Annotated in this window: 45 protein-coding genes and 4 pseudogenes (1 of these 49 running past the window's edge); 25 read left to right on the top strand and 24 right to left on the bottom strand. The window is 64.7% G+C overall.

The window, feature by feature from the left end:
- From ACJH6J_RS11290 to ACJH6J_RS11210, 17 genes and pseudogenes are all read left to right on the top strand, one after another.
- Positions 1-875, top strand: the 3' portion of a protein-coding gene (locus ACJH6J_RS11290; RefSeq protein WP_305798713.1) for a cell division protein FtsQ/DivIB. The gene continues 106 nt to the left of window position 1, outside the view; 875 of the gene's 981 nt are visible here — the last part of the coding sequence; its start codon lies beyond the left edge, outside the window; it ends in the stop codon at positions 873-875.
- Between the two features lie 207 nt (positions 876-1,082).
- The gene (ftsZ, locus tag ACJH6J_RS11285) at positions 1,083-2,261 is read left to right on the top strand and encodes a cell division protein FtsZ (protein ID WP_212812064.1); all 1,179 of its coding nucleotides are present in this window, start codon (positions 1,083-1,085) and stop codon (positions 2,259-2,261) included.
- Between the two features lie 42 nt (positions 2,262-2,303).
- Positions 2,304-3,014 carry a peptidoglycan editing factor PgeF gene (gene pgeF, locus ACJH6J_RS11280; RefSeq protein WP_082371024.1) on the top strand — a complete coding sequence of 237 codons (711 nt, stop codon included), beginning with the start codon at positions 2,304-2,306 and terminating at the stop codon, positions 3,012-3,014.
- Positions 3,011-3,814 (top strand): YggS family pyridoxal phosphate enzyme, encoded by an 804-nt coding sequence (locus tag ACJH6J_RS11275; RefSeq protein ID WP_212812063.1) that lies wholly within the window; start codon positions 3,011-3,013, stop codon positions 3,812-3,814. The genes pgeF and ACJH6J_RS11275 overlap by 4 nt, the downstream gene beginning before the upstream one ends.
- 65 nt (positions 3,815-3,879) lie before the next feature.
- Complete coding sequence (locus tag ACJH6J_RS11270) at positions 3,880-4,518, top strand: cell division protein SepF (RefSeq protein ID WP_212812062.1); 639 nt, start codon at positions 3,880-3,882, stop codon at positions 4,516-4,518.
- Positions 4,519-4,640: 122 nt separating this feature from the next.
- On the top strand, positions 4,641-4,934 hold the full coding sequence (locus ACJH6J_RS11265; RefSeq protein ID WP_020103629.1) for a YggT family protein: 294 nt from the start codon (positions 4,641-4,643) through the stop codon (positions 4,932-4,934).
- Between the two features lie 268 nt (positions 4,935-5,202).
- A complete protein-coding gene (locus ACJH6J_RS11260) occupies positions 5,203-6,000 on the top strand; it encodes a DivIVA domain-containing protein (RefSeq protein WP_212812061.1) in 798 nt (265 codons plus the stop codon).
- 10 nt (positions 6,001-6,010) lie between these two features.
- A pseudogene (locus ACJH6J_RS11255) lies at positions 6,011-6,400 on the top strand (hypothetical protein); the annotation flags it as partial.
- 616 nt (positions 6,401-7,016) lie between these two features.
- Positions 7,017-8,510, top strand: coding sequence for a nitrate/nitrite transporter (locus ACJH6J_RS11250; RefSeq protein ID WP_406803956.1), 1,494 nt, complete (start codon positions 7,017-7,019; stop codon positions 8,508-8,510).
- A 115-nt stretch (positions 8,511-8,625) separates the two neighbouring features.
- The gene (locus ACJH6J_RS11245) at positions 8,626-9,330 is read left to right on the top strand and encodes a FadR/GntR family transcriptional regulator (protein ID WP_406803955.1); all 705 of its coding nucleotides are present in this window, start codon (positions 8,626-8,628) and stop codon (positions 9,328-9,330) included.
- A gap of 12 nt (positions 9,331-9,342) precedes the next feature.
- Positions 9,343-10,173: a sterol desaturase family protein gene (locus tag ACJH6J_RS11240; protein WP_406803954.1), complete on the top strand. Its 831-nt coding sequence runs from the start codon at positions 9,343-9,345 to the stop codon at positions 10,171-10,173.
- Positions 10,174-10,323: 150 nt separating this feature from the next.
- On the top strand, positions 10,324-14,364 hold the full coding sequence (locus tag ACJH6J_RS11235; RefSeq protein WP_406803953.1) for a molybdopterin-dependent oxidoreductase: 4,041 nt from the start codon (positions 10,324-10,326) through the stop codon (positions 14,362-14,364).
- Between the two features lie 183 nt (positions 14,365-14,547).
- The gene (locus ACJH6J_RS11230; RefSeq protein WP_406802649.1) at positions 14,548-15,798 is read left to right on the top strand and encodes an RNA-guided endonuclease InsQ/TnpB family protein; all 1,251 of its coding nucleotides are present in this window, start codon (positions 14,548-14,550) and stop codon (positions 15,796-15,798) included.
- A gap of 96 nt (positions 15,799-15,894) precedes the next feature.
- Positions 15,895-17,187, top strand: coding sequence for a GTP cyclohydrolase II (locus ACJH6J_RS11225; RefSeq protein WP_212812055.1), 1,293 nt, complete (start codon positions 15,895-15,897; stop codon positions 17,185-17,187).
- Positions 17,184-18,419 (top strand): URC4/urg3 family protein, encoded by a 1,236-nt coding sequence (locus tag ACJH6J_RS11220; RefSeq protein ID WP_212812054.1) that lies wholly within the window; start codon positions 17,184-17,186, stop codon positions 18,417-18,419. The genes ACJH6J_RS11225 and ACJH6J_RS11220 overlap by 4 nt, the downstream gene beginning before the upstream one ends.
- A 9-nt stretch (positions 18,420-18,428) precedes the next feature.
- Entirely contained in the window at positions 18,429-19,058 is a 630-nt protein-coding gene (upp, locus tag ACJH6J_RS11215; protein WP_212812053.1) for a uracil phosphoribosyltransferase, read from the top strand.
- Between the two features lie 67 nt (positions 19,059-19,125).
- Positions 19,126-19,452, top strand: a pseudogene (locus ACJH6J_RS11210) (nucleoside deaminase); the annotation flags it as partial.
- Between the two features lie 19 nt (positions 19,453-19,471).
- Here ACJH6J_RS11210 and ACJH6J_RS11205 read toward each other — a convergent pair.
- The 4 genes from ACJH6J_RS11205 to ACJH6J_RS11190 form a co-directional block, all read right to left on the bottom strand.
- The gene (locus ACJH6J_RS11205) at positions 19,472-19,825 is read right to left on the bottom strand and encodes a heme-binding protein (protein WP_212812052.1); all 354 of its coding nucleotides are present in this window, start codon (positions 19,823-19,825) and stop codon (positions 19,472-19,474) included.
- A 74-nt stretch (positions 19,826-19,899) separates the two neighbouring features.
- The gene (locus ACJH6J_RS11200; protein WP_212812051.1) at positions 19,900-21,294 is read right to left on the bottom strand and encodes a family 1 glycosylhydrolase; all 1,395 of its coding nucleotides are present in this window, start codon (positions 21,292-21,294) and stop codon (positions 19,900-19,902) included.
- 29 nt (positions 21,295-21,323) lie between these two features.
- On the bottom strand, positions 21,324-21,905 hold the full coding sequence (locus ACJH6J_RS11195) for a TetR/AcrR family transcriptional regulator (protein WP_212812050.1): 582 nt from the start codon (positions 21,903-21,905) through the stop codon (positions 21,324-21,326).
- 49 nt (positions 21,906-21,954) lie between these two features.
- Positions 21,955-23,295 carry an FAD-dependent oxidoreductase gene (locus ACJH6J_RS11190; RefSeq protein WP_212812049.1) on the bottom strand — a complete coding sequence of 447 codons (1,341 nt, stop codon included), beginning with the start codon at positions 23,293-23,295 and terminating at the stop codon, positions 21,955-21,957.
- A gap of 248 nt (positions 23,296-23,543) precedes the next feature.
- Between ACJH6J_RS11190 and ACJH6J_RS11185 the strand changes: the two genes are divergently transcribed.
- From ACJH6J_RS11185 to ACJH6J_RS11175, 3 genes are all read left to right on the top strand, one after another.
- A complete protein-coding gene (locus tag ACJH6J_RS11185) occupies positions 23,544-23,981 on the top strand; it encodes a hypothetical protein (RefSeq protein ID WP_213020309.1) in 438 nt (145 codons plus the stop codon).
- A gap of 110 nt (positions 23,982-24,091) precedes the next feature.
- Positions 24,092-24,829, top strand: a complete 738-nt coding sequence (locus ACJH6J_RS11180; RefSeq protein ID WP_212812047.1) for an SDR family oxidoreductase — start codon at positions 24,092-24,094, stop codon at positions 24,827-24,829.
- Positions 24,830-24,919: 90 nt separating this feature from the next.
- A complete protein-coding gene (locus ACJH6J_RS11175) occupies positions 24,920-26,371 on the top strand; it encodes an LLM class flavin-dependent oxidoreductase (protein WP_212812046.1) in 1,452 nt (483 codons plus the stop codon).
- A gap of 299 nt (positions 26,372-26,670) precedes the next feature.
- Here the strand turns inward: ACJH6J_RS11175 and ACJH6J_RS11170 are convergent, their stop codons facing one another.
- Positions 26,671-30,687: a hypothetical protein gene (locus tag ACJH6J_RS11170; protein ID WP_346414637.1), complete on the bottom strand. Its 4,017-nt coding sequence runs from the start codon at positions 30,685-30,687 to the stop codon at positions 26,671-26,673.
- Between the two features lie 107 nt (positions 30,688-30,794).
- Here ACJH6J_RS11170 and ACJH6J_RS11165 point away from each other — a divergent pair, with 107 nt between their 5' ends.
- A complete protein-coding gene (locus ACJH6J_RS11165) occupies positions 30,795-31,991 on the top strand; it encodes a hypothetical protein (protein WP_212812040.1) in 1,197 nt (398 codons plus the stop codon).
- A gap of 546 nt (positions 31,992-32,537) precedes the next feature.
- On the opposite strand, the gene ACJH6J_RS11160 is transcribed toward ACJH6J_RS11165, so the two are convergent.
- The 5 genes and pseudogenes from ACJH6J_RS11160 to ACJH6J_RS11140 form a co-directional block, all read right to left on the bottom strand.
- Positions 32,538-34,907: a DEAD/DEAH box helicase gene (locus tag ACJH6J_RS11160; RefSeq protein WP_212812039.1), complete on the bottom strand. Its 2,370-nt coding sequence runs from the start codon at positions 34,905-34,907 to the stop codon at positions 32,538-32,540.
- Between the two features lie 54 nt (positions 34,908-34,961).
- Positions 34,962-35,813 (bottom strand): nucleotidyl transferase AbiEii/AbiGii toxin family protein, encoded by an 852-nt coding sequence (locus ACJH6J_RS11155; protein ID WP_212812038.1) that lies wholly within the window; start codon positions 35,811-35,813, stop codon positions 34,962-34,964.
- Positions 35,810-36,391: a type IV toxin-antitoxin system AbiEi family antitoxin domain-containing protein gene (locus ACJH6J_RS11150; RefSeq protein ID WP_244872595.1), complete on the bottom strand. Its 582-nt coding sequence runs from the start codon at positions 36,389-36,391 to the stop codon at positions 35,810-35,812. The genes ACJH6J_RS11155 and ACJH6J_RS11150 overlap by 4 nt, the downstream gene beginning before the upstream one ends.
- Positions 36,392-36,985: 594 nt before the next feature.
- A pseudogene (locus tag ACJH6J_RS11145) lies at positions 36,986-38,173 on the bottom strand (IS3 family transposase).
- 641 nt (positions 38,174-38,814) lie between these two features.
- Positions 38,815-40,638 (bottom strand): fatty acyl-AMP ligase, encoded by a 1,824-nt coding sequence (locus ACJH6J_RS11140; protein WP_346416281.1) that lies wholly within the window; start codon positions 40,636-40,638, stop codon positions 38,815-38,817.
- 482 nt (positions 40,639-41,120) lie between these two features.
- Here ACJH6J_RS11140 and ACJH6J_RS11135 point away from each other — a divergent pair, with 482 nt between their 5' ends.
- Positions 41,121-41,711 carry a TetR/AcrR family transcriptional regulator gene (locus ACJH6J_RS11135; protein ID WP_293021469.1) on the top strand — a complete coding sequence of 197 codons (591 nt, stop codon included), beginning with the start codon at positions 41,121-41,123 and terminating at the stop codon, positions 41,709-41,711.
- Between the two features lie 228 nt (positions 41,712-41,939).
- Here the strand turns inward: ACJH6J_RS11135 and ACJH6J_RS11130 are convergent, their stop codons facing one another.
- On the bottom strand, positions 41,940-42,725 hold the full coding sequence (locus ACJH6J_RS11130; protein ID WP_346416280.1) for an IS3 family transposase: 786 nt from the start codon (positions 42,723-42,725) through the stop codon (positions 41,940-41,942).
- 4 nt (positions 42,726-42,729) lie between these two features.
- Here ACJH6J_RS11130 and ACJH6J_RS11125 point away from each other — a divergent pair, with 4 nt between their 5' ends.
- Together ACJH6J_RS11125 and ACJH6J_RS11120 are read left to right on the top strand one after the other, a co-directional pair.
- The gene (locus ACJH6J_RS11125) at positions 42,730-43,338 is read left to right on the top strand and encodes a DDE-type integrase/transposase/recombinase (protein WP_406803952.1); all 609 of its coding nucleotides are present in this window, start codon (positions 42,730-42,732) and stop codon (positions 43,336-43,338) included.
- Positions 43,339-43,349: 11 nt separating this feature from the next.
- Positions 43,350-43,565 carry an integrase core domain-containing protein gene (locus ACJH6J_RS11120; RefSeq protein WP_406784734.1) on the top strand — a complete coding sequence of 72 codons (216 nt, stop codon included), beginning with the start codon at positions 43,350-43,352 and terminating at the stop codon, positions 43,563-43,565.
- Between the two features lie 613 nt (positions 43,566-44,178).
- Here the strand turns inward: ACJH6J_RS11120 and ACJH6J_RS11115 are convergent.
- Genes ACJH6J_RS11115 through ACJH6J_RS11060 form a run of 12 tightly spaced genes read right to left on the bottom strand, consistent with a single transcriptional unit; the run spans position 44,179 to position 55,820 of the window.
- Positions 44,179-44,973, bottom strand: a complete 795-nt coding sequence (locus tag ACJH6J_RS11115) for a hypothetical protein (protein ID WP_293021477.1) — start codon at positions 44,971-44,973, stop codon at positions 44,179-44,181.
- On the bottom strand, positions 44,963-45,592 hold the full coding sequence (locus ACJH6J_RS11110) for an Mce protein (RefSeq protein ID WP_346414671.1): 630 nt from the start codon (positions 45,590-45,592) through the stop codon (positions 44,963-44,965). Before ACJH6J_RS11110 ends, ACJH6J_RS11115 begins: the two co-directional genes overlap by 11 nt.
- Positions 45,562-46,191: an Mce protein gene (locus tag ACJH6J_RS11105; RefSeq protein WP_293021481.1), complete on the bottom strand. Its 630-nt coding sequence runs from the start codon at positions 46,189-46,191 to the stop codon at positions 45,562-45,564. The genes ACJH6J_RS11110 and ACJH6J_RS11105 overlap by 31 nt, the downstream gene beginning before the upstream one ends.
- Positions 46,192-46,208: 17 nt before the next feature.
- Complete coding sequence (locus ACJH6J_RS11100) at positions 46,209-47,471, bottom strand: MlaD family protein (protein WP_293021483.1); 1,263 nt, start codon at positions 47,469-47,471, stop codon at positions 46,209-46,211.
- Positions 47,468-48,583, bottom strand: a complete 1,116-nt coding sequence (locus ACJH6J_RS11095) for an MlaD family protein (RefSeq protein WP_293021485.1) — start codon at positions 48,581-48,583, stop codon at positions 47,468-47,470. Before ACJH6J_RS11095 ends, ACJH6J_RS11100 begins: the two co-directional genes overlap by 4 nt.
- The gene (locus ACJH6J_RS11090) at positions 48,580-49,776 is read right to left on the bottom strand and encodes an MCE family protein (RefSeq protein ID WP_293021487.1); all 1,197 of its coding nucleotides are present in this window, start codon (positions 49,774-49,776) and stop codon (positions 48,580-48,582) included. Before ACJH6J_RS11090 ends, ACJH6J_RS11095 begins: the two co-directional genes overlap by 4 nt.
- Positions 49,773-50,831, bottom strand: coding sequence for an MCE family protein (locus tag ACJH6J_RS11085; protein ID WP_293021489.1), 1,059 nt, complete (start codon positions 50,829-50,831; stop codon positions 49,773-49,775). The genes ACJH6J_RS11090 and ACJH6J_RS11085 overlap by 4 nt, the downstream gene beginning before the upstream one ends.
- The gene (locus ACJH6J_RS11080; RefSeq protein ID WP_293021491.1) at positions 50,828-51,877 is read right to left on the bottom strand and encodes an MlaD family protein; all 1,050 of its coding nucleotides are present in this window, start codon (positions 51,875-51,877) and stop codon (positions 50,828-50,830) included. Before ACJH6J_RS11080 ends, ACJH6J_RS11085 begins: the two co-directional genes overlap by 4 nt.
- Positions 51,874-53,454, bottom strand: a complete 1,581-nt coding sequence (locus ACJH6J_RS11075; protein ID WP_346414672.1) for an MCE family protein — start codon at positions 53,452-53,454, stop codon at positions 51,874-51,876. Before ACJH6J_RS11075 ends, ACJH6J_RS11080 begins: the two co-directional genes overlap by 4 nt.
- Positions 53,454-54,311 carry an MlaE family ABC transporter permease gene (locus ACJH6J_RS11070; protein ID WP_406776315.1) on the bottom strand — a complete coding sequence of 286 codons (858 nt, stop codon included), beginning with the start codon at positions 54,309-54,311 and terminating at the stop codon, positions 53,454-53,456. Before ACJH6J_RS11070 ends, ACJH6J_RS11075 begins: the two co-directional genes overlap by 1 nt.
- A gap of 1 nt (position 54,312) precedes the next feature.
- Positions 54,313-55,176, bottom strand: coding sequence for an ABC transporter permease (locus ACJH6J_RS11065; protein ID WP_293021495.1), 864 nt, complete (start codon positions 55,174-55,176; stop codon positions 54,313-54,315).
- Positions 55,173-55,820, bottom strand: coding sequence for a TetR/AcrR family transcriptional regulator (locus ACJH6J_RS11060; RefSeq protein ID WP_346414674.1), 648 nt, complete (start codon positions 55,818-55,820; stop codon positions 55,173-55,175). The genes ACJH6J_RS11065 and ACJH6J_RS11060 overlap by 4 nt, the downstream gene beginning before the upstream one ends.
- A gap of 211 nt (positions 55,821-56,031) precedes the next feature.
- On the opposite strand from ACJH6J_RS11060, the gene ACJH6J_RS11055 reads away from it, so the two are divergent.
- Positions 56,032-57,237 carry a hypothetical protein gene (locus tag ACJH6J_RS11055; protein WP_293021499.1) on the top strand — a complete coding sequence of 402 codons (1,206 nt, stop codon included), beginning with the start codon at positions 56,032-56,034 and terminating at the stop codon, positions 57,235-57,237.
- Between the two features lie 7 nt (positions 57,238-57,244).
- On the opposite strand, the pseudogene ACJH6J_RS11050 reads toward ACJH6J_RS11055, so the two are convergent.
- Positions 57,245-57,671: pseudogene (locus ACJH6J_RS11050) on the bottom strand (hypothetical protein); the annotation flags it as partial.

The raw sequence follows: 57,671 nt of genomic DNA, 5'->3' as shown, positions 1-57,671 counted from the left end.
CAGAAGCGCCCGCGGACGAGGCGGCGCCGGACGCCGCGTCGGCCGATCCCGCGTCACCCGACTACGAGGGGCCCCGTCGCCGTGCCCGGCGGGAGCGGGAGGAACGCCGCATCGCGCTGGAGCGGGCCAGGGCCCTGGAGCAGGCGCGTCAGGAGGCCCGGCGCCGGGCGGCGGGCCTGTCCGAGCAGCCGAAGGCGCCCACGCGCGGTGTCATCCGTGGACTGAAGATGTTGCTGTGGTCGGCGGTGACGGCCGTCGTCGCCGTCACGCTGGGTCTGGTGCTGTACTTCACGCCGATCATGGCGGTCCGGCACACCGTGGTGACCGGTCTGGCGAGCCTCACCGAAGACGAGGTGAAGGCGGCCGCCGCGGTCAAACCGGACACGCCGCTGCTGCAGGTCAACACCGACGCGGTGGCCGAACGGGTCGCCACGATCCGGCGGGTGGCCAGCGCCAGGGTGCAGCGGGAGTACCCGTCCACGCTGCGGATCACGGTGGCCGAGCGGGTCCCGGTGGCGGCCAAGGAGTATCCGGACGGTCCGCACCTGTTCGACCGCGACGGGGTGGATTTCGCGACCGAGCCGCCGCCGCAGGGACTGCCGTACCTCGATGCCGACAATCCGGGGCCGAAGGATCCGGCGACGCTGGCGGCCCTCGAGGTTTTGTTGTCGCTGCGTCCTGAGGTGTTCAGCCAGGTCGCGCGGGTTGGGGCGCCGTCGGTTGCCGCCGTCACGCTGACGCTGAACGACGGTCGTGAGGTCATCTGGGGGACCACCGACCGCACGGAGGAGAAGGCGCTCAAGCTGGGCGCGCTGCTCACGCAGCCGGGGCACACCTATGACGTGTCCAGTCCCGACCTGCCCACTGTGAAGTAGCTCATCGACTTCCCGTCGCTGTGCTCGTCCGGGCCGAGAAAAATCGCGTGAACTCTCGGCGCGCCTGCACGGCTGCGGCGCGGCCGCACCCTACCGTTCTGTTTGCGCGGAACAACTTGACATAACTCTAACCCTATGGTTGAGGTTTAGGGTTTTGATTCGAGAAGTTTTGCTCAGGACAAACCGAGCCAGGGAGGAAGACGTCAGATGACACCCCCGCATAACTACCTCGCCGTCATCAAGGTGATCGGTGTCGGCGGCGGCGGCGTCAACGCCGTCAACCGCATGATCGAACAGGGCCTTCGCGGCGTCGAGTTCATCGCGATCAACACCGACGCGCAGGCGCTGCTGCTCAGTGAGGCAGACGTCAAGCTCGATGTCGGTCGCGACTCGACCCGTGGCCTGGGTGCCGGCGCCGACCCCGAGGTGGGACGCAAGGCCGCCGAGGACGCCAAGGACGAGATCGAAGAGCTGCTGCGCGGCGCCGACATGGTGTTCGTCACCGCCGGCGAGGGTGGTGGCACCGGCACCGGTGGCGCGCCCGTCGTCGCCGGCATCGCCCGCAAGCTCGGCGCGCTGACCGTCGGTGTGGTGACCCGCCCGTTCTCGTTCGAGGGCAAGCGCCGCTCGAACCAGGCCGAGCTGGGCATCCAGGCACTGCGCGAGAGCTGCGACACCCTGATCGTCATCCCCAACGACCGCCTGCTGCAGATGGGCGACGCCGCCGTCTCGCTGATGGACGCGTTCCGCAGCGCTGACGAGGTGCTGCTCAACGGTGTGCAGGGCATCACCGACCTGATCACCACGCCCGGCCTGATCAACGTCGACTTCGCCGACGTCAAGGGCGTCATGAGCAGTGCCGGCACGGCGTTGATGGGTATCGGTTCGGCCCGCGGTGACGGTCGTGCGCTCAAGGCCGCCGAGATCGCCATCAACTCGCCGCTGCTGGAGGCGTCGATGGACGGCGCCCAGGGCGTGCTGATGTCGGTGGCCGGCGGTAGCGACCTCGGTCTGTTCGAGATCAACGAGGCCGCGTCGCTGGTGCAGGACGCCGCGCACCCCGAGGCCAACATCATCTTCGGAACCGTCATCGACGATTCGCTGGGCGACGAGGTCCGGGTCACGGTCATCGCGGCCGGGTTCGACACCGCGGGTCAGAGTCGTAAGCCCGTCACCTCGGCGGTGCCGGGTGCGACGGCGACGCCGGCTGCTGCCGGTGGCGCGCACCGGGCGCAGACCTTCGGCACGGCGAGCGCCGGCAAGGTCGGTGCCTTCAACGCCGACCCGGGTACCGTCCCGGCGGCGACCAACGGTGTGACGGTGAGCGTCGGCGGCCGCGGCGACGACGATGACGACGTCGACGTGCCGCCGTTCATGAAGCACTGACGGTGACCGAGTGGCGCGGATACGCCGGATAAATTTGTCATCGTGACGTTCCGTATCCGCAGAGTGACTACGACGCGTGCGGGCGGGGTCTCGAAGGCCCCGTTCGACACGTTCAACCTGGGTGACCACGTCGGCGACGATCCAAAGGCCGTGGCGGCCAACCGGACTCGGCTGGCCGAGGCCATCGGGCACGGCCCGCTGGTGTGGATGAACCAGGTGCACGGTGACCATGTCGAAGTTGTCGAGGGCCCTGGAACTGGAGCCGGGGGAGCCTACGACAACACCGACGCCCTGGTCACCGCGACACCGCGGCTTCCGCTCGCGGTGATCACGGCCGACTGTGTGCCGGTCCTGTTGGGTGATGCGCGCGCCGGTGTGGTGGGCGCCGTGCATGCCGGACGGGTCGGCGCGCAGAAGGGCGTGGTGCTGCGCACGGTCGAGGCGATGCAGAAACTCGGTGCGCAGGTGCAGGACATCTCGGTGCTGCTCGGTCCGGCGGTCAGCGGCCGCAATTATGAGGTGCCCTACGAGATGGCCGACGACGTCGAGGCGGTGCTGCCGGGCAGCATCACCACGACCGCCCGCGGCACGGTGGGTCTGGACCTGCGGGCCGGCATCGCCAAGCAGTTGGCCGGCTTGGGTATCGAGGCCATCGACATCGACCCGCGCTGCACGGTCGACGATCCGAATCTCTTCAGCCACCGACGTGGCGCCCCGACCGGGCGGCTGGCGTCGGTGGTGTGGATGGAATGACCAGCACGCCGCGCGAGGCCGAACTGGCCGCGTCGCTGGCCCGGATTCAGGAGCGGATCGACGCTGCCGCGGCAGCCGCCGGCCGGGATCGGGCCGACATCGAATTTCTTCCGGTGACCAAATTCTTTCCGGCGAGTGATGTTGTTGCGCTGTTCGGATTGGGCTGCCGGGCATTCGGTGAATCCCGGGAGCAGGAAGCCTCAGGCAAAGTCGATGAGGTGTCGGGCGTCTTGTCGGACAAGAAATTGATCACAGCGCCGGGCGAATTGTTGGATGCGTCATCGAACATAGAGTCGAACAATGCAATTCGATGGCACATGATCGGCCGAATTCAACGCAACAAGGCGCGGGCCGTGGCGCGCTGGGCGGCGGTGGCGCATTCGGTCGATACCGGGCCGTTGATCGCGGCGTTGTCCCGCGGCGCGGTCGAGGCGCTGGACCAAGGCCGCAGGTCCGAGCCCCTGCAGGTCTACATCCAGGTCAGTCTGGACGGCGATCCGGCGCGCGGCGGCGTCCCGGTGGACCGGCCCGATCTGGTGGACGATCTGTGCGCGGCCGCGCACGCGGCCCCGGGCCTGGGTTTGGCGGGCCTGATGGCGATCCCGCCGCTGACCAGCGACGCCGAGGCGGAGTTTGCGCGGCTGGAGGCTGAATTGCTCAGGGTCCAAACGCAATACCCCCACCGGCTGGGGCTCTCCGCGGGCATGTCCAACGACCTGGAAATCGCGGTGCGACACGGGTCAACGTGTGTGCGTGTCGGTACCGCGTTAATGGGACCGCGTCCTCTAACGTCACCATGAGTAGTCACTCCAGTCACACTTACATCACAGTCACCAGACACCACATTCTTAGCTAGGGGCATCCGATGAGCACACTGCACAAGGTCAAGGCCTACTTCGGTATGGCGCCGATGGACGACTACGACGACGAGTACTACGACGACGAAGACCGTCCATCGCGCGCCTACCAGGCGCCGCGCCGCCCCCGCGACGAGCGTTTCGAGGACGACGACTACGGCCGTGGTGAGCCGCGCGGCTACGACGACCGCATGGGCCGCGAATACGAAAGTGCCCCAATGGGTTACCGCGGTGGCTACGACGAGATGCCGGCGCGCGGCCCGCGCGAGTTCGAGCGTCCGCGCTTCAACACCCTGCGTGGTGCCACCCGTGGTGCCGTCGCCATGGAGCCCCGCCGCATGGCCGAGCTGTTCGAGGCCGGCAGCGCCCTCGCCAAGATCACGACCCTGCGTCCCAAGGATTACAGCGAGGCCCGCACCATCGGTGAGCGCTTCCGTGACGGCACCCCGGTGATCATGGACCTGGTGTCGATGGACAACGCCGACGCCAAGCGCCTCGTCGACTTCGCCGCCGGCCTGGCCTTCGCGCTGCGCGGCTCGTTCGACAAGGTCGCCACCAAGGTGTTCCTGCTGTCGCCGGCCGACGTCGACGTCAGCGCCGAGGAGCGTCGCCGCATCGCCGAGGCGGGCTTCTACAGCTACCAGTAACACCTGCGCAGCTTCACGCAAGACCCCTTCGGCCCCCGGCCGGAGGGGTCTGCGTTAGGTAGGCTCGCTCCCAAGCGCCGACAGCAGTCGGCGCTTTTCCCGCGCTAGTGAGGTCTGTTGCATTGACCCTGTTCTTCGACATTCTGGGTTTTGCGCTGTTCGTCTTCTGGCTGCTGTTGATCGCCCGCGTGGTGGTGGAGTTCATCCGCGGATTCAGCCGGGACTGGCAGCCGAGGGGACTGACCGTGGTGATCCTCGAGGCGATCATGACGGTGACCGATCCTCCGGTGAAGCTGTTGCGGCGCTTGATCCCTCCGCTGACCATCGGGCCGGTCCGGGTCGACCTGTCCATCGTGGTGCTGCTCATGGTGGTGTTCATCGGCATGCGGCTGTCGTTCGATCAGGTGGGGGCCTGAGCGCGACGTTCCCCTGACCTGCAGAAGCGCATTAATTACATTTATGTAATTAATGCGCTTCTTTCGTTTTGGTCAATTCGCGCCGCGCGTCGGGCCGCGTTGCCGAATTCCAATGAAACATTGAAATTCGTTCTTAATTCCGGACCTCGCCTGCAACCGACGGGTCTGCTGTGACAGGATGGACGCCAGTTACTCCACGATCGCTCTACACTTTGATCGCTCTACACTTTGACACCGATTGACGGTCCAGACTGCAAGGGGGCAGAAGATGCCGCTAACTCCGGCTGACGTCCACAACGTCGCATTCAGCAAGCCGCCGATTGGCAAGCGCGGTTATAACGAGGATGAGGTCGATGCATTCCTCGATCTCGTCGAGACCGAGCTGACTCGGCTGATCGAAGAGAACAGCGATCTGCGGCAGCGGGTCGCCGAGCTCGACGCCGAGCTCCAGTCCGCCCGCACCGGCCAGCCGGTGGCGGCTCCGGTCTTCACCCCGCCTGCGCCGGAGCCCGAGCCCGTCGCGGCGCCCGCGCCGGCGGCCGCTCCTGTCGCCGCGCCGGTCGGCGAGGACCACCACGTCCGCGCGGCCAAGGTGCTGAGCCTGGCCCAGGACACCGCCGACCGTCTCACCAGTTCGGCCAAGGCCGAGGCCGACAAGACCCTCGCCGACGCCCGGGCGCAGGCCGATGCCCTGGTCAGCGACGCCAAGCGCACTGCCGAGACCACGGTCGCCGACGCCAAGGCGCGCGCCGAGGCCATGCTGGCGGACGCGCAGACCCGTTCGGAGGCCCAGCTGCGTCAGGCCCAGGACAAGGCCGACGCCCTGCAGGCCGACGCCGAGCGCAAGCACACCGAGATCATGGGCAACATCAACCAGCAGCGCACGGTGCTGGAAGGCCGCCTCGAGCAGCTGCGCACGTTCGAGCGCGAGTACCGCACCCGTCTCAAGACCTACCTGGAGTCCCAGCTCGAGGAGCTCGGCCAGCGCGGCTCTGCCGCTCCGGCGGATTCGGCGGCCGGTGGCGAGGGTGCTGGCTTCGGCCAGTTCAACCGGGGCAACAGCTGACGGCTGACCAATGCTGATCATTGCCCTGGTCCTTGCCCTCATCGGGCTGACCGCGCTGGTGACCGCGATTGTCACGAGCAATGAGCTGATCGCCTGGGTGTGTATCGGCGCCAGCGTCATCGGGGTGCTGCTGCTCATCGTCGACGCACTGCGCGAACGCTCGCGCGGCGGTGCGGCGGCCGAGTCCGCCCCCGACGTCGACGACGCGCTGGCCACCGAGGCCGGCGAGGAAGCCGCGGCGGAGGAAGAAGCCGCCGCGGAGCCTGTCGAGGACTACCCGGCCGACGAGCCCGAAACGGTTGTGGCCGAGAAGGTTTCAGAAGACGAGGCGTCTGACGAGCCCCAAGAGGCCGAGGCCGAAAGCTCTGATTCCGACGAGCCCGAGACCGAAGCGGCGACCGTCATCACGACCGACACGGAATCGGCGGAGTCCGAGGCCGCTGACGCTGCCGAGGAAACCGACGAGCCTGAGGAAGCGGGCGCCGAGGAAGCCGAGGCAGACGAAGAAGCCAAGGCAGACGAAGACGAGGCCAAGAAGGCCTGAGCCCCCGGCGCTCTCAATTTCATACTGATGCCACCGCCGCGACGGACTCCCCGTCGCGGCGGTGCTCTTTTTCTCCACCCGGCCGGAGAAGTACATGGCTTCAATCGCCAGGCACGTGAGGTGTTGTGCGCGAAGCCAGGTACCAGTTCTGGCCGTCAGACGTCCCTGACTTCAACAACCGCCGCGGATCGCCACCACGACTGAAGTCACGTACTCCTCGGCCCCGCATCCGGCATCGACCACCTGATCGGCACCGCCGTCGGCCGCATGCGCCCGCCCGAACTCTCGCGCCCCGCTTATTTCGTGCTTGTTGCGTCGATACGACGGCTGTGAATCATGGCGGTCACGAACCACAGGGCCCTCCAAGTGAGTGCCTATTGACTTTGCTGACACCGAAGGGCAACAGCTGCGGCATGGGGCGTCCGTACATATGTAGCCAACCAATTTCCGCACTGGGAGGCCTGGAGGCACTGTGAGTCTGTTAAGTCGTAACCGCGACATCGAGCACTGGGATGCTGAGGATGTTGCTGCGTGGGACGCGGGTAACAAGGACGTCGCCAAGCGGAACCTGATCTGGTCGATCTTCGCCGAGCATGTCGGTTTCTCCGTATGGAGCATCTGGTCGGTGATGGTGCTGTTCATGCCGCAGGCGGTCTACGGCATCGATGCGCTGGGCAAGTTCGTCCTGGGTGCCGTCCCGATCGCGGTGGGCGCATTCATGCGCATTCCTTACACCGTGGGACCGGCCAAGTTCGGTGGCCGCAACTTCACGATCTTCAGCGCCTTGATGCTCGCGATCCCGTGCGCGCTGACCACGTACTTCATGATGCATCCGGGTACGTCGTACACGACGTTCCTGATCGTCGCCGCGGTCGCCGGTTTCGGTGGCGGTAACTTCGCATCGTCGATGACGAACATCAACGCCTTCTACCCGCAGCGGCTGAAGGGCTGGGCGCTGGGCCTGAACGCCGGCGGCGGCAACATCGGCGTCCCGGTCATCCAGATCATCGGCCTGGTCACCATCGCCACGCTCGGCAACCGTCGCCCCGAGGTCGTCTGTGCCATCTACCTGGTGCTGCTGGCCGCCGCGGCCCTCGGCGCCGCGCTGTTCATGGACAACATCCAGGGCCAGAAGTCGAACCTGTCGGCGATGGTCGAGGCCATGAAGTTCCGCAACTCGTGGGTGATGTGCTTCCTCTACATCGGCACGTTCGGTTCGTTCATCGGGTTCAGCTTCGCGTTCACCCAGATTCTGAACATCAACTTCACCGCTCAGGACGTCGCGCCGCTGCTGGAGAAGTACCACGTCGCGTCGGTGGCCAAGCTGCCGAAGGAAGCCGCCAAGGAACTGGCCAAGGCCAACTTCGACGCCTCCATCCACACCGCGTGGATCGCCTTCCTGGGCCCGCTGCTCGGCTCGATCTCGCGTCCGTTCGGCGGCAAGCTGGCCGACAAGATCGGCGGCGGCAAGATCACGCTGTACACCTTCGGGGCGATGACGGCCATCACCGCCGTCCTGGTCGCCGGCGGCATGTGGGACGACGCCACCAAGGGTCCGGCCACGGGCGCCCAGATGGCCGTCTACATCACGGCGTTCATGGTGCTGTTCATCCTGACCGGCCTCGGTAACGGCTCGACGTACAAGATGATCCCGTCGATCTTCGAGGCCAAGGCGCAGAGCAAGGACGAGTTGGGTGCCGCGGAGAAGACCTTGTGGTCGCGCAGCATGTCCGGCGCGCTGATCGGCTTCGCCGGTGCGGTCGGTGCGTTCGGTGGCGTGCTCGTCAACATCGTGCTCCGGGCGTCGTACGCCGGGCCCGCCCACTCGGCGACCACCGCGTTCTGGGTGTTCCTCGCCTTCTACGTGGTGTGCGGTGTCATCACCTGGTTCGTGTTCCTGCGCCAGCCGCACCTGCGTGCGGCGACCGGCGAGCACGTCGGCCGGGCGGTCGTGCCTGCTACCTAGTCAATCGACCGGAATGCCCCGCGGAAGTTTCCCGCGGGGCATTCTCGTGTTTGTGATCCAGATAACTGGTCCAACCAGTTGACCAGTTAACGTCGACGACCCGATCATTGACCCCATGGACATCGCACCTGTCGCGCGGTCAGCGGTCAGTGACTCGGTCTTCGCGCACCTCGTCGACGAGATCCTGTCCGGACGCGTCGCGGTCGACGACGCACTGCCGTCCGAGCGCGAGCTGGCCCTGGCCTTCGCGGTGAACCGGCATGCCATCCGGGAAGCGCTCAAGCGGCTGCAGCAGGCCCGGCTGGTGCGGATCAGCCACGGCGGCAAGACGCGGGTCCAGGACTGGCGGCAGACGGCCGGTCTGGACGTGCTCAGCACCCTCGCTGCCACCGGAGCCGTGCCGGCCCTGCAGATCGCCCGCGACATCATGGTGATGCGCCGGTCCGTGGCCGCCGACGCGGCCCGGCTGTGCGCCCGCAACGCCACCGACGACCAGCTGGCGACAATCGCCACCGCGGCCGCGGCGTACCCGGCACAGCGCACCGACGAATCGTTCGCGGTGGACCTGACATTCTGGACCGCGATCATCGACGGCAGCGGCAATCTGGCCTACCGGCTGGCGCTGAACACGCTGGTTGCGGCGTTCGCCGACATCGGCTTCGAATCGATCGCCGACCTCGGCACGGCGGCCGAACTGGCCGACCGCGACGCTCACATCACGCTGGCCGAGCGCCTCGTCGCGCGGGACGCCGATGCCGCTTACCGCGTGGCCGACGAGCTGCTGGGCCGCGTCGTCGACACCCTTTCCGCTCGGCAGTAGGAGTCATTGCCCATGTTCGATCTGATCCAGCACGCCATACCGGTGTTCGTGATCTGCCTCGTGCTGGAGGCGCTGTCCTTCCGCTTCCTGCCGGACGACGACGAGGTCGGCTACGAATTCCGGGATTCCCGAACGAGTCTCACCATGGGCATCGGCAACGTCATCATCAACATCGGCTGGAAGTTGGTGGTCCTGGCGGCGCTCAGCGCGGCGTATCTCGTGGCGCCAGTACATCTGCCCGCGGGCAATCCGCTGACCTGGGTCGCGCTGTTCATCGCCGACGACTTCGTCTACTACTGGTACCACCGCACCCACCACACGATCCGGGTGTTCTGGGCCAGTCACGTCGTGCACCACTCCAGCGAGCACTACAACCTGTCGACCGCGCTGCGGCAGACGTGGACGCCGTTCACGGCGCTGCCGTTCTGGTTGCCCTTGGCGTTCCTCGGTTTCTCACCGTGGATGATTCTGCTGCAGCAGTCGGTAAGCCTCCTGTACCAGTTCTTCATCCACACCGAGCGGGTCGGAAAACTTTGGCGGCCTGTCGAGTTCGTGATGAACACGCCGTCGCATCACCGCGTCCACCACGGCTCCAACGATCAATACCTGGACACGAACTACGGCGGCATCCTCATCATCTGGGACCGGCTGTTCGGCAGTTTCCGGCCCGAAAACGAGCGCGTGGTCTACGGTCTGACCAAGAACATCAAGACGTTCAACCCACTGCGGGTTGCCACGCACGAATACACCGCGATCTGGCAAGATGTGCGCGCGGCGAAGACGTGGAAGCAGCGCTTCGGACACACGTTCCGCGGGCCGGGCTGGTCACCCGACAGCGCGTAACGCAGCTCACAGATTTCCGGCACGTTTCCGTCACGATTCCGGCATGAAACATGTTGCGCACCAGGGCCTGACGACCATGTGAGCTCCGGTTGACGCGTAGTACATGGTTGCGCAACGGCTGCGGAATTGACGGCCCGTAGAACTGAGGGCATGACGCCCCCCGGAGCACACACCACGCGCACCGCGTGCTCCTACTGCGGTGTCGGGTGCGGCATTTCGGTCGAGACCCGCCCCGACGCCGGTACCGGGCTGCCCGTGATCGCGCGCGTATCCGGGGACCGCTTGCACCCCACCAACTTCGGACGGTTGTGCACCAAGGGCGCCACCCACGCCGACCTGATGCATGCCGATGAAGACCGGCTGACGACCGCTCTGGTGCGCCGCAACGGTGAGACGGTCAGCGTCCCGACCGACGACGCCACTGCCGAAGCGGGCCGCCGGCTGCGGGCCATCATCGACGAGCACGGCCCCGACGCCGTGGCGCTGTACGTTTCGGGCCAGATGACCATCGAGGCCCAGTACCTGGCCAACAAGCTGGCCAAGGGCTTCATCCGTACCGTGCACATCGAATCCAACTCGCGGCTGTGCATGGCGAGCGCCGGCACCGGGTTCAAGCAGTCGCTCGGTGCCGACGGTCCGCCCGGGTCATACACCGATTTCGATTCTGCCGACCTGTTTTTCGTGACCGGCGCCAACATGGCCGACTGCCACCCGATCCTGTTCCTGCGCATGGCCGACCGCATGGCCAAGGGCGCCAAACTGATCGTCGTCGACCCGCGCCGCACCACGACCGCAGAAAAGGCCGATCTCTTCCTGCAGATCAAACCCGGCACCGACCTGGCGCTGCTCAACGGCCTGCTGCACCTCCTGGTCGAAAGTGGCGCGGTAGACCACGAATTCATCGCCGCGCACACCGAGGGCTGGGAGGCCATGCCCGCGTTCCTCGCCGACTATCCGCCGGCGACGGTCGCCGAGATCACCGGTATCCCCGAAGCCGACATCCGCCGCGCCGCCGAGATGATCGCCGAGGCAGGGGAGTGGATGTCGTGCTGGACCATGGGCCTGAACCAGAGCACGCACGGCACCTGGAACACCAATGCCATCTGCAACCTGCACCTGGCCACCGGCGCCATCTGCCGCACCGGTAGCGGTCCGATGTCCCTGACCGGTCAGCCCAACGCCATGGGCGGCCGCGAAATGGGCTACATGGGACCGGGTCTGCCCGGGCAGCGCGCCGTGACGTCGGCCGACGACCGCGCGTTCACCGAAGAACAGTGGGGGCTGGAACCCGGCACCATCCGCACCGACGTCGGCCCCGGCACCATCGAGATGTTCCGGCAACTGGCCGCCGGTGACATCAAGGCCGTATGGATCATCTGTACCAATCCTGTTGCCTCCGTGGCCAATCGGCAGACCGTCATCGACGGCCTACAGGCCGCCGAGCTGGTGATCACGCAGGACGCCTACCAGGACACCGCGACCAACGCCTACGCCGACATCATGCTGCCGGCCACGCTGTGGGCCGAGGCCGAGGGCGTCATGGTCAACTCCGAGCGCAACCTGACCCTGTTGCAGCAGAGCATCCCCGCCGCCGGTGACGCGCGCCCCGATTGGGAGCTGCTCTGTAATGTGGCCCGGCACATGGGCTTCGGCGACGAGTTCGACTACAAGTCCAGCGAGCACGTATTCGCCGAAATCCGCCAGTTCACCAACCGCCGGACCGGTTACGACATCAGCGGGGTGACCTACGAGCGCCTGCGGGAGACCCCGCTGCAGTGGCCCTGCCCGCCGGACAGCGGCGATCGGAACCCGATCCGCTACCTCAACGACGGCGTCAGCCAGGACCTGTTCATCGGCGCGGACGGGCACCAGCCGCGGCTGGCGTTCCCGACGCCCTCGCGGCGGGCGGTGTTCCACGCGCGCCCGCACATGGACGCCACCGAGCTGCCCGACGACGAATTCCCGTTGGTGCTGAACACCGGCCGGCTGCAACACCAGTGGCACACCATGACCAAGACCGGCAAGGTCGAGAAGCTCAACAAGCTCACCGGTAAGCCGTTCATCGAGATTCACCCCACCGACGCGGCCGGCCTCGGCATCACCGAGGGGGCGGCTGTCGAGGTGTCGTCGCGCCGTGGCACTGCGGTCCTGCCGGCCATCCTGACGGACCGGGTGCGGCCGGGCAACTGCTTCGCGCCGTTCCACTGGAACGACCAACAGGGCGACCAGCTCACGATCAACGCCGTCACCAACGATGCGGTGGACCCCGATTCGTTGCAGCCCGAATTCAAGGTGTGCGCGGTGCGGTTGGCGCCGGTGGTGACGGCACCGGCCGTCGCGCCTCTCGCCGCGCCCGCTACCACCGGGACCCACCCGCTGGCCGCCACGCTCGGCCTGACCGGGCCGCCCGCGCTCAACGACACCGAAAAGGTCTATCTGTCAGGATTTTTCAGCGGCATCGAGCACTCCGCCGGGGTGCCGGTGCTACCTGCGTCGGCACCAGTCAGCCCCCTGGTGCGGCTGTGGGTCGACGGGGCGCTGGCCGGTGCGCACAGTGTCTCGGCGCCGGCGGCCGCCATCGATGTCCGGCCGGAGCCGGAGTCCTCCGGCCCGCTGGTGCTCTGGGCGTCGCAGACCGGCACCGCCGAGGAGTTCGCCGCCGGCCTGGCAGCGAAGATCGCTGGGGCCCGCCTGCAGGTGCTGGACGACACCGCGCTGGACGAGGTCGCCGCCGCAGGCGAAGTCCTGGTCGTGACAAGCACTTTCGGGGACGGTGGACCACCCGACAACGGAGCCGACTTCTGGGCTCGCCTGAGCGCGGCCGATGCACCGGACCTCTCCGGGCTGCGGTACTCCGTGCTCGGGATCGGCGACCGCGCATACGACAACTTCTGCGGCTACGCCAAATCCCTCGACGGCCGCTTCACCGAACTCGGGGCCACCGCGCTGCTCGACCGCGCCGACTGTGAGGCGTACGACGACGAGCCCCTTGCACACTGGTCCGACGCTGTCGTCGAGCTGGCCGCGGCGGCCCCGCTGGCGCCGACAGCGCCCGCAAAACCCGCCGCACCCGCCAAACCCGCGGCACCTGCCAAGCCGTTCACCCGCAACAACCCGCTACCGGTCCCATTGTGCCGCAACACCCTGCTGACCAAGGGTGGGGCGAAGGAAGTCCGCCAGATCGGCTTCGACCTGTCCGGGCACGACGTCAGCTACGGCGTCGGCGACGCGCTGGGCGTGGTGGTGGCCAACTGCCCGGAGACCGTCTCGGCTTGGCTGGCGGCGACCGGGCTCTCGGGTGACGAGGTCATCGAGATCGACGGCGGCGAAACCGCTCTTCGCGAGGCCCTGACCACGTCGTACGACATCTGCAAGGTGTCGCCGACCCTGATCAACTTCGTGGCCGAACGCAGCCGCGCCAAGATTCTGCGGGCGCCCCGGGAAGAGCGTGATCACTGGCTGGACGGCCGCACCGGCCTGGACCTCATCGAAGAGTTCAAAGTCCGCGCCGAACCCGAGGAGTGGCGAGATGCGTTGGTGCGCCTGGCGCCACGCTCGTACTCGATCTCGTCCAGCCCGTTGGTGAGCCCCGACGAGGTGCAACTGACGGTGTCGGTGGTTCGATACGAGGGTGCCCGTGGCGGCATCCGGCACGGCGTCGCGTCCACCTACCTCGCGGACCGGGCGGAGACGGTGCCGGTGTTCCTGCAGTCGGCGCCGCATTTCCGGCCGCCCGAGGATGCGCTGACCCCGATGATCATGGTCGGGCCCGGCACCGGCATCGCGCCGTTCCGCGGCTTCCTGCACGAGCGCCGGGCACTGGGGCACACCGGCCGCAACTGGCTGTTCTTCGGCGACCAGCACCGGGCCGAAAACTATTACTACCAAGACGAATTGGAGGCCTTCGCCGCTGACGGTCTGCTGACCCGGCTGGACACCGCGTTCTCGCGGGATCAGGCGCGCCGGGTGTACGTGCAGCACCGGATGCGCGAGCACGGCGAGATTCTGTGGCGCTGGCTCGAGGACGGCGCCCACTTCTACGTGTGCGGCGACGCCGCGCGCATGGCCAAGGACGTCGACGTGACGCTCACCAACATCATCAAGACCCACGGCGGCATGTCCGAGTCGGCAGCACACGACTACAAACGTGAGCTGATCGCCGACAAGCGCTACGTCCGCGACGTCTACTGATCTGCCCGCTGGGCCAGGCGGTCCGGCGGTACCGCTGCACGCCCGGCCGTTTCAGCTGGCTGGCTGCGTGCGGTAGACGGCCTGCCAAACCCATACGTACATTGGGATCTGGCTCCCATCGAGGTGAAATTACGAGTCGGATCGAGCCATGCGTTGTCGGACCCGAGTGTTAGGTTGCGGGTTGTGAAGCTTGTGGTGCAGGTTCGGCTGGAGGCGGATGCCTCTCAGCTCGACGCGCTGGTGCGCACTCTGGCCGCGTGCAACGACACCGCGAACTTGGTTTCCCGGGTCGCCCACGGGGCGAACGTTTTCCGGGGCAGGGATTTGCGGGCTATCACCTATGCGCAGGCCCGGGAGCATGCCGGGTTGGGGGCGCAGGTCGCCCAATCTTGCATCCGCAAGGTCGCCGACTCCTATGCCTCGCTGCGGGCGAACCTGCGCGCCGGCCGGTACGGCAAACCCGGAAGCACCCGCAGAAAGAAGGTTGAAGCGGCACCGATCCGATTCCGGGAGCTGGCTGCGCAGCCGTTCGATGACCGGTGCCTGTCGTGGTGCCATGACACCGATACCGGTGGTGCTGTGTCGATCTGGACGGTGGACGGCCGGCTGAAGAATCTGCGGTTTGTTGGCGATGCCGCTCAAATCGCCCTGCTGCGCGAATATCGCAGCGGGGAAACTGATCTGGTGATCCGCCGCCAGCGCCGTGGACGCGCGCCGTTGCGCGCCTATCTGATCGCCACCGTCGAGGTTCCGGAACCGGAGGTGCGGTCCGGGGAGCGTCTGACCACCCCCGCAGGGTGGATCGGGGTTGATCTGGGGATTGAGAATATCGCGGTCACCAGCGACCGCTCCTTGGCCGAGGAGTTGATGAGTACCTACGGCGCTGGAGCCCCGGACGGCGCGGCTGGGCGGGGCAGTGTGAAAGACCGCCGTACCCGGAACCGCGAGCTGCGCCACAAATTACAAGCCAAGAAGACCAAGTCGGCGAAACGGTTGCTGCGCAAGCACTCCCGCCGTGAGGCGCGGTACGCCGCTGACGTGAACCACCAGATTTCCAAGAGGATCGTGGCCGAGGCTGAACGCACCGGACGCGGTATCGCAGTCGAGGAATTGACTGGGATTCGTGAACGGGTACGGCTCCGCAAGCCCCAACGCGCCACTCATTCCAGTTGGGCGTTCGCTCAACTGGGAGCGTTTCTCACCTACAAAGCAGCCCGAGCGGGTGTGCCGATGATCGCTGTAGATCCGGCTTACACCAGCCAGCGTTGCACCGCGTGCGGCCACACCGACAAACGTAACCGGACCAGCCAGGCCCGATTCGTCTGCCGGAACTGCAATTTCACTGCGGAGCACGCGGACATCCTCGGTGCGGACAACATCGCGCACCGAGCGCCAACTATCTGGGCCCAATCAACGGTCCCCAGCGCGGCCTAACACCTGACACCCAGCCAGGGGATACAGCTGCAAGCTCGGCCTCCATGGCCGGGCAGTTGATGGTTGACTGGAGCTTGCCGGGAAGGAGCGATGTCGATGGTCTTGGATTCAGACGCAGCATCAGGTCCACCCTCTGCTGTCCCGCCACGCAACGCTGCCCGTCACATCAGGTTGACGTCCCACAGCGGCGCCGCCGACGCCCTGCCGATCCACTGGGGCGCCGCGACCGCCGCCGAGCGCGGCCCGGTGATCGGGACCACGACCACGCGCGCACACCGCAACGTGATCGGCACCCACAGCGGGTCTTACAGCGTCTACCGGGCATTGGCGGTCGCGGCGGGGGCGCTGTCGCCCGCGCACCGCGCCGATCTGACCAACACCGCACCCACCGACGTGATCGGCCCGTACCCCCAATGGTCCGATCCCGGCGCGATCGTGAGTCTGGACCCCTGGGGCGCCATGGTCGCGGACGCCTTCACCGCCGAACTGGCGAGCGGCTACGACATCCGGCCGACCATCGCCATCACCAAGGCCCACGTGATCCTGCCTGAGGTCGCCGAGGCGATCGTCAAGGGCCGGCTCCGCCCCGACGGCCGGGTGCTGCTGGACAACGGCGCCGCGCTGGTGACCAAGGCGGCCATCGAGCCGGTCTGGTTCCTGCCCGGGGTCGCGGCCCGATTCGGTTGCAGCGAAACGGAACTGCGCCGCGTGCTGTTCGAGGAGACCGGCGGCATGTATCCCGAGCTCGTCACACGCGGCGACCTCGAGGTCTTCCTGCCGCCCATCGGCGGGCAGACCCTCTACATCTTCGGCCAGGCCCGCGACCTCGCCGACCCCAGCGTGGAGTTGACCGCCCGTGTCCACGACGAGTGCAACGGATCGGATGTGTTCGGCTCCGACATCTGTACCTGCCGGCCTTATCTCACGCACGCGATCGAAGAGTGCATCCAGGGTGCGCAGCGCGGTGGGGTGGGGCTCGTGGCCTACTCCCGCAAGGAAGGTCGCGCGCTGGGTGAGGTCACCAAGTTCCTGGTGTACAACGCGCGTAAGCGGCAGGTCGGTGGCGACACCGCAGACCAGTACTTCGCCCGCACGGAATGCGTTGCCGGCGTTCAGGATATGCGTTTCCAGGAACTCATGCCCGACGTGCTGCACTGGCTGGGCATCCGCACGATCCATCGGCTGGTCTCGATGAGCAACATGAAGTACGACGCCATTACCGGCTCGGGAATCGAGGTCGTCGAACGCGTGAACATCCCGGACGACCTGATCCCGGCCGATGCCCGCGTCGAGATCGATGCCAAGACGGCCGCCGGTTACTTCACCCCCGGACCGGTGCCCGACGCCGACGAACTCAAGATCGCCAAGGGCCGCGGACTCACGTCATGACGATCGGCACCGGCACTGGCACCGACAGCGCCGTCGCGGTCGGCATTCTGCGCAGTACCGCGGCCATCCGCGAACGCGCCGAGTTCCTGCTGCAGCGGGCACGCGCGGGGGAATCACGTTGGTTCGTGGTCGACGATGTCGCGCTGACGCCGGCCGCCGACCTCGTCGGCGGCGTCACCCGCACGCGCTATCCCGATCTGGCGATCCCGTATCACAGCCGCTGGCGCCATTTCGAGGCCGGCGGCATCGACCGCACCGCCGACCTGCGCGCCAAGCTGGCCGGGTTGGAACCCACCGCCCGGGCCCGCGCGATGATCGACCTGGCCGTGGTCAGCGTGCTGCTCGACGCCGGCGCCGGTCCCGACTGGGCCTATGCGGAACCGATTACCGGGCAACGCTTCACGCGGTCCGAGGGACTCGGGGTGGCCAGTTGGCACGCCTTCGCCGACGGGCTGTTCTCCAGTGACCCGGCTCAGCCCTGGCAGGTCGACGCCGCGGCACTGCGCGCCATCGACGACGCCGCCCTCGGCCGGGCATTTCAGGCCGCGCCGGACAATCCGCTGGTCGGGCTCAGCGGCCGGGTGCAGCTGCTGCGGCGGCTCGGTGCCGCGCTCGAGGTTCGTCCTGAGGTCTTCGGCCCGCAGGGGCGTCCCGGCGGCCTGTTCGACGTGCTGGCCGGCCCGGAAGTCCACGCGCACGACATCCTGGTGCGGCTCCTGGACACCCTGTCCGGGGTCTGGCTGGCCGACAACGACATTGGGGATATCCCGCTCGGTGACTGCTGGCCGCACCCGGCGGTGCCGGGAATCGGCTTGTCGCGCGGGTGGATGCCGTTCCACAAGCTGTCGCAGTGGCTGACCTACTCGCTGCTGGAGCCGTTCGAGTGGGCCGGCGTGCCGGTCACCGGGCTGGATGCGCTCACCGGCCTGCCCGAATACCGCAACGGCGGCCTGCTGCTCGATACCGGGGTGCTGCGCCTGCGGGATCCGGCAGCCGCGGACCGAACCTGGTCGGTGGCCGACGAATTGGTCGTCGAGTGGCGCGCACTGACCGTCGCGCTGCTGGACGAGCTTGCGCCGCTGGTACGCAGCGCGCTCGGCCTCGACTCCGCGACGCTGCCGCTGGCCTGCGTCCTCGAAGGCGGCACCTGGGCAGCCGGGCGCACCCTCGCGCAGCAGTTGCGGGCCGGGAACCCGCCGCTGTCCATCAGCAGTGACGGCACGGTTTTCTAGGAGGGCGCCATGGGTAATCTGCATCTCGTCGACCATCCGCTGGTTCAGCACAAGCTGACACTGATGCGGCAGAAGGATGTGTCCACCAAGGGCTTTCGCGCGCTGTTGAACGAGATTTCCGCGCTGATGACCTACGAGGTGCTGCGCGACATCCCCATGCACGAGATCGAGATCGAGACGCCGCTGGAATCCACCACCGGCATGGTCATCGACGGTAAGAAGCTCGTCTTCGCCTCGATCCTGCGTGCGGGCAGCGGCATTCTGGACGGCATGCTCAGCGTCGTTCCCGGCGCGCGGATCGGCCACATCGGTTTGTACCGTGACCCGAAAACCCATGTTGCCGTGGAGTATTACTTCAAGATGCCGAGTGAGTTGCACGAGCGCGACATCGTGGTGTGCGATCCGATGCTCGCCACCGGCAACTCCGCGGTGGCCGCGATCGACCGCCTCAAGGAGTATCGGCCGCGCTCCATCAAGTTCGTCTGTCTGCTGACCTGTCCGGAAGGCGTCGCGGCGATGCAAGCGGCCCACCCCGAGGTCCCGATCTACGCCGCGGCGCTGGACCGCGAACTCGACGAGCACGGCTACATCGTGCCGGGCCTCGGCGACGCCGGCGACCGCATCTTCGGCACCAAGTAGCCATGCCGAACCCGAACAGGCGGACCGTGCTGCGCGGCGCCGGGCTGGTCCTCGGCGCGTCGACGGTGGTGATCCGACCGACCATGCCGAGATGGTCACCGTCCGCACTGCCTGGCGGGCGCTCGGCGACGACGGCATGCGGTCGGCGACACTGTACGCCAGCACCGAGCCGTGCACGATGTGTGCGGGCGGCACCTTCTGGAGTGGCGTCGGGCGGGTGGTGTACGGCATGTCCAACACCCGGCTGCTCCAATTCAGCGGCGGCGACCCGAAGAACGCGGGCTACGCACTACCGTGCCACGACATCCTGCTGCACGGCTACCGGCCCATCACCGTCATCGGGCCACTATTGGAAGACGAAGCGGCACAGGCACATCAGGGCTACTGGCGCTGACGTGCCGGGCCGCCGCGGCTCACGACGACAGCGCGTCGAACAGCGCCGACATCTGTGCCGGTGAGACCGACATGCCACCGCACTGACCGCGCAGCGTCGTCAGGGGCCGCGCGATGTTCTTCAGGTCGAAGAACTCGCCGGGATGAGCGGTGAAGTACGCCCGGACGGCGCCTTCCGCGTCGCCCGACGAGCTCGCGTTGGTCAGGGCTTCGTTGGCGCCCGGGTGGGCGTCGAGGTAGCTCCCGGCCTGGGCCAGGACCGAGCCCGCGGTGCTGGCCAGTCCGCTGGCGGTACACGGCGCTGCGGTCGCGTTGGGGATGGCGATCGTGAGCGAGGCGAACCCGGCGAGCGCGAGCATTGCAGTCAGTTTCATACTGCTGATCCTGCTGGAAACCCGGCGATCTCGGGCGCATTGCGAGGAATTCGGCCCGCGTGTTGGGACCGAACTCAGCGCAACGCGACCGTCGGGCCGTTCACGTCGAGCGGGGCGCAGCTGTCCTTGCCGACGGTCGTCGAGCACTTCGCCGCGGGGATCACGGGCCGGTAAGCCGGCGGCGTGCCGCCGGCGCGGGTGATCTGCGTGTAGGTCTGGACGGCGTCGGTCGGTACGCGACGCAGCGCCGGATCGCCCAGTGCGTCAACCGAATACAGGCCGAAGCGAGGACGGTAGCTGCCCCACTCGTAGTTGTCGACCAGCGACCAGTAGTTGTAGCCGATGATCGGGATGCCGTCGGCCTTGGCGCGCTGCAGCCAGAACACGGTGTCGCTGAGGTACTGCGATCGCGTCACGCCGTCGGTGCGCGGTTTCGCGTTGTCGGTGACCATGCCGTTCTCGACGACATAGATGGGCAGGCCGGGATACCGCTGGGCGTAGTGACGCGCCACGTAGTAGATGTCCTCGGGCTGCAATTTGATGTTCCACCGCGCCGCCATGCTCTGCGCCGACGCGGGATTGTCCGCGGCCGTACCGGTGTAGTAGTCGAAGCCGAGGTAGTCGAGGCTGTCCCGGACGCGGTCGAAGAACGAGCCCTCGATGCCCGTGACGCCGAATCCGCTGAACTGCGCCAACACTTCCGGCGGAATGTAGGCCTCGTTGGTGGTGACCTTGGCCTTGGGGTCGGCGTCGTGGGCGGCGCGGTAGACGGCGCGGTGCGCGTCCGCGACGCGGTCGAGGAACGTGCCGAATTGGTCGGGTTTGATGGCGCCGGTGCGCAGTTCCATCGCGCCGAAGGCCAGTGGCTCGTTGATGCTCACCCACAGCACGCCCTGCCCCGCGTAGCGTTTGGTGATCGCCGTGGCGAAGTCGTCGAACGCGGCGACGTTGTTGAGGAAGCCGCCGCGGTCCGCGATCCAGCCGGGGTAGACCCAGTGCATCAGCGTGATCATCGGCGTCATGCCGTTGGCGAGCAGCGTCGCGACCACGTCGTCGTAGTAGGCGAGTTCCTTCTCGTCCCACACGCCGGGCTGCGGCATCACCCGCGCCCATTCGACGCCGAAGCGAAAAGTGTTGACGCCCATGGCATGCGCGTTGGCGATGTCCTCCTTGTAGCGGTGCCGGAAGTCGTCGGCCTGCTTGTAGGGCTCCACCGGAGCTGCGCTCAAGGCGTCGGCGCCGGGCGGGACGGGCTTGCCCGCCGTGCGGTCGACGTAGCGGCGCCAGTTGCTGTCGGGAGCGTCGCCTTCCACCTGGTAGCCGGCGGTCGCGGTGCCCCAGTAGAAGTTGCGATTCCACGACGAACTGGTGTCCGTCCGCTCCTGCTTTGCGTCCTGCTTCGCGCCGCAGGCGGACAGGCCCAGGGAGAGGGCAACGGCTGACGCCACGACAACCCGGTTCCACTTCATACCAAAAACCATACACTGCACTGTTTTGGTCAGGACAGTAATGCGCCCCACACCGCGCGCACGTGTGCGCCCATGTCGATCGATCGATCGGACATCCACTGGATCTGAATCCCGTCCGCTGCCGCGATCAGCGCGGTGGCGGCGAACTCGGCGTCGACGTGGGCGGGGACCGTGCCGGCCGCCTGCCGGCGGCGGACGTAGTCGCTGATGGTTGCGCGCATGCTCTCGTATCGTTGGCGCAGGTAATCCGCGGCCGGATGAGACGGGTCGACGGCGGCGGCCGCAGCCAGGGACAGATAGACCGTTCCCGATCCGGGCTTGGCGGCCTTGTCCACCATCGCCTGTGCCATGGCCTCGCCCGGGTCGATGTCGACGTCCGAATTGCGGTACCGCTCTTCGAATTTCGCATCGGCGTCGCGATGCAACTCGGTCAGGAGAACGTCACGGGTGGGGAAGTAGTGCATCAGGCCCGCCAGGCTGATGTTCGCCTCATTGGCGATCACCCGCATCGACGCACCGGCCTCACCGTCGCGTTCCAGCACCGCGAGCGCGACGGCCTTGATCTCCGCGCGCTTGGCCTCACCCTTGGCGTATCGCCCCACAGTTGGCATGACGTGAGGCTAGCGACCCCCGCGGCAGGAAGGGTCCGAAGCCGGCCGCCTACCGCCGTCCGGCGCTGATCATGTCGGCGCGGGGCACAACCTTGACCCGCTCGCGGCCCTGCTGCGCGCCGAGGGCCATCTCGTGGGCGTCGAGGCGTTCCCATTCCGCCCACGTCGTGTAGTCGATGCCGCTGCCGGCCAGGTGTTCCAGGATGGCATCGGGCTCGCCGATCTCCGGTGCGCGCAGTCCCGGCAGGTCGGCCAACAGGCTGGTGATCGTCTCGGACGCATCGGATTTGGTGTGTCCGATGAGTCCGATCGGCCCGCGCTTGATCCAGCCGGTGACGTAGGTGCCCTCGATCAGTTCGCCATCGAGGTCCAGGACCCGCCCGGCGTCGTGGGGGACCACACCGGCGTGGTGGTCGAACGGTAGATCGGCCAGGTGTGACGAGAGATAGCCGACGGCGCGGTAGACCGCCTGCACCGGCCAATCGGTGAATTCGCCGGTGCCCCGGGCGGTTCCGTCGCCGATCAGTTCGGTGCGTTCGGTCCGCAGTCCTTCGACGCGGTCGGTGCCGAGCACGGCGACGGGGGATTGGCACAGGTGAATGTGGATGCGGTGCGGGGCGCCGGTGGGCTCGACGTCGAGGTAACGCATCATGGTGTTGACGACGAGCTTGGTGGACTTGCTGGTGTTGATGGCCTGCTGGCTGGCCTCGTCGATCTCGAAGCCCTCCGGGTGCACGATCACGTCGACGCTGGGGGAGTGCGACAGCTCGCGGAATTCCATCGGCGAGAACTTGATCTGGGCCGGACCGCGCCGGGCGAACACATGCACGTCGGTGGCTTGATTCAGGGAAAGACCTTGGTACACATTGCCGGCGATCTCGGTGCTCAACTGCTCATCGGCGGGCTTGGCCAGCATCCGGGCGATGTCGAGTGCCACGTTGCCCGCGCCGAGCACCGCAACGCTCTTGGCCTCCAGCGGCCAGGTTCGTGGCACGTCGGGGTGGCCGTCGTACCAGGACACGAAGTCGGCGGCGCCGTAGCTGCCGGGCAGTTCGATGCCGGGGATGTCCAGCGGGCGGTCCGCGCGTGCCCCGGTGGCGAAGATAACGGCGTCGTAGTGGCGACGCAGATCGGACAGTTTCAGATCGGTGCCATAGTGCACGTTGCCGATGAAGCGGATCTCGTCGCGCGAGAGGACTCGCCGCAGCGCCTTGATGATCTCCTTGATCCGGGGATGATCGGGTGCCACGCCGTACCGGACCAGCCCGTACGGGGCCGGCAGGCGATCGAACAGATCGACCCTGGCCTGCGGGTATTCGTCGACCAAGATGTCGGACGCATAGATTCCGGCCGGACCTGCCCCGATCACCGCCACGCGGACGTCACGCATTCAGCACTCCCTTAAATTAGGTAAGGCAAGCCTAAATTGGTACGCAGGTACCGCAAGGCCTACGTCACGGCGACGTCGGAGACTCTCGTCACACAGCAGCGGATCGGAGGTAGCGCTTGCGCACCAAGAAATCACCAAGGCATCGGCCGCAGCCTTGGGCGTGACCACGACAACCGCGAATCCCGAACGGCACCACCATGACCCACCCAACTGAGCAGAGGCAGGCCACGACGATGACGAGGCTGGCCGTGATCGCTGTGACCGCCATCGCGACCACCATGGCCGTGGCCGCTTGCTCGACGGCCGGCACGCCCGCTGTCCGGGCCGACCCACAACCGACGCTCGGCCGTGCCTGGAACCCGAGTGCGCGCGGCTACGGCACGGTGCAGCCCGCCCGGGTCTTCAACGGCGGCGACCCGACGGGCGATATCTGGGGCATCACGTGGTCGTCCTGGGGCGGCGAACGCGCTACAGGGACGGGCACGTCGTACGGCATGCCGCCGGGCGTCGTCAGTGTCTCGCAGTCGGTCAAGGAATCGGCGACGATCGTGGCCTACAACCTCGGCTACTGCGACGGCCAGCTGATGTACCAGGCGGCGAAGTGGTACTTCCCCGGTTACGGAGAGTCGTTCAACCCGGCGGGGCACTACAACATCTGCACGGGCGATTACGTCGACGGCATCTGACGTACAACCCTGAGCGGCAACAGGTTCCGTCACATCGCGAAACCATGCCAAGCGAGTCAAACTGATCCAATCGATTGACGGCGCCGGGCGCGGACGATTGTGTCGGAGCCATGAAGAGTTTCCTTGCCGCCGACGCATTCGCGGATCGGACGGTCGTCCTCATCGGCGGCGGCACCGGAATCGGTCTCGCGGTCGCCAGATTGGTGGTGTCCGGCGGGGGTGCGGTGGTGCTGGGCGGGCGCCGTGCCGGTGTGCTCGAGAAGGCCGCCGCCGATCTGGGCCCGGCGGCGACATGGCAGGTCGTCGACACCGCCGACGAGCGCACCATAGACGCCCTGTTCGCCCGGTTCGACGCCGTCGATGCCCTCTTCACCACCGCGGCCACCTACGTCACCGGATCGATGCGCGAACTCTCACTGACCGACGCCGCGTCGCCGTTCGACTCGAAGTTCTGGGGTCAGTACCGCGTCGTCAAGGCCGCGCTGCCGGTGCTGACCGCCGATGCGTCCGTCGTCCTGATGGCCGGGGCGGCCAGTGTGCGGCCGGCCGGGGCGGCGCCCGCCTACGTCGCGGCCAACGCCGCCATCGAGGGACTGGCCCGCGGGCTGGCCGTTGAACTCGCGCCGGTACGGGTGAACGCGATCTCGCCCGGCACCGTGGACGGCAACTTGTGGAATCAGCGGCCGCAGGCCGTCCGGGACGCGGCGTTCGCCCATTTCGTCGAGGCCTCGACCACCGGGAAACTGGCGCGGGAGGACGAGGTCGCGGCCGCCGTCGTTCATCTGTTCCTCAACGGCGCGACGACGGGGTCCACGATCTATCCCGACGGCGGGTACAGCTTGCGTTGACACAGCTCGCCACCCCGGCCGGCGCCGCGAAAAATGTTCGTGCTGAGTGCAATCGGTGTCTGATGCGCGAGATGTGGGCACGGTGGAGTAGTGACCCGACAAATTCGCTTCAACGCTTTCGACATGAACTGTGTCGCTCATCAGTCGCCCGGACTGTGGCGGCATCCAGAGGATCAGTCCTGGCGCTACAAGGACCTGGAGTACTGGACCGAACTGGCGAAGTTGTTGGAGCGCGGCAGGTTTGACGGCCTGTTCATCGCCGATGTGCTCGGTACCTACGACGTCTACGGAGCCAGCGACGAGGCCGCCATCCGGCAGGCCGCGCAGATCCCGGTGGGCGACCCGCTGCTGTTGGTATCGGCGATGGCGTTGGTCACCGAGCATCTGGGCTTCGGCATCACCACCGGCACCGGGTTCGAGCACCCGTATCCCTTCGCTCGCCGGATATCGACCCTCGATCACCTGACCAAGGGCCGCATCGGCTGGAATGTGGTCACCGGGTATCTGCCCGCGGCGGCACGCAACATGGGGCAGACCGACCAGCCGGCCCACGACGCCCGTTACGACCACGCCGACGAATATCTCGAGGTGCTCTACAAGCTGTGGGAGGGCTCCTGGGAGGACGACGCGGTGGTCCGCGACCGCGAGCGCGGGGTCTTCACCGACCCGGACAAGGTGCACCACATCGGGCACTCCGGAACGCATTTCAGCGTGCCGGGTGTGCACCTCGCCGAGCCGTCGCCGCAGCGGACCCCGGTGATCTACCAGGCCGGCTCATCCCCGCGCGGGGTCCGGTTCGCCGCCGAGAACGCCGAGGCCATCTTCACCGCGGCGCCGACCAAAGCCATTCTGGCCGAGACGGTTTCGACGATTCGCCGGGAGCTGGAACTGGCCGGCCGGGATCCGTACTCGGCCAAGATCTTCAATCTGTCGACGGTGATCACCGCGGCCACCGACGACGAAGCGCACGCCAAACACCGCGAGTTGCTCTCCTACGGCGACCCGGAAGGCGCGCTGGTGTTCATGTCCGGGTGGATGGGTGTGGACCTGGCCCGGTACGGGTTGGACGAGCCGATCGGCAACGTCGACTCGAATGCCATCCTGTCCGCCGTCAAGGCGTTCCAGTCGGCCGACCCCGATGGCCGGGAGTGGACGGTCCGCGACATCGCCGAGTGGGGCGAGATCGGCGGCATGGGTCCACGGATCGTCGGCTCGGGCGCCACGGTGGCCGACACCTTGCAGGAGTGGGTCGCCGAGACCGACGTCGACGGTTTCAACCTCGCCTACGCCATCACCCCCGGTTCCTTCGCCGACGTGATCGAGCACGTGGTTCCGGTGCTGACCGAACGGGGTGCCTACCAGGCGGACTATCAGCCGGGGTCGTTGCGGCACAAGCTGCTCGGCAACGGCGACCGGCTGCCGCAGGAGCACCGCGGCGCGCGATACCGGGTCGGTGGCTCGTCGTCGACGATCATCGATCGTCCGTCCACGCTGCCGTCGTCGTCGGGATCGACCGCGGCGCAACCGGCGCGCGGCCGCTGAGTGGTCACCAGCGTCGCGGGAGCTGCGCCGGCTCCGGTTGAATCCTGAGCAGCCTGCTCCGGAACGACCTGCTCACTTTTCAACCGGAGCCGACAAGGAGGTGAGCGTTTCCTGGAGAGTCGTCAGGGAATAACCCGTCATCGTCGCTTCAATCGGGCGTTGTTGGCGCTGAGAATGCAGCTGGGGAGGATCGGCAAAGATGCTCGGCCTGCGGCCGACTGCCGTGGCGCCTAGCGTTCGGGATGCTGCACTGGTATCGCACAACGACGACGCCCCGATAGTCTCAGGCATCTGTCCTGTTAGTCGTAGTCGTTGTTATAGCGGGCCGCGATTTCTGCGATCTCTCGGCGAAACTCGTCAGCGGAGAACCTGTAGATGGCGCGTAATTCGGTGTCCAAGAATTCTGCATTCGAAAGCTTCGTCGCGAGGTCGAACAGAAGCTCGAGCTCTTCGGAACGGCCGTTCACCCAACTAATCAGCCGCATTTCACACGAAGTGCGGGTCGCCGCCAGAACGTCCGCGACATGAGAGGAATCGACTTCCCTTGTCCGAGTGATCAACTTGTCCGCCAGCAATGGAGCGTAAAGAGGCCAGTAGTCAAGCGGTTCGAATACCTCAAGGACGCCCCGGATCTCGTCGATGTCGCAATGTTCGATCTCCACAGCGAGCGCTTCCCCAACTTCGTTGTATAGCGTTTCGCCCACCGCAGTCTTTAGAACATCGCCGATCCCATCTGTCTCGCAGGCTATTTGATCGAATACCCAGCTCACCACTGCTTCGGCCTGCCCGCTGAACGCTTGTGGATAGTCGCCGCACAGGTCCACTATGGCTGCGCGATCTTCGCGGTAACAGGACAGTAGGAAAGTCAGTACTTCACGTGGGAAGCCTCGCGCGATGCGTGCGAGGGCACCCTGCACGCCGTAGGCGCTGATGTCTGAACGCCTTGCGAGAGCGAGGATCGCCGCCACGTCGGATTCGTCCAGCTCCTGTATCCAGTCCGCTCTACCAAATGTGCAGGCGCACTCGATCAGGCGTGTTGACGTTGACTGATCAATACCTGTCGCGATGAGAGACTCCGCAGTGCTTACCGGGTCTCGTGCGAGCAAGCGATGCGCGCCGGCGTGAAACTTCGCGCGCACTGCCGGAACAGCGTCTAGCACACCTCTGGAATACGCGGCGAGATGAGGGCCGCCAAGGTCGGTCCAGGAGTTTGTGTTGATCGCGTCACCGATTGCTGATCGGACCGCGTTGCGTTGGTGTGGACTGTCGTCCAGCCAGCTACCAAACTCGTTCGTGTCGAATGCGTTCCAGCCAGCTAGAGCGTAGACGAGAAGATCGTCGAGAGGCCCGGGAGGCCGCGCGGCGATGTCCTTAACGACTGCGGAACACTGGTATGTGTAGTTGTTTGCGAGGTACTTTCCCAGAAAGAGGAACGGCAGAGACTGACTGCTGTCCGCCAGCAATACTTCAAATGCCGTGCACTCAAGGCGATCTAGGACGTCGCTGATGTCTCCGACCCGCCACAGGCTGTCCCAGCAGCGAGCCAGCAAAGCATCGCGCTCACGGTCCATGTAATCGACGATGTCCTCGTCATCAGGCCGTGACGTGCCCACGTCGAGACCGCTTTCAAGATCTGCGATGCTCGGTGCAGTGTACCCATACCGATTCGGTAGGCCGAAGTGATGTGAGCCCATCAATGCGTCTGCGAGTTCGTCGCCATGGTTGTCGAGAATCGTTGCTATTTCGATTGCTAAACAACGGATTTGAAGGCAACGTGCATGCTGCGCTTGCCAAGATACGGATTCGCGAACCAGACGGCGGATCACAGGCGAGGTGGCTTTGGCCGCAATTGTTGCCAAGGTGGTGACTGTCGCTAGGTCATCTGAGTCCCATGCTTCGAGGTCTTCCGCGGTCGGGTTGAAACCGTATAGGGCTTGAGGCGGTCTCAATGCGGACTTGAGTATCCGCACGGCCTCAGCGGCTAGTCCGACGTGTTCAGTTGTCGCGCTTTCCAGGAGGACCTCGCGGATTGCGTCTCGCGTCGGGCGCGCCCAATCGGCATTGATCAGATAGGTATTGAAGCTGACAACGCGTGGCGCCGTTTGGCCGGCGATCTCGCCTTGTTTGGTGAGGAGCGGCTTCAATGCGAACAGTGGATATGCCTTCGGAGTCGGTGCGTAGGTCGAGAGCCAAATTCTGACGCGGTCTATGATTCGTTGTGGCACAGTCTCGTCGGGGAGCCTGCCGAGTTCGGCTAGGGTTTCTAGGGCTTTTGTTGCGGCGTCGGGGTGCATGGCCGGCATAGGTGCGAGTTCGCGGTGAAGTGCCCATAGCCCATCGAGCGCCTGCTCGAGTAGTTCGGGTGCTGTACGTGCGCACTGAGCGAGCAGGGGTGCCATCTCGATCTTCACATCCGCGGCGCTCAGTTCGTGCAAGCGCCATGTCCTTCTCTCCTCCCGCTCGAAATGGGTCGCGGTCAGCGGGCCCCTTTTAGGAGGCGGCACTTCATCCAAATTGGCGAGGTCGGCGAGGCGGTTGCGAACCTCCGCTAGTAGGGGCATGAGCCCGTGTGGCTGGGTGTAGCTCAGGGCGGCAAGGCGTTGCACTGCTTCGTGTAGGCCGATCACGTCGGTGGAATCAATTTCGTCTCGAAGTGTCTGCCAGATGCCGTCGACAACCCCTGGAAGGTCTTGCCGGCGGAGTCGCCAGTCCAGATCAGTAAGGCGTCTGAGTAGTTGTGCGCCGAAGAATGGGTATAGGGATCGCCATACCTCGGGGACGAAATTGGTTCTCTGACCTAGTGATTCAGTGACGCTCTCGGTCTCCAGCATCATGTCTGCGAGTAGGTCGGGGACCAGCCTCAAAATCGATTCGGTCTTCGTCATGACGTCAGCTCGGATCAGCGCACTCAAGAGTCGATTCGACTCGTCGTCAGATAACCCGCAGAACCCGTTGACGGCAGCGCGCGCTTCGGCGTTATTCAGGTCTATCACGCCACCGGTAGCGGCACACGTTGCGAGGAAGCGTTCGACAAGCGCCGGGTCGAATTCGTTGACCGTGGCGGTGATGGACTGGCGATAACTCGACCGCACAGCCGAACGAAGGTCGGTACTAAGTGTGAGGCTGCCGGTTAGAGTGCCGTTTCGGATTGCGTCGATTGCCAGCACCCCTAGGTAGGGCGCTTCTTCTGCCAGACGTGCGATATTTACTTTCGTTCCGTACGCGAGCTGGATGTCGAGCCCGTCCGCGAGGGAATCGATCAATTCGTACGCGTGGCGATGACTGAGTGGTGACAGCTCGATCGTGGCGACACCGCTGATCGGGAAGCCGGCCTTCATGAACGTATCGAGAAGGGGGGTGACGCCGTTCTTTCGCGCTGCGACAACGAGTTTGGTGTGCTCATTCCTCAGCATGTATTCAAGCAACCGATGCACGGCTTCGGGTCGCTCATGTCCATCATCCACAAAAAGGACCACAGAGGAGTGGGGCAGCTCGTCGAGACTATCGGCACTTAGCGGGTGCGCCGGGATGAGGCTCAGGACGGGAACGGTTGGATTCTCGTTCTGCAGGTCACGAAGCACCTCGACGGCGAGCCGAGTCTTGCCCATCCCGCCGGGTGCCGATATCAGGATGATCCGTGTGTCTCCCCGTACCGCTGTATGAAGAGCCTGCAATTCGGCCGTCCGATTGACCATGGCGCCGGCGTCATTCAGTACAGGAAGACAGATACGTGTGTCACCGAGCGCGTCCACCGATTCAAAGGCATCGGCTCCCGGCACGCGGAGGAGCCGTTTACGTGTGGCGCGGTCCCATGTTGAGTCGAGGATCTCGCGTCGACGGTGAAGAGGCACGTCTGCAAGTAGCTGATTGAGGTCGCGTCGGTCGATCAATGTCCAGTCGGCGTGCTTCTGGATCTCCTGCCTCACAGCTGGCGAGGCGAATCCGGAGTACACGAGGTGATGGGTATCGGCGTGAAAGCTACATGTCTGAACTGCGTTTCGAACGTCCGCCGGTTGGAGCTTTTCGTATGCCTTGCACTGCCAGGAGGAGGTGGTCCCGTCACTCCATTCGCCCTCAAAGTCGATTCCGTCTTGCTTGTCGCCGCGGCGCCCCCATCGCGAGACGCGTGCTATGCGTCGCCCTGACTTGTTCGCGAACCGGTGTGCGCTCAGCACGGCCTCGGTGAAGTCCTCGAATTGCTCCCACGTCAGCTCGTTGGTCGGCGGCAAAGACAAGTCTCTTGCGCCGGTGTCTTCTGAAACTGGCATGCGAAAACTCACCTCACTGATGTCCGCGATCAGTTTGCCTGACGCCACCGACAGAGCTCGTAGATCGCCGCTTGGTGGGTCGAGGCCGTTGGTGAGTTGATACTGACGGACCCCGGGGGCGCAGACTTGTCGGCGGCTGCTGGCACGCTACGTGCATGGTCAAGAGTCGCGAGCCGCTGTTCGATGATGCTCACCGCGACGACACGTCGGTGGCTGGCTTCCAAGAGTCCACCTTTGCGTTCATGAACAGGATCGCGGGCGACTATTGGGACCAGCCGCGGTTGATGATGCAGCAGTGGATGGACCGCATCAACGATGACATCACCTGCAATGACTTGCTCCAACGTTTGCGATCAGGAGACGACGAGCAGTTCCGCAGTGCCTACTTGGAGCTCTATCTTCACGAGTCGCTTTTGCGCGCTGGCTACGAAATAGTGGTTCACCCGGAGGTGCCGGGTACGACCCGTCACCCCGACTTCTTGGCTGTCCGCGGCGACGAGCGGCTCTACGTTGAGGCGGTTGCTCCTGGTTCGACCGCGGCGGCTAAGGCTGCGGCAGGTCGTCGGGCGGTTCTATTCGATACGGTGAATCGGCTCCAAGACCCGAATTTCATTCTTTGGCTTGACCATCTTGTGGACGGGCCGCGGCCACCCAAGGCGGCGCGCCTTCGAGGCAAACTGAGCCAGTGGTTGCGCCTGCTCGATCCTGACGCACCATGGACGGCCGACGCTGCGCCGAAGTATGTCTGGCGCGAGGATGGCTGGGAGGCTGGGCTCAAGGCATTCCCGAAGAAGCTCGAAGCCCGAGGCCTGAGACCCGATAGCCGGGCGATCGGGATCTACGGCCAGTCGGAGGCGAGCTTCGTCGATGATGCGCCCGCTATCCAAGCCGCCCTCGCTGCGAAACATCATGAGTACGGCAATCTGGAAGCGCCATTCGTTATCGCGATCGGTACGTACATCGTGGATGGCGACCGGTGGCACGCCAGTAATGCGATGTACGGGCCGCTTGCTTTCGAATTTGACCCGAATTCAGATGGGGAGCCGCCCGCCCGCGCGATTCGGCAAGCCGGTGGCTACTTCGGGACGCCGCCCGATTGGCAGAACCGCAATGTGTCGGGGGTTCTAGTCGTTAACCAACTCATGCCGTATTACTTTCAGCGCGCCGAGGTCACGCTGTGGCGGCACCCGAGTCCCATTCATGCGCTACCCGACGAGCTGGGAATCCCCGCCCATACCATCACCCTTCGTAACGGCGAGCTTGCAGTTACCCCTCCAGATCCGTCTGCTGGAGAGTTCTTCGGCCTCCCGGCCTCTTGGCCCCCAGGCGAGGCATGGCCGAAAGGCGACTGACCTCCACACTGCCCATCGAGTCTGCTCGCCGTGGTGGCAGGTAGTTGTCCTCGACAATCGGCGGTGTGGTGCACTCGATCGACCAGCGCCGAGGCCGGGGATGGGTATCACGACCGGTGGCGATCACCGCGAAGACACATTGAGGAACAGCCAGTCAGTATGTCGGCGAGGACGGTGTTCGTGGCGGGATAACCAAAAATCCGCAGTCGTGTGTCGGTGAATGCGACTGCCCCTGGGCATCAGCAAGTACGGAAATCCGCTCCGATGCAGTTGGGAGCCGATTCTCCATCCGCACATGTAAAAAAACTGTGTCCGAGGGGGGACTTGGCCACCTGCGACAAGGGTTGAGGTCTTTGATTTGAGTTGTTGACCAGCAGTTTTCCTGCGGTTGGCGACGGCACGCGCTAGACAGTCCTGGTGGTAGTCATGACGTGGCTAAGGGTAGTTGCGAGAATCGTCGACGCGATGCAACGGGCGCGGGCAAGCGCAGAAGAACGGGCTCCGTCGGGGAACGCTGCGGCGCTTTTCCCCTTCTGCAAACGTCCGTCAGCTGCGGGTCCGCGGGTTTGGGAATCCCATCGTGATATAGCCGGGCGCTCGTTTCTTCAGTGATGAGGCGATGACCGGGGTGAGCTCGTGGTGGTAATCGTGCACGGTCGCGGTGGTCTTGCCGGGGTACGGCCGTGTCACGCGGCCGACGTACTGGACGAGACGATTCTTGAACGTGATCGGTGCTGCCAGAAATAGCGTGTCGAGGGCTGGGCAGTCGAAGCCTTCGCCTATGAACGAACTGGTGCCGACGATCAGGAGCGGTTCCGTATTCGGTGTCCTTGTGGCAAGCATTTCGGTGATGCCGCGCCGTTCGGCGGCTTTCATGCCTCCGCTCAATACGGTGACTGATCGTCCTGCAGCGGTGAGCCGTTCAGCGATGGCGTTGAGGTGGTCGACCCATGTGGTGAGGACGAGGATGTTGGCGCCTTTATCGGCAGCGGTCAGGACGTCGCCGACGACTTGGTCGAGCCGTTGCTCATCGGCGACCAGCGTCCGGTAGATGTCGGCCATCCCGCCTGGTTCTCGTGGGTCAGCGTCGCCGAGGTAGCGGAATTGTGTCGGATGGAGGTGCAGTACCGGGTGCGGTGTTGACAGTTCGGCGCTGTCGGTGGGCAGTTGGCCTGCGGTGGGTCTTTCAATCTGTACGTGGTGTGAACCGAGTTGGTGGTAGATCAGGTCTTCGAGTCCATCTCGCCGTTCCGGAGTCGCGGTCAGGCCCAGCCAGAATCGGGCGGGAATCTGGCCGAGGACTTTGAAGAAGGCGCTTGCTGCGACGTGGTGGCATTCGTCGACGATGATGAAGCCGTATCCGGCCGCTAATTCGGAGATGTTGTTGCGACGCGCCAGGGTTGGCAGTAGTGCGATGTCGAGAACTCCGGTGGTCTTGGATCGTCCGCCGCCGATCTGGCCGCATTTGAAGTCGAGGTGTTGGTGGATTCGGTCTCGCCATTGGTCAGCGAGTGCTTTGCGGTCGACAAGAACGAGCGTTGAGGTGGCACGTGCTTCGATTGTCGCGCAGGCGATGACCGTCTTTCCGGTTCCTGGGGGTGCGATCAGTACGCCTGTGTCGTGGTTGAGGAGCTTCTTCAGAGCATCTGACTGGGTCTCGCGCAGTGTTGTGGCGCAGGTGAATTCGTGGTGCTCACCGATGACGCGGTGGTCCTCGATCTTGAGGGTGCTCTCGGCTGAGCTGACGAGGTCGCTGAGCAGTTGGTGCAGGCCGCGTGGCAGGGTTAGGTTGCCGTCGGCGGTTTCGTCGTAGCTATATAGATAGCGCGGGGTATCCCACGTGCTTCGCCGTGCTCGCTGCCGTACGTCGAATTCGGGGTTGCGGATGGAGGCGGCGTGTTTGACAGCCGAAATCATGGCTGGGCCGAGGTCGGTGGACGTCAGGGTGATTCGTGAATCGAACGCGGCTCGCACGATCGCCGCGGGGCGGGGGACGATTTTCGATGAGGTGGGCAGTTGCAGCCGCCGAACGTTGTGCCCGATCTGGGGGCTGGGCAGCTGGCGGGCAAGGGAAGCAGTCTCTTTGGCGGACAGTCGCGCGATGCTCGACAGATATGCCCACTGGTCCTCGTACGGTTCAAGGGTTGCCGGATCAAGGAAGACGGTGGTGCCGTGCTGGCGGCGTTTGCCGTTGAGTGGTGCCGCGATCAGGTTGCCGACTCCGCGGCCGGTGTGCACGTCCTGGGAAGGAAACAAGCGGTCGTAGCTGCTCAGGCGCATGCTGCCGCGCAGCCGGAAGGCTTCGGCGAGCAGGCTGGTGGCGATCCCGCGCGCGACGGAGGCTGATGTCGCGTGCGCGAAAAAGATCCACACGTGGGCGCCGCGGCCGGACTGGGATACTTCCAGCGCTGCCGGAATATTATGGGAGCGAGCGGCTTTCGTGTACGCGAGGGCGTCGAGCATCGCCGCTTCTTTGTCGAAGTCTGCTGCTACCCACCAGCATGTGTCGTCATCGCCCAGCGGATATAAACCGATGTGGACATCACCGCGGAGATGTGAGCTCACGACCTCAGGGGTCAATGTCAGGTACGGGGCATCGGCACGGTTCATGCCTTTGCGCCAATAGCCTTCGATCGCCGGCATCCAGCCTGATCGGCCGTCTTTGCGGTTTTCCCATCGCTGGGCGTAAACATCGGTGCGGCAACGGAATAGGTCGAAATAGAACCTGACCTTGTCAGCGGGGCTGGACTCCATGCAGACAGGTGGCGTCGGGGCACCAGTTAGGGTGGCCTGGTCGCTGCGTGCGGCGCGGGCCTGTTCCTCGGTCAATTCAAGTAAGTGCCGTAGGCGCGCGTTGTCAGCTCGCAGTTCATCCAACTCGCCGGGAAATCGCTCACGGCCGCCAGTGATCGTCATTGATATCCCTCCGCTAGGTACGGACCCGGTCCCGCGCCGGTAGATGCCGGTAGTTCACTCGGGTCCGTGGCGAAAGACTGGATCGAGGTGGGCGGCAACGAGAGCGATTTGGTCGTCGAGGTTTTGTTCGCAAGCTGATTCGAGGTGTTCCTTGCGGCGCCATGCCGCCCATTTCGCTTGTGCGGCAGCGCCGTAACCGGCTAGTCGCGGTGCGACGGGTCCCAGATTTACTCCGCGATGGACGGCGACCGCCCGCGCTGAGCGGAGCAGTTCGTGCGAATCGATGCCGGCGCGAGCGAGTTGCACGATGTCGACGTAATCACGCCAGCGGGTACTGGTGATTCCGCGTTCGAGGATGGTCACGCCCTTTTCGGCGATCGTCGTTTCCGGTGCATATCCCAGGAGGGTGATCGGTTCGCCGAGGATCCGATCGATGGTCACGTGCCGTGGTGGCGGGACGATCGGATCACCAGTGGACACGTCCCACGCCGCTACCCCTTTCCACGGCCCAACGGTTGCGGCGATTCGTACGCGCAGACCGGGATACTCTGACTGTTCACGGATCTCCTGGACGGCGATCGTGGCGAGATCGAACTGCAGTCCGTCATCTATGGTGACTGCGGCGATGTCACGAACCACCTGTATGAGGTGCTCGGCATCGACATCGGCACTGATCGCATTGGCGTCGGCGTCTTTGGTGGGACGCCGAACTCCATAGGCGGCCAACAAGATTCCGCCTTTGAGTACAAAGTCCTTGGCGTGAGGTGTTCGGGTGAGGCGGTCCAGAAACGATTCGAGTACGTGCCGTATCAGGTATTCCTGTGTCGGTGCACCGGCTCCGCTCTGTGCTGCGGCGGACCGTGCGGTGCCCTGGATGTGGCGGAACACCTCGTCGCCGCGGCTCACGTCAACATCTCTAGTGCTTGCAGGACCGGGGTTTTCGCGCGCGGCAGGCGCGCGGCGATGTCCATGAGTAGTGCCGGTTTGCCGCCTGCGCGCAGCCACTGCCGCAGCGCATCACGAGCGAGCTCGTAGCCGACCGAGCCACGCAGGCGGAAGGCATCGGCGATGCAACGTTCGGGGGAGTAGATCCCGATCGTTTGATTCGAGCCGGGGATCGTCATCTGGTCGCGTCCGATGTCGAATGTGGCCGCATCGAAGTGATGCCAGGTGATGGCAGCGCGGCCAGCCGGTGTGCGGGAGCCGCGCGGGATCGCGACGTCCACGGTGGCGGGTATCTCGTCGGTGAGGTCGTAGTGGGCCAGCGCGGAGGTCAAGCAGATGGTCGCGTCAGGTCGGCGCGTTGAGGCTTCGATCAGATCCCAGTCCATCGCTGGGGCCTCGGCGGGAAGATATATGCCTCGTGCGATGCGGTCGAGGCGGCCTTCGCGTGCGTCCCGGTAGAAGGCGCCGCGCGACAATCCGACCTTCTGTGCGGTGCGTGGGGTTAGTGCTTCCATGGCCGGCGACACCTCCAATCGCATACAAACTGTTTACAGTTAATAGTACGTGTATGCGGATTGTTTCGCTTTGTGACCGTGCGTCGCGGCGGGCGTCATCACCGGTGAGGGTACGTTTCGCTATAAGGCCAGGTCGACACGAGTGTCAACGAGGCGCCCATGATGACCTTGCGGGGGTAATCGGGTCGCAGCGACCGCTGGATTCAGCCGTGTCGCCGGACGTGTCCGAGGGGGTGTCCAGAAGGCGACTCGGCCATCTGCGACACGGATTCGAGGACATTCGTCGCCAGCGTTAACCATGCGGCAAATGCATAAAACGAACTGTAGAGCGTATTTGCTGTATGTAGCTAAGAAAACTGTGTCCGAGGGGGGACTTGGCCACTTGCGACACGAGTTGCGGTCTTTGAGTTGAGTCGTTTACCAGGTAGCTCGGAGGCTTGGGCGCGCAGTCGGCACCAGTGATGTCCTATGTTTAGCTAGCAGCTCTCGATCGGTTCCTATTCGCCGTAGCAGCAGATGGTCTGGCCGGTTCCTCGGTGGATGTCGTCAGCAAAAGTCAAGCAAACTGACTGCACGAACTCCCGGGCCTGGGCTTGACCCCTTTCGATGGACACGGGATCAGGCGGCTTGTGCCGTCTGATTGATCCGGTTTTCGCATTCCACCGGGGTGATCATGCCGATCGCGGAATGGCGTCGGCGGCGGTTGTAGACCCGTTCGATCCAGTTACCGACGGCGAGCTTAGCGGCCGCTTTGGTCGGCCACAAGTACCGGTCATAGAACTCGACTTTCAATGTGGCCCAAAAAGATTCAGCCGCGGCGTTGTCCCAACACACCCCGGTCCTCCCTACTGAACGAGCGAGATCGTGGGTTCGGGCCAGGTGGGCCATCTGTGCGCTGGTGTATTGGCAGCCACGGTCAGCGTGAAATACCACCTGCCGGGTAACTGCCCACGGGCCACGGCCATCGCGACCGCGGCCTGCACTAGATCGGTGTGCAGATGGTCCTCGATGGCCCAGCCGATGATCCTCCGCGAATGCCCATCGCGCACAGATACAGCCAGCCCTCGCCGGTTCGCAGGTAAGTGATGTCACTGGTCCACACCCGGTTGATCGCACCGGCATCGAAGCGACGTTTGACCAGGTCCGGGATCGGTGGTGCATCCAGATCCGCGACCGTGGTCGCCGGCGCGAACGACCGTGGGCTGATCACGGCCAGGCCCTGGCGCGCCAGCGAGGCGGCCACGGTCTTGCGGGACACCGCGCGGCCTTTTTCACGTAGGTCAGCCAGTATCCGCGGTGCCCCGTACACCCCGTCAGAGGCTTCGTGAGCGGCCGCTACCGCGGCATCCAGACCGGCACGGCGCACCGCAGCCGCACCAGGTGCGGCGGCCGCGTTGGTGCGCCATTTGTAGAACCCCGAGCGGGACACCTCCAAGGGTCGGCACATCCGTACGATGCTGTAGTTGGCCTTCTCGGCGGCAATACCCTGGTAGGCCTCTACCGGTTCTGTTCGGAGGCGAAGAAGGCCGCGGCTTTTTTCAAAAACTCACGGTCCAAACGCAATTCAGCATTCTCTCTGCGCAGCCGCTCCAACTCGGCACGCACATCAGCATCGAGCACCGCGTCAGTATCGGTGCCGCTCGCGCGTTGCTGGGCCAGGCGCACCCAGCGCTCCAGCAGTTGTTCACCGACGCCGATCTCCACGGCCACGTGCGCAATCGGGCTGCCCGTCTCGATCACCAGGCGGGCAGCCTGCTCCCGAAACTCCGGGGTGTACTTCTTGCGCTTGCCCGACATACCGGACATCCTTCGCGCGGGACCAGCAGTCCCACCAGTTAGGTGTCCACCATCAGGGGTCAACCCCAGGCCCATCAGTCTCTAGAATTACCGGGAGCGTGCGTTTCGACGACATCGTCCTCATTTGTATCAGTCCAAGCTCGAACATTAGGGGTGGTGATCCCAGGATGTCCAAAGCGCTCGCGCGCAAGGCTTCGTCGGTCAAGAATCGTTGTGCGCGGTAGCGGTCGATTCTGAAATGGTCGGCGACCAGGTAAAGGTACTCGACGACGATTCCACGTGCGATCGCTCGAGGTAGGTGTATTCGGTAGTGATCGTTCAGGTACTTCACGACGAACGTCGTGCGATTGCCCATCCAGGGTGAGCGCCAGGTCACGGGTTGATGGGCTAGTTCTACGCGCTCTAGGTGCGTCGCTGGCTGGGGGCACTCCCGGGGCGGGGTTTCGTGTCTCAGATGCGGACCACCATATTTGCGGTGGGAGGGGTAGCGGTCGGTCCGTGATCGAGGCTGAATTCTGCAACAGCGATTCCAGCCATGGAAATCTTCGGTCTGAGCGAAGTCATCCGTAGTCATCCGTCACCATCTATCTGTTTCATCGGTTCGGGCGGTGCTGAACTCTGACTAGGAGCTGTCATTCTTCAGCAGGACGTCAGTGGAATTGACCGTTCAGAAACTCTGCCCGCGCGGCGGTGCGGGCCAGCTTTCCCGACGTCGTACGGGGGATGCGGCCGGCCGCAACCAGTCGCACCTCGGCGACGCGCACCTGGTGATGACGCGACACCGCAGCCCGCACCGCCTCGGCCACAGGCCCCAGTTCGGCACGCCCGGCACCCACCGCACGCTCGGCCACCACGACCAGTTGTTCACCCGAATCACCAGGCACAGCAAAGGCTGTCACGTAGCCGGACCGCACCGCCGACGAGGCGCGGCTGACCGTCGCCTCGATGTCCTGCGGGTAATGGTTGCGTCCGTCGACGATGACGAGATCCTTGATGCGGCCGGTGACGAACAGCTCGCCGCCGACGTAAACGCCCAGATCGCCTGTGGCCAACCACAATGCGTTGTCCTCAGCGCCATCGGCGTGGCTGACGGTCTGACGGGTCTGCAGCTTGTTGCCGAAGACCCGCTCGGACTCCTCGGGCCGGCCGAAGTAGCCCCGGCCGATGTTGTTGCCGTGCAACCAGATTTCGCCGACGGTGCCGTCGGCGGCCTCATCGCCGTCGGGCGTCACGATCGTCACCCACTGGTCCGGGATGGCCTGCCCGCACGACACGTGGGGCACCGCGCCGTCCGCGTGCCGGCCCACGACGACGGCCCGGCCCGCCGCGAGCTCCTCGCGGTCCAGATATGTGGCGCACGGCTTTTCGTCCGCGCCGATGCTGGCGACCGACAGCGTCGCCTCGGCCATGCCGTACGACGGCTTCACCACGGTCTCGGGCAGCCCGTAGGGCTTGAAGGCCTCCATGAACTGCTCGATGGACGGCAGCGTCACGGGCTCGGAACCGTTGAGCAGCGTCACCACATTGCTGAGGTCGAGCGGTTCATCGGCCGGCGGCAGGCCACGCTGCGCACACAACTCGAAGGCGAAATTGGGTGCGGCCGCGAACGTGCGGCCGTGGGCGGCCTCGTCGGCGAGGCGCCGGATCCACCGGTAGGGCCGGCGGACGAACGCCATGGGGTCCATCAGACTGATCTGGCCGCCGCACAGCGCGGGGAACATGATCATGATCAAGCCCATGTCGTGATACAGCGGCAACCAGCTCACGCTGCGGATGTCGGTGTCCAGGCCGCCGGCCAGGATCATCTGAATGACGTTGGTGCACACGTTCCGATGCGTGATCTCCACGCCGGCAGGCGTGCGCGTCGAGCCCGAGGTGTACTGCAGGTAGGCGACGTCGTCGGTGCGGGACTCTGGGGCCACGTACATCTCGGCGAGGGTGTCCGGCACGGCGTCGACGGCGATCACCCGCGGGCGCTCGGCGGCGGGCAGCGTCTTGATGAACGTGCGGACCGCTTCGGCGGCCGCGGTGGTGGTGAGCACCGCGGCCGGCTTGGCGTCGGCCAGCACCGCGGCCAGGCGCTCGGTGTGCCCGGCGAGGGCCGGCGCGAACAACGGCACGGCGATGTTCCCGGCGTGCACGGCCGCGAAGAACGCCGCGACATAGTCGACGCCCTGCGGCGCGAGGATCGCCACCCGGTCGCGGGGAGCGGTGACCTGCTGGAGCCGGGCCGCAACGGCGTTGACCTGAGCCCACAGGCCGTTCCAGCTGAGTTCGATGATCTCGCCGTCAGGGTTCTGCGCGTAGTCGATGAACCGGTACGACGGACTCTCGCCCATCGCCGCGCGGTTGCGCTCCAGGAACGACGTCAGCGTGATGCCGTCCGGTATGACAATGCTGCCATCGGAGTGAAGGAAACTTTCGGCTGACGCTGCATCTCCAGCAGTATTGTTGCTCAACGCTTTGCGTGTCATCGAAGTCATTTTGACGTCACTTTGACCCATGAACTTTCTCATCGTCGGCCCCAAGCAAACAGTGCCACAGTGTTCTGCGCTCCTACTGTCTAGACGTGGCGTGATGCAGACTGATCAGCTGCAGGTGCGCGTCCGGTCGACTGCTGGCGTTTGGGCGGTATGCAAACAATGTATGGCCACCGGAAGTACGCCCCGATGATGGCCGCGATCTGCCGCTTTGGGGCGACCAACATGTCGAGCAGACGATGCCGGCGTAACGAAATGGTCTGAATGATGCGCACATCGGCTCCAACGTGACTGATCGCTGCACTATAGCCGCGATGACAAATCTAACTTGCCAACTGGCTGGTTAATTTAGCTTCCATGGCTAACGATGGGCAACCCCAGCCGAAGGTGAGTGACATCACATCCGCCGCTGAGGCATCATTCATCCAGTGCGCACGCAGCCCGCATAAACTCCCCGAAAGGTTGGCAGAGGAAACTTGACGTCATCACGTGGCTTCGTACGCCACCGTATCGTCCAGGCGGCTTTGGAATTATTCGCTGAGTACGGTGTCAAGGGCACGACCTTGCAGATGATTGCCGACCGGCTTGAGGTGACCAAAGCCGCTGTGTACTACCACTTTCACACCAAAGACGAGATCGTGAGGGCCGTCGCACAGCCGTTACTCGAGGACATCGCTCGCGTAATACGTATCGCCGACGCGCTTCCCGACCCCCATTCGCGGCGCGAAGTCGCCGCCAGCGGCTTTGTCGAACTGGCGGTGCGCCATAGGGGCCTCAGCGCAATTGTGCAGAACGACCCGGCCATGAGCACGCTCGCGAAGACGCATGTCGAGTTGGAGAACGCCGTCGTGAAGCTGATCACGCTGCTTGATGGCCCCGACGCGGACGTCGCCCACCATATCGGGACATCGATGATCATCGGCGGAGTTTCCGGCGTTGTAACCGATGCGCGGTTGCGCGACGTGCCCGACGAACTGCTCCATCGTGTGCTTCTCGACTACGCCCAGCATCTGCTACATACCCCCAAGTTGCTGTCGGCGGCCGTGAAGCCGTCGGGAAGTGTGTAGCCGCCCAGGAGCGAGGTGCCGAAACGAGAATTCGTGACGCGGTGGTGCACTTGCGGCGCCGGGCAGATTCGGGAGCTCCTACGGGTATCGAAGATGGTGTGGGGTTTACGAAACCCGTAGTCGCATTGCGGCAGACTAGCTGCGGCAGTGGAGCCCGCGCCTTCGGCGCTAGCGCGGACTGATCCGCTTATCTGTAACTGGGCTTGACCCCGTTTGGTGGACACAGGGTCAGGCGGCTTGTGCCGTCTTAGTGATCCGGTTTTCGTATTCCACCGGTGTGATCATGCCGATCGCGCTGTGTCGTCGGCGGCGGTTGTAGATCCGTTCGATCCAGTCACCGACGGCGAGCTTAGCGGCCGCCTTGGTGGGCCACAAGTACCGGTCGTAGAACTCGACTTTCAGTGTGGCCCAGAATGATTCAGTGGCAGCGTTGTCCCAGCACACACCTGTACGCCCTACCGAACGGGCCAGATTGTGGGTGCGGGCAACCCGAGCCATCTGCGCACTGGTGTACTGACAGCCCCGATCCGCATGGAAGATCACCTGCTCGGGCAGGTCGGCGCGCAGAGCCACCGCCATCGCGACCGCCGACTCGACCAGATCGGTATGCAGGTAGTCCTCGATGGCCCAGCCGATGACCCGCCGGGAATGCCCATCACGGACCGCGCACAGATACAGCCAGCCTTGCCCGGTGCGCAGATAGGTGATGTCGCTGGTCCACACCGCATTGAGCGTCCCGGCATCGAAACGGCGTTTCACCAGATCAGGGATCGGTGGGGCGTCCAGATCCACCACCGTGGTCACCGGAGCGAACGTCCGTGGACTGATCCCGTGAAGGCCCTGGCGCGCCAGCGAAGCGGCCACCGTTTTACGGGACACCGTGCGGCCCTTCCCACGCAGATCGGCCAGGATGCGCGGTGCCCCGTAGACCCCATCAGAGGCGGTGTGCGCGGCCGCGACAGCGGCATCGAGATCGGCACGTCGGACCGCGGCCGTGCTGGGCCCAGACCCCAATCGGATGTGCCGACTCTTGGAGGTGTCCCGCTCGGGGTTCTACAAATGGCGCACCAACGCGGCCGCCGCACCTGGTGCGGCTGCGGTGCGCCGTGCCGGTCTGGATGCCGCGGTAGCGGCCGCTCACGAAGCCTCTGACGGGGTGTACGGGGCACCGCGGATCCTGGCTGACCTACGTGAAAAAGGCCGCGCGGTGTCCCGCAAGACCGTGGCCGCCTCGCTGGCGCGCCAGGGCCTGGCCGTGATCAGCCCACGGTCGTTCGCGCCGGCGACCACGGTGGCGGATCTGGATGCACCACCGATCCCGGACCTGGTCAAACGTCGCTTCGATGCCGGTGCGATCAACCGGGTGTGGACCAGTGACATCACTTACCTGCGAACCGGCGAGGGCTGGCTGTATCTGTGCGCGGTGCGCGATGGGCATTCGCGGAGGATCATCGGCTGGGCCATTGAGGACCATCTGCACACCGATCTAGTGCAGGCCGCGGTCGCGATGGCCGTGGCCCGTGGGCAGTTACCCGGCAGGTGGTATTTCACGCTGACCGTGGCTGCCAATACACCAGCGCACAGATGGCCCACCTGGCCCGAACCTACGATCTCGCTCGTTCAGTAGGGAGGACCGGGGTGTGTTGGGACAACGCCGCGGCTGAATCTTTTTGGGCTACATTGAAAGTCGAGTTCTATGACCGGTACTTGTGGCCGACCAAAGCGGCCGCTAAGCTCGCCGTCGGTAACTGGATCGAACGGGTCTACAACCGCCGCCGACGCCATTCCGCGATCGGCATGATCACCCCGGTGGAATGCGAAAACCGGATCAATCAGACGGCACAAGCCGCCTGATCCTGTGTCCACCAACTGGGGTCAAGCCCACGCATACGGCGAGTTCGACGTCGAGGTCGCCGAGTTACGGGCGGGCGTCGGGGCTTTGCAGGATGTTGTCGAAGGGTTGCCGGTATTGCTCGACGACGCGGGCGCGCAGGGTGTGGGCAGTGGGGGATGCGTGCCCTCTGCTACGAACCTGGGAGTTTCGGTGGGGCCCAGGGCCGCTCAGGCAAGGGTGGTGACGTGCACCGGCGCTTCGGCGAGAAGGTCAGCTCGCCGGGAGAGCAGTTCGATGAGGCGCTCACGCGGTGTTCCGCTGGTCGGTTCGGGTGGAATGACTTGCGGTAGTAGGCGTTCGAAGGTCGCCGCAAGTAGCTGGGTGGAATGGTTGAAGTGGCGCTAGAGGGAGCGCAGCAGCACAAGCACCCCGAGAACCGGTCGCAACTACGTAAGTCAACGCCGGCCGCGCCCACCCCCAGGTGGTGCGCTCACCGCGGGGCGCACCAAAGCCGGGCCGGTGCGTAACAGGGACGTGGTTGCCCAGCGGTATCCAATTGGCCGTATAGCGGTTCGATCGTTGCTTTCTGAGCGAAGCAGCAGCAGCAGCAGCGTCGTCGTCGATCCCAACTCGTCAACCGCCGTACTGTGGCTTGAGCTTGCCAGCGAGTGCTGCCAGTGGGATGTTTGCGACGACGGTGCCGCCGTCCATGGACCAGACGCGTTGCCCCGGTGGGGTCGGGTCTTCGCGCACCATCGGCTGGTCCGGCATGTAGATCCGCAGGGAGTCACCGGTGAGCGCGAAGGCCCGGTAACTGCCGGAGTACCCGGGGCCGGCGCTGTCCGGCTGGAATTCCGGCACGGTGAACGGGTAGGTGCCCGGTGCGTGCGGCGGAGGTACCGCGTCGAGTATCGGCGGCAGGACCGGTGCGGCGGCGGCCGAAACTGCTTGGTATCCATCGATTCCCGGCCGGAACAAATCCGGCAGATACAACCGCCGCCCCGAGCTCATGTCGAACACGAAGGATCGGAAGGCATTGTTGGGCTGGATGCCGAACGGCTCGAACATCTCGTGCACCACAACCGACTGCACCCCACCGGGACCGGGAATGATCTCGTAATCGGCCTTGGCGCTGCTGTCGCGCGGCGTGGTGTTGCCGGTGTTCCGCCACCCGTTGAACAGGCGGGTGTAGTAGTCACGCAGCACCGGGCCGGCCGTCGGGTTGTCGATGAACTCTGCCGGAACCCGCAGCGACAGCAGCATTTCCGCTTCGCGCTGGGATTTGACCACTGCGGTGCACGCGCCACCGTCCCAGACCGCGCCAAGTTGACTGCAGAATCCGTCGATCGATGCGTGGGCGGTCGGCGTACCGGTCAAAGCGATCGCGGTGACCGCTGCGCCGACCACCGCCCAGGCTCTATTTGCCACGCTTACCGTCCGCTCCGGCCAGCAACACCTCGGTGGCCAGCCATCGATCGCCAACCTTGCGCATCGTCATCGAGACGCTGACGTAGTCGGTCCGCGGGTCCGGCTCCCCGGAACTTGTGACCACCTGCTTCACCGACAACAGCACGTCGACGTCGTCGCCGTGCACCGCCTTGACCGCCGCATCGTTGACAGTGCCGGTGGTGTTGACCTTGCTGTCGATCAACATCTTTCGCATCGACGCCGCAGCCTTGCTGTAGGCGTCCTTGAACTCGCCGGTCGCGCCGTCGATGATGTCGGCAAAGTTCTTGTCGATGACCTTCTGGTCGGTGGTGGTCAGGGTGACCGCATAAGCACGCGCCGCATCGAGTGCCTGCGCAGCCTCGGCATCGCGCTGGTGCTGAGCAAACAGCAGCCATCCCGTCGTGCCGGCGGCTACACCCAGCGCGAGAACCAACACGCCCACTGCCCAGCAGACCGTGCGGCGAACTGTATAGACTTTGGTGGTCTTGGGGATCACGGACTCTGCGCTGACCACGTCAGCGGTTTCGGCCTCGACCTCAGCTTCGGCGACGTCAGATTGCTTGGCCGTCATAGGATTTCGACCTTGCTGGCCAGCCACCGGCGGCCGACCTTCTCCATGGTCATGTCTATCCGGTTGCGGTCGATCCGCGGGCTGGGGTTGGACGCGTTGGTGATCGACTGGTCGACGAACATCAGCACCTCGACCTGGTTCGCCGTCGCCGATTTCACCGCTGCCGCAACGACAATGCCCGTCCCCGAGACCTTGTTGTCGATCAGCACCTGGCGCAACTGAGTGGCACCCTGGCTGTAGGCATCCTTGAACTCACCGGTGGCACCATCGAGTGACTTGCGATAATTGTCGTCAATGTTCTTGGCGTCCAACGTGGTCAGCACCACCGCGTAGTCCTTGGCCGCCTGCAACGCGGCAGCGGTTGCGATCGAGACCTGGTGTTGCTCGTACTGGCGCCAGCCCAGATAACCCAACGCTGACACCAACAGCGCGAAGAGCAACCCGCAGACCATGGCAGCCAGGCCAACCCGCCGCTTGGGCGCGGGTGCAACAAGTTCATCCGTGGCAACGGCGTCGGTGGCATCAACGTCCTCTGAATCGACCGACGACTCGGTCAACTCAGCTGCCTCGGTCTCTGCATCACGCAATTGGTCGAAGACATCGGTACTGCTGGTTCGTTTACTCATGCGTATCTCGTGGCTTGTCAGTTCGGCATCGGTATCGGCAACGACGGTCCACCGTACGGGGTGTCGATGGTGTAGCCCGGATAGTGCGGCGTCTTGTCGGTCACCGCGTGCGGGTCGTATCCCGGTGGCGGGCCGGCAGTGTCGTCGCCCGGCGGACGCGGGGCGTTGCGAGCGCCGCGGACCAGCAGCGAGGGGTCCTGGTTCTCGCAGTAGGTGTATTTGTACGGCTCAGGGAAGCTGGCGTCCGACGGTGAATGCCGGGGCAGGTTGTAGTCGCACCGGTACTTCGGATAGATGTCACCAAGGGCCCAGATAGCGCCGTCATGCACGACGGTGCCGAACCGGTCGATGAACGAATCGCGGTCCGGGCGCCACAGATACTGCAGCGCCGGGATGCGCTGATAGATGATCTGCGACACCGTGGTCAGGTTGCCCAGGATCTGCACGACGTTCTGCCGGTTGTCGCTGATCAGATTGTCCAGCGTCGCCAGTTGCGGCTCGCCCCGATCCACCAGGGTGCGGAAGCCACCGTCCATCTTGTTCACGCCACCCAGCACTTTGGTCAGGTTGTTCGTGGTGGCCGCCAAACCCGGACGCACGTCAGCGATGGTGCCGAACACCACCCGCGTGGTGCGGATCATGCTCGTGGTCTCCGGCAGCACCGAATCCACCGTGTTGGCCAGTAGGCTGGCGCCGTCGAGGATGGCCGACAGTTTGCGGGGTCCGTCCTTGGTGACGTGCAATTCGTTGAACATCTTGCCGAGCTTGTCGGCGTCAAGCTGTGCCAGAGCGCCGCGGCTGTGATCGATGATGTGCGGCAGGGTCAACGGAATGCTCGCCTGCTTGCCCGAAATGACGGCGCCATCCTTCAAATACGGACCATTGGCGTTGTCGGGCCGGAAGTCCAGATACTGCTCCCCTGCCGCCGACAGGCCCGACACCCGCACCGGGCTATCGGCCGGGATGCGGACTGACTTGTCGACAGTGGCGACCGCCTCCACCCCGTGATCGGTGAGGTTGACCGCCTCGACCCGGCCGATCGGGATGCCCCGCAGGGTCACGTCCTGATTGGCCAGCAGCCCACCGGATTCGGGCAATATGATCCGCATCGCAATGGTCCGGTGAAACGGGTTGAACCGCAGGCCGTCGATGGCGATGTAGCCGAAGGCGATCACTGCGGTGAGCAGCAGACCGAACAGAGCCAGCACCACCTTGCGGCTGGCCACCGCCTTGATGATCCGGATGGCCACGGCCAGTACGGAATTCAGCGCGGTGATCATGGGCGGTCCGGTCCGTTGACTCGGCCGAGCAGCATGTTCCACTCGTAGCGCAGGCTGCCGATCAGCAGATGCCAGTCGGTGCCGTCCGGGCCGTGGATACCGGGGTCGCCTGCGTAGTTCTTGTCCGGTAGGGCGCCGATGGCGATCTTGGAAAGGAGCATATCTGCGTGCAGTGCGGTGGAATCGGTGGCCTTGATGAGAATGGACTGCAGCCGGTTGAACGAGTTCAACGACAAGTTGGGGTCCATCACGATCTCGTTGAACACCCGCGATAGGTTGTTGACGTCAGCGGCCACGCTGCGGGTGTCGGTGCCCTTCATCGACGGGAACTTGGCCAGCTGCCGGGTGATCCGGGCGACGTTGTCAACCACATCCATGATCCGCGTGGTGTTGTCGGAGATCACCGACAGCGCCGGCGCACCGGCCGTCAACGCGGTGTCGATACTGTTCTGGTGGCCCGCCACCTCGGCGGCCATGTTCGACGTTGCGCGCAGCGTGGCGTCCAATTGGTCGGTACGCGCGGTCATCTTGGACAGAAATTGGTTGGTCTCCGAAATCAGCCCGGCCAACTTCTCGCCACGCCCACCTACTGCCCGGCCGGCCCCGTTGACATCGGTGGTCAATGCGCGGATGGCGCCACCGTTGACCAGCATGGCCAACGAGTTGAGCAGTTCCTCGACCGTCGGCGCAGCCGACGTGGAGCCCAGTCCGATGGTGTCACCATTGCGCAGCAATGGGCCACCGTCATCATTGCGCGACGGCGGACGAATCTGCAGGAACACGTCGCCCAGCGGTGTGGCAGAACGCAATTCAGCTGTGCTGCCAACCGGGAGCGGCACGTCTTTGCGGATCCGCATGGACACCTTTGCGGTGAAGTCCTCGGCTTCGATCGAGGTGACTTCGCCGATATCCGCGCCGTACAAACGCACTTTCGCCTTCGCCGGCAGGTTCAGCGCGTCGGTGAACACCGCGTTGAGCGTGTATACGGGCCCGCCTGACCCCGGCGACGGCAACGGGACACTGTCCAGTCCCGCGGCGCAACTGGTCATCAGCAACACACCGCTGAGTACTCCGGCGCACCGTGTGCTGCGCCGTACGAAAGTCAGGCTCATCGGGTCGGCCCTCCCTGGGCAGGTACTGCGGGTGCCGGCTGAGCCGGCACCGCCCCGGGTTTGGGCGGCTCGCCTTGACCGGACGGGCCGATGCCATTGGCCATCAGATCCAGCATGGTGGACAGCCCGAAGTCGCTGTTGTAGTCCTGCAATGTTCCTGTTGCACAACCCAGTTGCTTGAGCCCCATCAGGTTGCAGATTTCCTTGTTCAACGAGTTGTTGGCCAGCAGCTTGTCAGTGGGAAGGTGTACGCGTGCGCTGCCTCCGACCGGATCAAGTACGTTGTAAACATTGTCCACCGCCAGCGGAAGGACATCGATGGTCTCTTCGAGTTCGCGCTTGTTGTCCGACAGCGACCTGACCACAGTGTTGAGATCGCCGAACGAACCCTTCAGTTGGTCCCGGTGCCGATCGAGCAGGCCGCTGACCTCATGGAGGATTTCGTTGGCCTTGGCGCCGGTCCGGCCAGAACCGAGGTTCTGGTCGGCCAGAATGTCGCTCAACTGGTGCAGGTCGCCGCCGAATTTGCGGATCGCACTGTCATTTTCGGCGGCGGACTGGGTCAGGTCGGAGACGCTCCGGACGATCTCCTGCAAGTTCTTCTCAGTCTTGGCACCGCCATCGGGGCCGACCTTGAGCGCCTCGGACAACTTGGTCAGAGTCGACTTGATCTGCTCACTGTTGCCGGAGGAGATCTGCGAGCCCAGATTGACCAGATCGCCCAGCGGCCCACCGCCATTGGCGTCACCGCGCAGCGCGGTGCCCAGCTTGTCCATCATGGTCAGTGTCTTGTCGAATTCAACCGGGGTCTTGGTGTTCCCCAATGCGATCAGGTCACCGTCGCGCAGCTTGGGTCCGCTGGTGTACGGCGGCGTCAGTTCGATGTGCCGGTCGGTGAGGATCGAGGCGGAGACGGTGGCCGCGACGACGTCACTGGGGACCGGGACTTTTCGGTCGATGTCCATGGTGACCTCGACGTAGCCGCCCTTGTTCTCCACGGTATCGACTTTGCCCACGGGCATGCCGAGCACCGACACCGCGTTACCGGGGTACAGCCCGACGGCGTCCTGGAAGTGTGCCCGGACGGTGATGTTGCGGTGCCAGAAGTGCGGCACCGCAACTACCGCGGCAACCACTGCGACGACCGCGGTGGCAACTGCAACCAGGCCGATCATCAAGGCGCGCTTACTCATTTGCAGTCCTTGAAGTACTCGACGATGTTGAACTGCCGGGCCCGACCACTGATCGCACAGACCCACGAATCGACCATCAAACCCGCCGGCAGAGTCAGGTCCGTAGCATTACCGCTACCGGTCGCGTTGGCGATGTTGCGCGCTGCCACCGGCGCAATCTGCAGGATGCTGCGCACGAGCGCGTCGTGCTCGGCGAGCATCTTGGCGAATTCATGCAAGCTGTTGATCAGCGCGTCGAGTTGCGGCTCGTCGGCCAAGATCGTGTGCGCCCGGTCGGCGAGCAGCGTCACCCCGTCGAACAAACGCTGCATCGCCGCCCGCCGCGTAGCGATCTCGCCGAGAATCTGGTTGCCCTGCAACACCAACGCACCAAGGTCGGCCTTCTGCCGGTGCAACAGCGCCGCGATGGTATCGGCGTTGGTGATCAACGTGCCGAGCTGGTCGCGCCGGGACTGAATAACCCCGGCAAGGGAATTCAGATTGGTCAAGGCCTGCGGCAACTCGTCGGGCACTCCCTGCAGGCTGCCGCTCATCACCCGTACCGATTCAGCGATCCGATCGGCGTCCAGCGGACCTAGTGTCTCGGTCGCACCCGCCAAGGTCTTCTGCAGGTCGTAAGGCACGTCGGTATGACTCAATTTGATTGTGTTGCCGGATAATTGGCCGGACCCGGCGGGAGTGATCTCCAGATAGCGAGAACCAAGGATGGTGGTCAGCTTGATGGCCGCGTGAGTCTCAGTGCCCAACCGTACGTTCTTGTCGGCCTTGAACGTCACCACCACGTGATCGCCGGCCAGCTGCACGTCCTGCACCTCGCCGACCGGAATCCCCGCGATGGTGACCGGATTGCCCGACTTGATCGCGGCCGCCTGGGCGAATTCGGCGGTGTACTGCTTCTTGTCGACGTCCAGAACACTGACCAGCACGACGGCTGCGATCATCACGACGATGACCGCCAGGCCGATCGCGCCGAGCCAGAACTTGTTGTAGTCCTCCAGCACGCGCTTCCGCTGACCCACGATCTCAGGACGCAGCTTTCCGAACAGCTCGCTCATTGGCACACCGCCGAATGCCAGACCTCGTTGCCATTACCCGGTGTCGCCCGGATCACGAACATCCGGAACCAGTTGAGCAGGCCGCGCCATAGACCGAAGTCGAGGTCGCAGGCATATATGTTGCCATAGCTCCCGTCCTGCGTCATCCGGGCAAGGCCCTTGAGCAGCAACGGAACATTGGCCAGCGCGAAAGCCAGGCGGGGCTTGCCCTCGCCCACACCGTATTTGAGCAAGCCCGGATCGCGGTCGATGAATTGCTGTACATCCGGGGTGATCGCATCGACCAGTGCCGACAGCCGCGTCACGTTCGCGGTGATCGCCCCGACCGATGCGACGAGTTCGTCGCGCCGACTGTTCAAGGAGGACAACGACACCGACGTCTGGTGCAGCATGGTTTCCAGGTTCTTGCTCTGCGTGGCTAGCGTCGCCATCAGCTTGTCCAGGTTGGCGATCAGGTCGCCGAGCGCCGCATCCGGTCCCGCCAGGGTCTGCGTCAGCGACGAAGCCTGGGTCGTCAAGGTCAACAGCGATCCCTGATTGCCCTGGAACGCCTCGATGATGGCGTTGGTCAAGTTGTCCACCTGCTGCGGATCGAGCTCGGTGAACAGTGGCTCAAAACCGTTGAGCATGTAGGAGATATCGAACGACGGGTTGGTCCGCTGTTCCGGAATCTGCGCTCCTGCAGGCATTTTGCGGCGCTCGCCATCGCCTTGGCTCAGCCCGAGGTACCGCTGCCCGATGATGTTCTGGTACGTCACCGAGGCCAGCGTGCTGGCGTAGAGCGTTTGGTTGCTGCGCACTTGGAAGTCGACCTTGGCCTTGTTGTCGGGTGTCAGTTCGATCTTGTCGACCCGACCTACCCGTACTCCGGCGACCCGGACATCATCGCCTTCGGCCAGCCCCGACACGTCGCTGAAAATGGCCGAATAGCTGGAGGTTGGACCAGCGATGTTGCGTTGTAAGGTGGCAAAAACCATCCAGGTGACGGCAACCGAGAAGACCATGAACAGTGCCAGGCCAATGATGGTGCTGCGCTTGATTCTCATGGCCGGCCCTTGTCTGCCTGCCCGCCATCGGCGGGGCCGGGCTCAGGAGTGATCTGGACGCTGCTGCCGCGGGCGACGGGGCCCAGCAGCAATTCGGTAGCGGAAGTGGCTGGGCCGCCGACGATTTGGCTGAGCTGGTTCTTCTCCATCTGACTACCGACCGGACCGACGGTGCCGCCGTACAGCGGTGCGGACTGCTGCTGTACTGGCGCAGGCGCAGGCGCGGGCGCACCGTCCGGCCCGCCCGCCTCTGCCGCTAACGGTGGGGCTGCAGGTGGCGCGGGTGCCGGGCCGGGGTCCGGCGCTGCAGGCGCCGGTGCACCCTGTGGTGCCGGCGGCGCGTTGCGGTCCGGCGGGCCGGGGAAGTCCGGTACCACCGGCACAGAGAATCGGGGCGGCGCGAAGTTGGGGCGGTTCTCGGTCACCCACGGTGGGACTCCCATGCCCATCGAGGCCAGGCCCGGCTTCAGATCGGGCGCGGTCGGGGTTTCCGGTGCGGTGCGGCAACTGGGCCCCTCTATGGCTCCGTAGCGTGGGCAGTCTGCCCGGGTGTACTGGCGCGACGGGTTGATCGAAATCACCGTACCGAGAGTCAGCAGGTGGGTCTCCGGGTTGTAGGCCTCGTCGTAAACCTTGTTGGCCAAGGCCTGCAATCGCGTTGAGATGCCATGGAATTCGCCGGCGTGATCAGCCAGCACACCCAGCCCTGGAGTCAGCCCGGTGCTGACTTCGATCATCCGGTCGGTCTGGTGCTCGAACGCATCAGCAAGGGTTCCGGTCGTGTGCAGCCCACCGGTCAGGAAATTCGTGAGCTGGGAACGCTTCTCGGCGAAGGTGCGCATCGGCTGTACCGAGCTGTCCAGCGCGGCGAACAGATCCGGCGACACCGTACGCAGACTGTCGGCGGCCGACTTCAGCGCCGACAACGTCGTCGGCCCGGAATCGTCGGAAGCAACCACCGAATTCAGTTGCTGCATAACCCTGTTGAGGTCGCCGCCGGCGTCGGTGAGCTTCTGCCCCCGACCGCGGGTGGCCTCCGACAGTGCCGCGAAGACACCGACATTGTTCGAATCCGGCGCCTGCCCAACGGCTTTGAGCAGCTGCCGCAGCTTGGCCAACACGTTCTGGAACAGCACAGTGGGCAAGGTCTGGTCTTCGAGAACGACGTCACCGGTGCGGATGGGCCGCGCGCCATTACCGTTCTGCACCAACTGAACAGCCGATACGGCGAACAGGTTGGCCGGCACCACTCGTGCGGTCACGGTGTCGGGAATCTGCGAAGCGAACTGCGGCTGGATGTTGACGTGCACCACGTTCGGTGAACCGTGCTGCGAGGGCGTCACGCTCGACACCATGCCGACGATCACGCCGCGGAACTTCACGTCGGAGCGCTCCGGCAGGCCGTCGCCGATGTTGATGAGCTTCAGGTCCACCCGGACGAAATCGTCCAACTTGCCTTGCGATTTCACCACCATGAGGACCGCGGCGATCGAGGCCACCACCGCGAAGCACAGGCCGATGACACCCAGCTTGCGGTCGGTCGAGCCCCGCGGGTCGTGGTCGAACGAGTTAGCCATCAGCCACCGAACCTTGCACCGCTGATGACGCCCCACAGCGCCATGGTGAGCAGCATGTTGACGATCATCACGACGGTGACGCTGCCGCGCATCGCCCGCCCGGCCGCCACACCCACACCCGCCGGGCCGCCGGAGGCGAAGTAGCCGTAGTAGCACTGGATGGTCGACGAGATGAACACGAACACCACAGCTTTGATCGTCGCGAACAAGACGTCCCGGCCCTCCAGGAACAGACCGAAGTAATGCAGATACGTGCCGGTCGACTGGCCGGCGATCACGCTGACCAACTGGCACGACAGATACGCCAGCGCCAGGGACGCGAGGAACAGCGGAACCACCGCGATGATCGAGGCCATGACGCGCGTCGCGACCAGGTAGGCCACCGAATTGATACCCAGGGTGTCCAGCGCGTCGATCTCGTCGTTGATCCGCATGGCGCCCAGCTGTGCGGTGAACCGGCACCCGGCCTGCGCGATGAAGGCCATCGCGATCATTGCCGGCGCCAGCTCTCGCGTCGTCGCGAACGAGGAGACCAACCCGGTGGCCGGCCCCAGGCCCAGCAGGTTCAACGCGTTGTAGCCCTCGACCGCGACCAGCGCCCCGGCCGTGACACCAAGCACGCCGGCGACATTCAGCGTGCCACCACCGACCACGATCGAGCCGTTACCCCAGGTGATGTCGGACAGCAGCCGCAGAAACTCCTTGCGGTAACGCAGCCACATCGTGGGCATGGCCAACAAGACCCTGCCGAAGAACTCGACCATGTGGCCGGTACGCCCGGCCGCCTTGAGCAGCCCGTTGCCGACGGCCGTGATCGGCCGCAGCGGTGTCGGGGTGAATGTTGATGGGGCGGCCATATCAGATCGACGTCTTCGGGAAGATGACGACGTACAGCTGGCTCATGACGACGTTGACGATCATCATCAGCAACACCGACTCCACCACGGCGGCGTTGACGGAGTTGGCCACACCCGCCGGACCACCGCGCGTATCCAGGCCCTTATGGCAACTGATCACCGCCACGATGACACCGAAGACGACCGCTTTGACCATGGCCAGCGCCAGGTCGCCAACCGTCGAGAACGACGAGAACGTCGCGATGAACGAGCCCGGGGTGCCGTTCTGCAGGTAGACGTTGAACATGTAGCTCGCCAGGTAGCCGACGAAGCTGGTGACACCGGTCAGCAACACACCGATGAGGACCAGAGCGACCAGCCTCGGCACGACGAGGCGCTGGATCGGGGACACCCCCATGACCTCCATCGCGGAGATCTCCTCGCGCATGGTGCGCGACCCGAGGTCGGCGCAGACGGCCGAGCCGACCGCCGTCGCGAGCAGCAGCGACGCGACCAGCGGGGCGCCCTGCCGGATGACCACCAGACCGGTCGCCGCACCCGACAGCGACGAGGCGCCCACCTGGCCGGCGAGCAAGGCAAACTGGATCGACAACGTCACACTGATCGGGATGGTCACCAGAACCGTTGGGGTGAAGGCGGTTCCGGCCATGAAAGCGGCCTGATCCAGGAACTCGCGCACCTGGAACCGGCCCTTGATGATGTCGAAGAACAGGTACTCCAGAGTCCGCAGCCCGAGCACGATCTGGCCGCCGGCGGTGCTCAGCGACGCGATCGGATGGTTCTGCAGGTACCGCCGGACCCAGTCGATGGCTTCGCCGATGGCAGCGCGGTTGGCCGCTCCGCCGGCCTGTGCGTCGTCCGTCATCGCGTCTGCTCACTCGAGTCGGACGCCTGCCATTCGGCGGCGATGCCACGGCACACCAGGTCGGTGGTTGCCCGCGTCTGCGCGACCAGTCTGTCGCGGTCGGGCTTCTGCCCATGACGCAGCGCGATCCCGAACGGAATCGCCACGATCGATTCCGCGGTGCCGTGGACATCGATGTCAGAACGGATGTAACCGCGAGCGATGCCGTCGCGGAGCATGGCCGACAACGACCGCACACCGCCGTCGAACATGTGGTGGAACTGCTCGGTCATCTGCTGGTCGACGCCCGCGGCCTCCATGACGATCAACTGCAACAGCCGCGGTTCTTCGGCAAGCACATCGGTATAAGCCATCCCGACCGCCATCACGTACTCGCGAAACTCCGTGATGGTGGCGAGGCTGCCGGGCAACACCTCCCCGATCGCTGACAGCAAACGGCCGTTGACGCGGCGCACGGCCTGGTCGATGATGTCGCGCTTATTGGCGAAATAGCGGTAGAACATCGAATGACCAGCGCCCAGCCGTTTGGCGATATGGCTGATCGAAGTCTGGTGATACCCGCGCACAGCAAACTCAGCCAACGCGGCGTCAATGACTTCCTCCCGCACCAACTCAGCCCGTTTCGCACGCTGGCGTTCCGCCATGGTCGCGCGCACCTCGCCTGTCACGCGGATCACAGTAGCGCATCAATTCCGGATTTGAGCACACTCTCCGAGAAACGGAATCAATTGTTTCAAACGTAAGTTTTGCGCTGTTTCGGTTTGATGGAATACACATCGAACTGCTGGCGCAGCACAGTAGGGCGGCCCGTCCGGCAATGGAGCGATTTCTACATCTTCATGAAGTCCCACAGGTATGGCCACCGCCGTGCTAACGGGTTGCGGAGCACCACCGGATCAGTCCAAGGACATCGACCCCTCCCACCCGCTGGGCGGCAAGGACGGCGGCCGCGACGGCGAGTGCACCCGCGACGGCAACAAATGGACCTGGGCGGTGTATTTCCCTCGGGGACAACAGGATTTCAACACCATCAAGGGCAAGCTGGAAGACGACATCGACGTTGCCCGCAAGCACAATCCGGTCGGAATCGCCTTCGTCACTAACCAAGAACTGCGGCTTGCCGAACGTCGAGACCTGGGTGAGCTCGGTGGCGACATCGCCATCGAGCGGTACCACTTGGAACGGCTGGCCACCATCTTGGACCGGCCGAAAATGGCATCCGTACGTCAGCAGTACCTCAAGATCGCTCCAGGTCGATCGCCCATGATCGTCAACGCGGCGGTCGCCGGCACCGCCGTCACGTTCTTCGGCGAGGATGCGGTGGTCGACCTGCTCGTGGACGTGCACGAGAACCAGGTCCGAGAACGTTCCGAAACGGCTAAGCAATCGAAGTCACGAACCCCGTCCATACTCGACAGGTTCAACCCAGCCGGGCTCTATCAAAGCCTCGGGATCGCCGAACCTGAACCGCCAAAAGTGTTGAGCGAAATCGAAATCGACGAGAGCGTCCAGGCGTACCGGGAAACGATCGAGGCCGACTGGAAGTGGTCGCGGGGCCATTTGGCTGGTGCGGCGTGCTCGGGTCTGAAGTTCACCATCGAAAACGTCGAAACCTCGTTCCTCAACAACGTCGAGATCGTGCTGACATTCACCGGAGCACGCGGTGTCGACTGGCGGGCTGCCGACGCCTTCGAACTCGACAAGATGCAGGACCGCCACTGGATGGCCCCGACGTGGGGCGGCGTCGCACCGCCGTATATCCCGAGGCGCCTCAAGAACTATCCGGTTACTTACGACCACAACGACGATGGTGACCTTGAAGTGACGATCACCCTGGATACGTTGCGGCCCAGGAAAACATGGACGAGCAGTGCCGACGACATCGTCCTCATTGCTCGTACCGACGATCTCGACGATGTGACAGCCACCTATACGGTCACCGCTGACGGCTACAACGAACTGTTCGAAGGTGGTCCGATCACCATTCCTGTAGAACGGGTTTCAGCTTTCAATACCCTCGGGGACCTGTTGGGTGTGGACGATGACGGCGACGACGAATAGGCGCTCGCTATATGGCGGTCGATAGGGCATCACCCATCGACGCGGCGCTCGCCATCGCCATCGACCGAACCGCATCATTACGGCTTACTTGCCCCAACATCGTGACAGCAGTACGCATTTGGTCCCCGACAAACACCGTCGGACCGTCGGTGAGATTCGCAAAGGCCTCGGCGACCACACTGTCGACGGTGTCGGCCCCGTTGGGGATCGCAGTGAGTGAAGCAAGCTGGCCGCGTTCGAATTCGAGTTGGCGAAGCGCCGGCGTATCCGTCTTGCCCAGAATCAGGCCAATGACATCAATTCCCTTGGGATTCAACTCACTCCACAACGCTTCAGCCAGAATCATGTCGAATGCCTGAGCAATTGTCAATACCTGTGGATCGGGGTGTTTCAGGCGACCTCCGTTTCGGTGTGTTGATCGCCGTCTGACGGTG

The organism is Mycobacterium sp. SMC-18, assembly GCF_045310895.1.
Classification (GTDB): Bacteria; Actinomycetota; Actinomycetes; order Mycobacteriales; family Mycobacteriaceae; genus Mycobacterium.
This window is presented reverse-complemented; position numbering and strand designations above follow the sequence as displayed.

Coding starts and splice junctions, on each gene's coding strand:
- ftsZ (WP_212812064.1), top strand. CDS start 1,083: ATGACACCCCCGCATAACTACCTCGCCGTCATCAAGGTGATCGGTGTC.
- ACJH6J_RS11275 (WP_212812063.1), top strand. CDS start 3,011: ATGACCAGCACGCCGCGCGAGGCCGAACTGGCCGCGTCGCTGGCCCGG.
- ACJH6J_RS11270 (WP_212812062.1), top strand. CDS start 3,880: ATGAGCACACTGCACAAGGTCAAGGCCTACTTCGGTATGGCGCCGATG.
- ACJH6J_RS11260 (WP_212812061.1), top strand. CDS start 5,203: ATGCCGCTAACTCCGGCTGACGTCCACAACGTCGCATTCAGCAAGCCG.
- ACJH6J_RS11245 (WP_406803955.1), top strand. CDS start 8,626: ATGGACATCGCACCTGTCGCGCGGTCAGCGGTCAGTGACTCGGTCTTC.
- ACJH6J_RS11240 (WP_406803954.1), top strand. CDS start 9,343: ATGTTCGATCTGATCCAGCACGCCATACCGGTGTTCGTGATCTGCCTC.
- ACJH6J_RS11235 (WP_406803953.1), top strand. CDS start 10,324: ATGACGCCCCCCGGAGCACACACCACGCGCACCGCGTGCTCCTACTGC.
- ACJH6J_RS11225 (WP_212812055.1), top strand. CDS start 15,895: ATGGTCTTGGATTCAGACGCAGCATCAGGTCCACCCTCTGCTGTCCCG.
- ACJH6J_RS11220 (WP_212812054.1), top strand. CDS start 17,184: ATGACGATCGGCACCGGCACTGGCACCGACAGCGCCGTCGCGGTCGGC.
- upp (WP_212812053.1), top strand. CDS start 18,429: ATGGGTAATCTGCATCTCGTCGACCATCCGCTGGTTCAGCACAAGCTG.
- ACJH6J_RS11205 (WP_212812052.1), bottom strand. CDS start 19,825: ATGAAACTGACTGCAATGCTCGCGCTCGCCGGGTTCGCCTCGCTCACG.
- ACJH6J_RS11200 (WP_212812051.1), bottom strand. CDS start 21,294: ATGAAGTGGAACCGGGTTGTCGTGGCGTCAGCCGTTGCCCTCTCCCTG.
- ACJH6J_RS11195 (WP_212812050.1), bottom strand. CDS start 21,905: ATGCCAACTGTGGGGCGATACGCCAAGGGTGAGGCCAAGCGCGCGGAG.
- ACJH6J_RS11190 (WP_212812049.1), bottom strand. CDS start 23,295: ATGCGTGACGTCCGCGTGGCGGTGATCGGGGCAGGTCCGGCCGGAATC.
- ACJH6J_RS11180 (WP_212812047.1), top strand. CDS start 24,092: ATGAAGAGTTTCCTTGCCGCCGACGCATTCGCGGATCGGACGGTCGTC.
- ACJH6J_RS11165 (WP_212812040.1), top strand. CDS start 30,795: ATGGTCAAGAGTCGCGAGCCGCTGTTCGATGATGCTCACCGCGACGAC.
- ACJH6J_RS11160 (WP_212812039.1), bottom strand. CDS start 34,907: ATGACGATCACTGGCGGCCGTGAGCGATTTCCCGGCGAGTTGGATGAA.
- ACJH6J_RS11150 (WP_244872595.1), bottom strand. CDS start 36,391: ATGCGATTGGAGGTGTCGCCGGCCATGGAAGCACTAACCCCACGCACC.
- ACJH6J_RS11140 (WP_346416281.1), bottom strand. CDS start 40,638: ATGACACGCAAAGCGTTGAGCAACAATACTGCTGGAGATGCAGCGTCA.
- ACJH6J_RS11125 (WP_406803952.1), top strand. CDS start 42,730: ATGTGCCGACTCTTGGAGGTGTCCCGCTCGGGGTTCTACAAATGGCGC.
- ACJH6J_RS11105 (WP_293021481.1), bottom strand. CDS start 46,191: ATGAGTAAACGAACCAGCAGTACCGATGTCTTCGACCAATTGCGTGAT.
- ACJH6J_RS11100 (WP_293021483.1), bottom strand. CDS start 47,471: ATGATCACCGCGCTGAATTCCGTACTGGCCGTGGCCATCCGGATCATC.
- ACJH6J_RS11095 (WP_293021485.1), bottom strand. CDS start 48,583: ATGAGCCTGACTTTCGTACGGCGCAGCACACGGTGCGCCGGAGTACTC.
- ACJH6J_RS11090 (WP_293021487.1), bottom strand. CDS start 49,776: ATGAGTAAGCGCGCCTTGATGATCGGCCTGGTTGCAGTTGCCACCGCG.
- ACJH6J_RS11085 (WP_293021489.1), bottom strand. CDS start 50,831: ATGAGCGAGCTGTTCGGAAAGCTGCGTCCTGAGATCGTGGGTCAGCGG.
- ACJH6J_RS11080 (WP_293021491.1), bottom strand. CDS start 51,877: ATGAGAATCAAGCGCAGCACCATCATTGGCCTGGCACTGTTCATGGTC.
- ACJH6J_RS11075 (WP_346414672.1), bottom strand. CDS start 53,454: ATGGCTAACTCGTTCGACCACGACCCGCGGGGCTCGACCGACCGCAAG.
- ACJH6J_RS11070 (WP_406776315.1), bottom strand. CDS start 54,311: ATGGCCGCCCCATCAACATTCACCCCGACACCGCTGCGGCCGATCACG.
- ACJH6J_RS11065 (WP_293021495.1), bottom strand. CDS start 55,176: ATGACGGACGACGCACAGGCCGGCGGAGCGGCCAACCGCGCTGCCATC.
- ACJH6J_RS11060 (WP_346414674.1), bottom strand. CDS start 55,820: ATGGCGGAACGCCAGCGTGCGAAACGGGCTGAGTTGGTGCGGGAGGAA.
- ACJH6J_RS11055 (WP_293021499.1), top strand. CDS start 56,032: ATGGCCACCGCCGTGCTAACGGGTTGCGGAGCACCACCGGATCAGTCC.